At 34.9% G+C, this 57,671-nt stretch carries 53 protein-coding genes and 3 tRNA genes (2 of these 56 running past the window's edge); 28 read left to right on the top strand and 28 right to left on the bottom strand.

What is annotated here, in order from left to right; genetic code table 11:
- Positions 1 to 244, top strand: partial view of a RidA family protein gene (locus LZZ90_RS08600; RefSeq protein WP_237790282.1) — the 3' portion only. The gene continues 137 nt to the left of window position 1, outside the view; the window shows 244 of its 381 coding nt (coding positions 138-381); the start codon falls outside the window, past its left edge; its stop codon occupies positions 242 to 244.
- Here the strand turns inward: LZZ90_RS08600 and LZZ90_RS08595 are convergent.
- From LZZ90_RS08595 to LZZ90_RS08575, 5 genes are all read right to left on the bottom strand, one after another.
- A complete protein-coding gene (locus LZZ90_RS08595) occupies positions 237 to 605 on the bottom strand; it encodes a methylglyoxal synthase (RefSeq protein WP_237790281.1) in 369 nt (122 codons plus the stop codon). The two genes, LZZ90_RS08600 and LZZ90_RS08595, sit on opposite strands and share 8 nt — an antisense overlap.
- Before the next feature lie 2 nt (positions 606 to 607).
- Positions 608 to 1,459 carry a BadF/BadG/BcrA/BcrD ATPase family protein gene (locus tag LZZ90_RS08590; RefSeq protein ID WP_237790280.1) on the bottom strand — a complete coding sequence of 284 codons (852 nt, stop codon included), beginning with the start codon at positions 1,457 to 1,459 and terminating at the stop codon, positions 608 to 610.
- Positions 1,460 to 1,517: 58 nt separating this feature from the next.
- A complete protein-coding gene (gap, locus tag LZZ90_RS08585; RefSeq protein WP_237790279.1) occupies positions 1,518 to 2,519 on the bottom strand; it encodes a type I glyceraldehyde-3-phosphate dehydrogenase in 1,002 nt (333 codons plus the stop codon).
- A 33-nt stretch (positions 2,520 to 2,552) separates the two neighbouring features.
- Complete coding sequence (gene pfkA / locus LZZ90_RS08580; RefSeq protein WP_237790278.1) at positions 2,553 to 3,539, bottom strand: 6-phosphofructokinase; 987 nt, start codon at positions 3,537 to 3,539, stop codon at positions 2,553 to 2,555.
- A 144-nt stretch (positions 3,540 to 3,683) separates the two neighbouring features.
- Entirely contained in the window at positions 3,684 to 8,141 is a 4,458-nt protein-coding gene (locus LZZ90_RS08575; protein ID WP_237790277.1) for a translocation/assembly module TamB domain-containing protein, read from the bottom strand.
- A gap of 184 nt (positions 8,142 to 8,325) precedes the next feature.
- Between LZZ90_RS08575 and tsaD the strand changes: the two genes are divergently transcribed.
- The 9 genes from tsaD to LZZ90_RS08530 all read left to right on the top strand — a co-directional run bounded on the left by tsaD (position 8,326) and on the right by LZZ90_RS08530 (position 16,986).
- Entirely contained in the window at positions 8,326 to 9,348 is a 1,023-nt protein-coding gene (gene tsaD / locus LZZ90_RS08570) for a tRNA (adenosine(37)-N6)-threonylcarbamoyltransferase complex transferase subunit TsaD (protein ID WP_237790276.1), read from the top strand.
- 3 nt (positions 9,349 to 9,351) lie between these two features.
- Positions 9,352 to 10,326, top strand: a complete 975-nt coding sequence (locus LZZ90_RS08565) for an alpha/beta hydrolase (protein ID WP_237790275.1) — start codon at positions 9,352 to 9,354, stop codon at positions 10,324 to 10,326.
- Between the two features lie 7 nt (positions 10,327 to 10,333).
- Positions 10,334 to 11,038, top strand: coding sequence for a 16S rRNA (uracil(1498)-N(3))-methyltransferase (locus LZZ90_RS08560; protein WP_237790274.1), 705 nt, complete (start codon positions 10,334 to 10,336; stop codon positions 11,036 to 11,038).
- 7 nt (positions 11,039 to 11,045) lie between these two features.
- Positions 11,046 to 11,687, top strand: coding sequence for a DUF4159 domain-containing protein (locus tag LZZ90_RS08555; RefSeq protein ID WP_237790273.1), 642 nt, complete (start codon positions 11,046 to 11,048; stop codon positions 11,685 to 11,687).
- 165 nt (positions 11,688 to 11,852) lie between these two features.
- Positions 11,853 to 12,809 (top strand): zinc metalloprotease, encoded by a 957-nt coding sequence (locus LZZ90_RS08550; RefSeq protein ID WP_237790272.1) that lies wholly within the window; start codon positions 11,853 to 11,855, stop codon positions 12,807 to 12,809.
- Positions 12,810 to 13,099: 290 nt separating this feature from the next.
- The gene (locus tag LZZ90_RS08545) at positions 13,100 to 14,053 is read left to right on the top strand and encodes a zinc metalloprotease (RefSeq protein ID WP_237790271.1); all 954 of its coding nucleotides are present in this window, start codon (positions 13,100 to 13,102) and stop codon (positions 14,051 to 14,053) included.
- 81 nt (positions 14,054 to 14,134) lie between these two features.
- Positions 14,135 to 15,226 (top strand): AI-2E family transporter, encoded by a 1,092-nt coding sequence (locus LZZ90_RS08540; protein WP_237790270.1) that lies wholly within the window; start codon positions 14,135 to 14,137, stop codon positions 15,224 to 15,226.
- 1 nt (position 15,227) lies between these two features.
- Complete coding sequence (locus LZZ90_RS08535) at positions 15,228 to 16,412, top strand: class I SAM-dependent methyltransferase (RefSeq protein WP_237790269.1); 1,185 nt, start codon at positions 15,228 to 15,230, stop codon at positions 16,410 to 16,412.
- Between the two features lies 1 nt (position 16,413).
- Positions 16,414 to 16,986: a hypothetical protein gene (locus LZZ90_RS08530; RefSeq protein ID WP_237790268.1), complete on the top strand. Its 573-nt coding sequence runs from the start codon at positions 16,414 to 16,416 to the stop codon at positions 16,984 to 16,986.
- A 53-nt stretch (positions 16,987 to 17,039) separates the two neighbouring features.
- Here the strand turns inward: LZZ90_RS08530 and LZZ90_RS08525 are convergent.
- The 3 genes from LZZ90_RS08525 to LZZ90_RS08515 form a co-directional block, all read right to left on the bottom strand.
- A tRNA-Arg gene (locus tag LZZ90_RS08525) sits at positions 17,040 to 17,113 on the bottom strand.
- Between the two features lie 46 nt (positions 17,114 to 17,159).
- A tRNA-Pro gene (locus LZZ90_RS08520) sits at positions 17,160 to 17,234 on the bottom strand.
- Positions 17,235 to 17,249: 15 nt separating this feature from the next.
- Positions 17,250 to 17,333: transfer RNA gene (locus LZZ90_RS08515), tRNA-Ser, on the bottom strand.
- A gap of 279 nt (positions 17,334 to 17,612) precedes the next feature.
- Between LZZ90_RS08515 and LZZ90_RS08510 the strand changes: the two genes are divergently transcribed.
- A complete protein-coding gene (locus LZZ90_RS08510) occupies positions 17,613 to 18,791 on the top strand; it encodes an acetyl-CoA C-acyltransferase (RefSeq protein ID WP_237790267.1) in 1,179 nt (392 codons plus the stop codon).
- A 91-nt stretch (positions 18,792 to 18,882) separates the two neighbouring features.
- A complete protein-coding gene (locus LZZ90_RS08505; protein ID WP_237790266.1) occupies positions 18,883 to 19,644 on the top strand; it encodes a C40 family peptidase in 762 nt (253 codons plus the stop codon).
- Between the two features lie 49 nt (positions 19,645 to 19,693).
- Here the strand turns inward: LZZ90_RS08505 and LZZ90_RS08500 are convergent, their stop codons facing one another.
- Together LZZ90_RS08500 and gyrA are read right to left on the bottom strand one after the other, a co-directional pair.
- Positions 19,694 to 21,013 (bottom strand): tetratricopeptide repeat protein, encoded by a 1,320-nt coding sequence (locus LZZ90_RS08500; RefSeq protein ID WP_237790265.1) that lies wholly within the window; start codon positions 21,011 to 21,013, stop codon positions 19,694 to 19,696.
- Between the two features lie 16 nt (positions 21,014 to 21,029).
- Positions 21,030 to 23,579 carry a DNA gyrase subunit A gene (gyrA, locus tag LZZ90_RS08495; RefSeq protein WP_237790264.1) on the bottom strand — a complete coding sequence of 850 codons (2,550 nt, stop codon included), beginning with the start codon at positions 23,577 to 23,579 and terminating at the stop codon, positions 21,030 to 21,032.
- Between the two features lie 263 nt (positions 23,580 to 23,842).
- Between gyrA and LZZ90_RS08490 the strand changes: the two genes are divergently transcribed.
- From LZZ90_RS08490 to LZZ90_RS08455, 8 genes are all read left to right on the top strand, one after another.
- Entirely contained in the window at positions 23,843 to 26,392 is a 2,550-nt protein-coding gene (locus LZZ90_RS08490; protein ID WP_237790263.1) for an ATP-dependent Clp protease ATP-binding subunit, read from the top strand.
- A 76-nt stretch (positions 26,393 to 26,468) separates the two neighbouring features.
- Positions 26,469 to 27,836 carry a 30S ribosomal protein S6--L-glutamate ligase gene (rimK, locus tag LZZ90_RS08485; RefSeq protein ID WP_237790262.1) on the top strand — a complete coding sequence of 456 codons (1,368 nt, stop codon included), beginning with the start codon at positions 26,469 to 26,471 and terminating at the stop codon, positions 27,834 to 27,836.
- 80 nt (positions 27,837 to 27,916) lie between these two features.
- Complete coding sequence (locus LZZ90_RS08480; protein WP_237790261.1) at positions 27,917 to 28,420, top strand: DUF421 domain-containing protein; 504 nt, start codon at positions 27,917 to 27,919, stop codon at positions 28,418 to 28,420.
- 3 nt (positions 28,421 to 28,423) lie between these two features.
- Positions 28,424 to 29,002, top strand: a complete 579-nt coding sequence (locus LZZ90_RS08475) for a TMEM175 family protein (protein WP_237790260.1) — start codon at positions 28,424 to 28,426, stop codon at positions 29,000 to 29,002.
- A 4-nt stretch (positions 29,003 to 29,006) separates the two neighbouring features.
- The gene (locus tag LZZ90_RS08470) at positions 29,007 to 29,435 is read left to right on the top strand and encodes an SRPBCC domain-containing protein (RefSeq protein WP_237790259.1); all 429 of its coding nucleotides are present in this window, start codon (positions 29,007 to 29,009) and stop codon (positions 29,433 to 29,435) included.
- 7 nt (positions 29,436 to 29,442) lie between these two features.
- The gene (locus tag LZZ90_RS08465) at positions 29,443 to 29,634 is read left to right on the top strand and encodes a gliding motility protein GldL (RefSeq protein ID WP_237790258.1); all 192 of its coding nucleotides are present in this window, start codon (positions 29,443 to 29,445) and stop codon (positions 29,632 to 29,634) included.
- Positions 29,635 to 29,715: 81 nt separating this feature from the next.
- Positions 29,716 to 30,762: an acetylserotonin O-methyltransferase gene (locus LZZ90_RS08460; protein WP_237790257.1), complete on the top strand. Its 1,047-nt coding sequence runs from the start codon at positions 29,716 to 29,718 to the stop codon at positions 30,760 to 30,762.
- 27 nt (positions 30,763 to 30,789) lie between these two features.
- Positions 30,790 to 31,155 carry a DUF1304 domain-containing protein gene (locus LZZ90_RS08455; RefSeq protein ID WP_237790256.1) on the top strand — a complete coding sequence of 122 codons (366 nt, stop codon included), beginning with the start codon at positions 30,790 to 30,792 and terminating at the stop codon, positions 31,153 to 31,155.
- 28 nt (positions 31,156 to 31,183) lie between these two features.
- Here LZZ90_RS08455 and hutH read toward each other — a convergent pair whose 3' ends face one another.
- Positions 31,184 to 32,692: a histidine ammonia-lyase gene (gene hutH, locus LZZ90_RS08450; protein ID WP_237790255.1), complete on the bottom strand. Its 1,509-nt coding sequence runs from the start codon at positions 32,690 to 32,692 to the stop codon at positions 31,184 to 31,186.
- Between the two features lie 129 nt (positions 32,693 to 32,821).
- On the opposite strand from hutH, the gene LZZ90_RS08445 reads away from it, so the two are divergent.
- On the top strand, positions 32,822 to 34,186 hold the full coding sequence (locus tag LZZ90_RS08445) for a TlpA disulfide reductase family protein (protein ID WP_237790254.1): 1,365 nt from the start codon (positions 32,822 to 32,824) through the stop codon (positions 34,184 to 34,186).
- Between the two features lie 32 nt (positions 34,187 to 34,218).
- On the opposite strand, the gene LZZ90_RS08440 is transcribed toward LZZ90_RS08445, so the two are convergent.
- Positions 34,219 to 35,064, bottom strand: coding sequence for an NAD(P)H-hydrate dehydratase (locus tag LZZ90_RS08440; RefSeq protein WP_237790253.1), 846 nt, complete (start codon positions 35,062 to 35,064; stop codon positions 34,219 to 34,221).
- A 92-nt stretch (positions 35,065 to 35,156) separates the two neighbouring features.
- Here LZZ90_RS08440 and gcvT point away from each other — a divergent pair, with 92 nt between their 5' ends.
- Positions 35,157 to 36,239 (top strand): glycine cleavage system aminomethyltransferase GcvT, encoded by a 1,083-nt coding sequence (gcvT, locus tag LZZ90_RS08435; protein ID WP_237790252.1) that lies wholly within the window; start codon positions 35,157 to 35,159, stop codon positions 36,237 to 36,239.
- Between the two features lie 109 nt (positions 36,240 to 36,348).
- The gene (locus LZZ90_RS08430) at positions 36,349 to 37,059 is read left to right on the top strand and encodes a YebC/PmpR family DNA-binding transcriptional regulator (RefSeq protein ID WP_237790251.1); all 711 of its coding nucleotides are present in this window, start codon (positions 36,349 to 36,351) and stop codon (positions 37,057 to 37,059) included.
- Between the two features lie 58 nt (positions 37,060 to 37,117).
- Here LZZ90_RS08430 and LZZ90_RS08425 read toward each other — a convergent pair whose 3' ends face one another.
- The 3 genes from LZZ90_RS08425 to LZZ90_RS08415 all read right to left on the bottom strand — a co-directional run bounded on the left by LZZ90_RS08425 (position 37,118) and on the right by LZZ90_RS08415 (position 40,690).
- Entirely contained in the window at positions 37,118 to 37,447 is a 330-nt protein-coding gene (locus tag LZZ90_RS08425; protein ID WP_237790250.1) for a hypothetical protein, read from the bottom strand.
- Between the two features lie 60 nt (positions 37,448 to 37,507).
- Positions 37,508 to 38,548, bottom strand: coding sequence for a PLP-dependent cysteine synthase family protein (locus LZZ90_RS08420; RefSeq protein WP_237790249.1), 1,041 nt, complete (start codon positions 38,546 to 38,548; stop codon positions 37,508 to 37,510).
- Positions 38,549 to 38,629: 81 nt separating this feature from the next.
- Positions 38,630 to 40,690, bottom strand: a complete 2,061-nt coding sequence (locus LZZ90_RS08415; RefSeq protein WP_370640656.1) for a S9 family peptidase — start codon at positions 40,688 to 40,690, stop codon at positions 38,630 to 38,632.
- A 143-nt stretch (positions 40,691 to 40,833) separates the two neighbouring features.
- Between LZZ90_RS08415 and LZZ90_RS08410 the strand changes: the two genes are divergently transcribed.
- From LZZ90_RS08410 to LZZ90_RS08390, 5 genes are all read left to right on the top strand, one after another.
- Positions 40,834 to 41,118 carry a YbaB/EbfC family nucleoid-associated protein gene (locus LZZ90_RS08410; protein ID WP_237790247.1) on the top strand — a complete coding sequence of 95 codons (285 nt, stop codon included), beginning with the start codon at positions 40,834 to 40,836 and terminating at the stop codon, positions 41,116 to 41,118.
- Positions 41,119 to 41,145: 27 nt separating this feature from the next.
- Positions 41,146 to 43,005, top strand: coding sequence for a recombinase family protein (locus LZZ90_RS08405; RefSeq protein ID WP_237790246.1), 1,860 nt, complete (start codon positions 41,146 to 41,148; stop codon positions 43,003 to 43,005).
- A 252-nt stretch (positions 43,006 to 43,257) separates the two neighbouring features.
- On the top strand, positions 43,258 to 44,037 hold the full coding sequence (locus tag LZZ90_RS08400; RefSeq protein WP_237790245.1) for a hypothetical protein: 780 nt from the start codon (positions 43,258 to 43,260) through the stop codon (positions 44,035 to 44,037).
- A 21-nt stretch (positions 44,038 to 44,058) separates the two neighbouring features.
- Positions 44,059 to 44,433 (top strand): hypothetical protein, encoded by a 375-nt coding sequence (locus LZZ90_RS08395; RefSeq protein ID WP_237790244.1) that lies wholly within the window; start codon positions 44,059 to 44,061, stop codon positions 44,431 to 44,433.
- Between the two features lie 2 nt (positions 44,434 to 44,435).
- Positions 44,436 to 44,735, top strand: a complete 300-nt coding sequence (locus LZZ90_RS08390) for a hypothetical protein (protein WP_237790243.1) — start codon at positions 44,436 to 44,438, stop codon at positions 44,733 to 44,735.
- Positions 44,736 to 44,852: 117 nt separating this feature from the next.
- On the opposite strand, the gene LZZ90_RS08385 is transcribed toward LZZ90_RS08390, so the two are convergent.
- From LZZ90_RS08385 to LZZ90_RS08325, 13 genes are all read right to left on the bottom strand, one after another.
- Positions 44,853 to 45,467, bottom strand: a complete 615-nt coding sequence (locus LZZ90_RS08385) for a recombinase family protein (RefSeq protein WP_237790242.1) — start codon at positions 45,465 to 45,467, stop codon at positions 44,853 to 44,855.
- A 68-nt stretch (positions 45,468 to 45,535) separates the two neighbouring features.
- The gene (locus tag LZZ90_RS08380) at positions 45,536 to 45,874 is read right to left on the bottom strand and encodes a hypothetical protein (protein ID WP_237790241.1); all 339 of its coding nucleotides are present in this window, start codon (positions 45,872 to 45,874) and stop codon (positions 45,536 to 45,538) included.
- Between the two features lie 1,062 nt (positions 45,875 to 46,936).
- Complete coding sequence (locus LZZ90_RS08375) at positions 46,937 to 47,167, bottom strand: hypothetical protein (protein ID WP_237790240.1); 231 nt, start codon at positions 47,165 to 47,167, stop codon at positions 46,937 to 46,939.
- The gene (locus LZZ90_RS08370) at positions 47,168 to 47,626 is read right to left on the bottom strand and encodes a hypothetical protein (RefSeq protein ID WP_237790239.1); all 459 of its coding nucleotides are present in this window, start codon (positions 47,624 to 47,626) and stop codon (positions 47,168 to 47,170) included.
- On the bottom strand, positions 47,616 to 47,762 hold the full coding sequence (locus tag LZZ90_RS08365) for a hypothetical protein (RefSeq protein WP_237790238.1): 147 nt from the start codon (positions 47,760 to 47,762) through the stop codon (positions 47,616 to 47,618). Before LZZ90_RS08365 ends, LZZ90_RS08370 begins: the two co-directional genes overlap by 11 nt.
- 194 nt (positions 47,763 to 47,956) lie before the next feature.
- Positions 47,957 to 48,736, bottom strand: coding sequence for a sigma-70 family RNA polymerase sigma factor (locus LZZ90_RS08360; protein WP_237790237.1), 780 nt, complete (start codon positions 48,734 to 48,736; stop codon positions 47,957 to 47,959).
- A gap of 168 nt (positions 48,737 to 48,904) precedes the next feature.
- A complete protein-coding gene (locus tag LZZ90_RS08355) occupies positions 48,905 to 51,751 on the bottom strand; it encodes a hypothetical protein (RefSeq protein ID WP_237790236.1) in 2,847 nt (948 codons plus the stop codon).
- Positions 51,752 to 51,833: 82 nt separating this feature from the next.
- Entirely contained in the window at positions 51,834 to 54,131 is a 2,298-nt protein-coding gene (locus LZZ90_RS08350) for a hypothetical protein (RefSeq protein ID WP_237790235.1), read from the bottom strand.
- Entirely contained in the window at positions 54,131 to 55,255 is a 1,125-nt protein-coding gene (locus tag LZZ90_RS08345) for a hypothetical protein (RefSeq protein ID WP_237790234.1), read from the bottom strand. Before LZZ90_RS08345 ends, LZZ90_RS08350 begins: the two co-directional genes overlap by 1 nt.
- Positions 55,255 to 55,713, bottom strand: a complete 459-nt coding sequence (locus LZZ90_RS08340) for a hypothetical protein (RefSeq protein ID WP_237790233.1) — start codon at positions 55,711 to 55,713, stop codon at positions 55,255 to 55,257. The genes LZZ90_RS08345 and LZZ90_RS08340 overlap by 1 nt, the downstream gene beginning before the upstream one ends.
- Positions 55,713 to 56,117, bottom strand: a complete 405-nt coding sequence (locus tag LZZ90_RS08335) for a hypothetical protein (protein WP_237790232.1) — start codon at positions 56,115 to 56,117, stop codon at positions 55,713 to 55,715. Before LZZ90_RS08335 ends, LZZ90_RS08340 begins: the two co-directional genes overlap by 1 nt.
- On the bottom strand, positions 56,117 to 56,740 hold the full coding sequence (locus LZZ90_RS08330) for a hypothetical protein (protein ID WP_237790231.1): 624 nt from the start codon (positions 56,738 to 56,740) through the stop codon (positions 56,117 to 56,119). The genes LZZ90_RS08335 and LZZ90_RS08330 overlap by 1 nt, the downstream gene beginning before the upstream one ends.
- Positions 56,728 to 57,671: the 3' portion of a PBSX family phage terminase large subunit gene (locus LZZ90_RS08325; RefSeq protein WP_237790230.1), read on the bottom strand. The gene runs 226 nt beyond the window's last position; the window shows 944 of its 1,170 coding nt (coding positions 227-1,170); the start codon falls outside the window, past its right edge; its stop codon occupies positions 56,728 to 56,730. Before LZZ90_RS08325 ends, LZZ90_RS08330 begins: the two co-directional genes overlap by 13 nt.

Below are 57,671 nucleotides of genomic sequence, written 5' to 3'. Positions count from 1 at the left end.
TATTGAAGTGGAAACCAAGCAAGTAATGGAAAACATGAAAGCAGTTTTGGAAGCAGCAGACATGACTTTTGAAAACGTTTTTAAAACTTCTATTTTCATTAGTGACATGAATGATTTTGCTAAAATTAATGGTGTTTACGGAAGTTATTTTGACGAAAAAACCGCTCCAGCACGTGAAACGGTTCAGGTGGCTTGTTTGCCAAAAAACGTAAATGTTGAAATTTCTATGATTGCTGCTAAATAGCAATCGCTTTTAATAAAAGTTGTGCCGTAGCCTGATTGGTTGCCAGCGGAACATTATGAACATCACACACCCTTATGAGCATGTTAATATCAGGTTCATGAGGGTGTTTTGCTAAAGGATCTTTGAAAAACAAAACCATATTGCATTTTCCTTCGGCTACCCGTGCAGCAATTTGCGCATCGCCTCCCAAAGGACCAGAAAGCATTTTTGTTACTTTAAAACCAGCATTTTCAGCCTTCCCTCCTGTTGTTCCAGTAGCAATTAAACTGATGTTTTCTGAATGTAAAAAATCTTTATGCTCGTTTAAAAACTGAACCAGATCAGCCTTCATGCCGTCGTGAGCGATAATTGCTATTTCCATAATTAAACCGTTACTGTGTGATAATGAATTAACCCGTCAATTGGTTTTCTGAAAACGTTTCCTAATTTCAAGCCGTTTTTAGTTAAAACTTCGTTTAGCTCGTCTTTTAAATAGTAAGCAATCGAACCGATAAAATGAACCGGAACTTCGTGACAGTTCTCAAACTGCTTAATGTTCAGATCTACAAAATTCTGCATTTCTCTAAACACGATTGCTCTAATAAATTCATGGTCTTTATGCTGAATCAAAAACTTGGCAAAAGTGGCCAAATATGCGTTTGGATTAGGCTCTTTATACAAATTATGCTTAATTACATCTGCATCCAAATCATATTCCTTTTCAAAGATTTCAGCCAATTCTTTTGGCATGGTATGGAAATAATATGCACGAATTAAATGACGACCAAATCGGTTACCACTGCAATCATCCATAGCCAAATAACCAAGAGATTGAATCTTCTGATGCAATTCAGTTCCATCAAAATAGCTACAATTGGACCCCGTTCCTAAAATAGAAACGATAGCTTTCTCCCCTCTTGGAGTGGTAGCAAAAACAGCAGCATAAGTATCTTCTTTAACCTCAATGTGTGCATTTGGAAAATAGTCGTGTAAAATCTCCGATAAATGATTTTTCATACGATCGGTACCACATCCGGCACCATAAAAATAAAGCTCTTTGACAATATCTTTGTTTTGAGCAATATCGAATCGTTCATTAATTCGAGTTAAAACTTCTTCTCTTGTTAAAACTTCCGGATTTAATCCAAGGGTACTTGCTGTAAATTGAATGTTTCCATTTTCATCTAAGGCAATCCAATCGGCTTTTGTGGAGCCACTGTCTACTACTAATTTCATGTGTGTTGTGTATAAAAAAATCCCGCTTAAAACGGGATTCAGTAAAAATAGTATTTTTTTACAAATTGGCAATATGCACCGATAAATCAATCAATTTGGAAGAATAACCGTATTCATTATCATACCAAGCTACAATCTTATAAAAAGTTGAATTTAAACCAATTCCTGCTTTTGCATCTACCGTACAAGTATGTGAATCGGAAACAAAATCCTGAGAAACCACATCGTCTTCGGTAAACGACATAATACCTTTCATGGAAGTTTCTGAAGCATTTTTCAACACCGACATGATTTCATCGTAACTGGTCGCTTTCTTTAGTTTAACCGTTAAATCTACTACAGAAACATCGGCAACAGGTACACGCATTGACATTCCGGTTAACTTTCCTTCCAAAGCAGGAATAACTTTTGTCACGGCTTTTGCAGCTCCAGTGGAAGCAGGGATGATGTTCAACAAAGCAGCTCTTCCTCCGCGATAATCTCTTTTAGAAGGTCCGTCAACGGTTAATTGAGTTGCAGTTGTTGCGTGAATTGTAGTCATTAATCCCTCAATAATTTCAAAATTATCATGCAATACTTTGGCTAAAGGTGCTAAACAGTTTGTGGTACAGGAAGCATTGGAAACGATTAAATCTGAAGGTTTTACTTTATCATGATTCACTCCCATTACAAAAGTTGGTGCATCGTTCGATGGTGCTGAGATAACCACTTTTTTGGCTCCTCCTTTTATGTGCGCATAAGCAGTTTCCACCGTTGTGAAAATTCCTGTGCATTCTGCTACTACATCTACTCCTACGGTATCCCATTTTAATACGGACGGATCTTTCTCGGCAGTAACGCGGATAAGTCTATCATTAACATAAAGCTGATTGTCTTTCACTTCAACTTTACCGTCAAAACGACCGTGAACCGAATCGTATTTCAACAGATAAGCCAAATGCTCAACATCCAACAAATCATTAATCGCTACAACTTCTACGTTATCTCTTTTAATAGTTTCTCTAAAAACAATTCTTCCGATTCTCCCGAATCCGTTGATTCCTAATTTTACTTTCGTCATTTTCTTCTTTTCTAAATTATTATTATTGTTATTTTAAGTAGACATAATGTCTGACACTCTCAGTAATTCTTCGTCAATTTTGGATTTGCCTTTTACAGCCTGCTCTAGCGGTGTTAATTCGATTTTATCGGCGATAAGTCCAACCATATAATTTGATTTGCCTTCCAATAAGGATTCCACTGCTTTCATACCATATCTAGAGGCTAAAACGCGGTCAAAACAACTTGGGGAACCACCGCGCTGCATATGTCCTAAAACCGAAACCCGAACATCATATTCCGGCATGTTTTCCTCTACATAATCACGCAATTCGAATACATTTTTACCGATTTTATCTCCTTCAGAGACCACCACAATACTGGAAGACTTTCCGGAAACCTTACTTCGTTTTAACGATTCAAGCAAACGATCGAGTCCTAAATCTTCCTCCGGAATAAGAATTTCTTCTGCTCCTGCACCAATTCCTGCATTTAAAGCAATATGACCCGCATCGCGTCCCATTACTTCCACAAAAAACAAGCGATTGTGTGAATTAGCAGTATCCCTGATTTTATCAATGGCTTCCACAACAGTGTTCAAAGCAGTGTCATATCCTAAGGTATACATAGTCCCAAAAATATCGTTATCAATAGTTCCCGGAATTCCCATAACAGGGAAACCATATTCTTTATTAAAAACCATTCCACCGGTAAAACTTCCGTCTCCGCCAATAATCACTAGGGCATCAATGTTGAATTTAACTAAATTGTCGTAGGCTTTTTTACGCCCTTCCGGAGTTTTGAATTCCATAGAACGGGCAGATTTTAATATCGTTCCACCTTTATTAACAATGTTTTTTACGGCTCTTGGGCCCATTTCAACTATATCGCCGTCAATCATTCCTTCAAACCCGCGGTAAATGCCCATACATTCAATATTATGGAAAGCACAGGTACGAACTACAGCACGAATAGCCGCATTCATTCCAGGCGAATCACCTCCGGAGGTAAGCACACCGATTTTTTTAATGTCCTTCAACATATATTATAATTTATACTATAAATTTAAGAATAACACACGAAAAATCTTATAGAACATTACAATATTTATTGAAATAGTAACATTCTAATTTTTCAAAAAATTAAAAAGTAGTGTTGTTGTTTGTGTGTTGTGTAAGCGTAGTTGCTAGTCGATTTCTGGAACTTTTGTTGCGTCGGTTTTTTTCTTTTCCGCCTTTTTGTTCTTTTTATCGTTGATAAATTTAATAAATTCTGGTGACAAATCCGAATCCGGAAGCTGATCTGTTGGATTATTTGAAGTTGCATCCGGTTCTTTCTTAGAAAATACCTTTCTCCAAAGTTCTCTAACATTATCAAAATCAACTTGATAGGTAATACCAACACCTTGTGTATACCCTATACCTTCACCTATATAATTTATATCATTTTCTCGGTTAAACATTCGAGCTTTTAAGCTACCTTCCTTATTCAGAAGCATTTGCAGCTCGACATTTCCTACAATTGCAGACTGCTCCGTACCTCCAACCGGAACTCCAAGTTTTCCGTTGATGGTAATTCGGTCACTGATTTGTGTAGACATGGTAACCCCAACCCTATCTTGTGTTTGCAACAATGGATTTCGGTCTCCCTGAACATAATTCACGCCAATTTTCAGTTTATCGTCATCGCCGGTAAAAATATCACTGAACATACTGCTGGCACGTTCAAACAAACTTCCTGTAACCGTATTAGCTGCATTTTCAGGAGAAAGAAAACCACCACCCGACAATAATGCAAGAGCCTGTGTTTGACGTGTGTCTTTATCACTTAACTTATAATCAATTTCTGATTTTAAAACAGAACTTACCGTTGGGAATTCAATTCTAAAATCAGGATCAGGATTGCTTAAATTTCCGTTGACGGCAATTACCACCTCTGTTGGAACCTTTTTGTTGAATGAAGCATTATCCAAGATTACCGCAGGATTGGATTCTGTTTTGTAAACGGCTTCCAAGTCCAAACTGGCATTCATTGGTTCACCACTCCAAATAATAGTACTGTATTTCTTTACGGCAAATTTCTTATCAATCAAACCGTAATTTTTGAAATGGTATTCTCCTTCCCAAACCTGGAAATCTCCCCACATATTAAATTTTCCAAGCGTGTTGATTTCCATAGTTAAAGTACCATTTCCTCTACCTTTCATGCTATGGCCTGTATTTCGGTCAAGGATTACCTCAATTTCTGCATCTGGGGTAACGTTAAAATCAAAATCAAGTTCAATACCTTTATAATCTTTCAGGTTTTTGAAGCCGGGAAGATTTTTGCTTTTATTTTTCTTCTCTTCTTCAGTAATAAAATGAATAAAGGAATTGCTACCAACACCTTGTGCATCATTCACAGGAATTTTAATGGAAGTTCCTTTATTGGATTTTGCATCCATTTTTACAACCAAAGCGTTTAATGGTCCTGAAATACTTGCTTCACCATCAATGAAAGCTGTTCCGTAATACAGCGCATCGTCACTGTCTTTCGTATCCAAAGCCAACATGTTTCGGGATTTAATATCCAAATCCAATCGCCAATCGGTCAGTTTGTTATGACGTACACTTCCGTTCAAAATACCTGAAGTTTTGTATTTTGTGTCGATAATTTTAATGTTTCTGAAAAGGAACTGATGCTCAGTTACATCTACAATCGCGTTGTGTTCCATCTCAAAATCAACTCCTAAATAGGGTACTTTCATTCCTGCATCGGAAAGATAAAGTCGTCCGTCAATTTCAGGATCTTTAACCGTACCAACTATTGAAGCCTGACCTGTGGCAAAACCGCGAACATTCGAGAAGACACTTCCCAAAAGCGGCCCAAAAGCACCAATATTGAATTTTGAAAAACCAGTTTCAAGAGAAAGCAAACTCTGTTTGTTTACAACTTCTACGTTTCCGCGAAGATAAAAACTCTCCAAATCATCGTTCTGAATGGTTGAATTTACATTAAACTTTCTAAACGAATTATCACCCGTTACCTTCAAATCCAGATTACCGAGCTGATAACCGTTAATTTGCAGGGAATCAACGGTCAAGGCAGATGTCGGCTGATAAATATCGTTATTCTGCTTAACATTCACACTTCCGTTCAAATTACCGCCAAAAGACATATTGGTGAGTGATGGCGTGACCTTAGCCAAATCAACATTATCAAAAGTAAGCTGTAAATCTTTATAGTTTTTACCTTTTAAAAGCCCGGAAACTTCCATCTTCTGGCCGTTGTGTGAAAGCGCAACTTTTTCAATAGAAAAGTCAGTCAGTTTTTTATTGAAAACCACCTTATTATCCTGAGTATCATTTTCATTCAAGAACCAAAGGTAATTTTTGAAATTCACTTCCGATTTTTTCAAACCAACAACCGATTTGTTGTCTTTATCAATGGTATGGTATAAATTCAGGTTATAGAAGTCCTGATTTTTAGCGCCTCCTTTAAACTCGGAACGAACAAATAAAGTATCGTTCATGGTAACGTTAATTAAGCTAAAATCGGAAATTTTATAATTCTTCGTTTTAATACTATCAAGCTCGATAAAGGCATTATACAACGGGTTTTTATTATCGATTTGAACATTAATATTATCAAAAGCATTATTGTAAGCCACAACATTCGGCGAAGAAAAATTCATTTTGAAATTTCCTTCATCAGCATTGATTTTTCCTTTTAAAACTGTGTTTTCAGCAACCGTGATGTTCGGGTTAAAAATTTCGATAATCTTGTTGTAGATCACAAAATCGAAATCCATGAACTGCCCCGGTTTAAGCTTGTTTGGAGAATAATTTGCGTACAAACTTCCTAAAGCATTCTCCACAATATCTTCAACCTGGTTGATTTTGTACTTTCCAACTACTTTACCCTGAATAATATCCGGCGAATTAATCGTAACTGTTCGAACCCTACTGGCATCAAAGGAAGAAGTTACCTGAAAATCTTCAAAATAGTAATTATCTTTAGTGTTTTGATACGAAGCGTTGGCTACATCAAGTTCTCCTTCAATGTCATCTAAAGTATTTCCTTTGGCTTTTAGTTTTAAATTACCTTTAAAAATTGAAAGGGAATCTTTCTTCATAAAGTTCAGCAAATGTAAATCGGCATAATCTATATTAGCTTGAAAATCATAGTTTTTTACTTTAGAACTTAAGTCGATTAGCCCATTGAAGTCCATGCGCAAATTTGGATCGTTACTATTGAAATATCCTTTAAAATAAGGCATTTTCATTGTACCGTCTATGGTGATATTCTGATAAGTATATCCGTTGTATTTGAACTGATGGACTTTTCCTTTAACAGAAGTATTCAGGTATTTTTTATTGAATCCTTTACCATCAACATCCAAATCTAAAGTGGCACGGCTAATTCCTTTTTGATCGGTTAAAGTACCTAAGTCGAAGTTATGAAGTGAGATAAATCCTTTGTAAGACGCATTGTTAATGTTGTTGATGTTGGTCATGGAAAGTTTCGATTCCAAAGCTCCCAATCCGGAATTCATGAAAACATCTGCATTAATGTAGGTTTTCGTTAATTCAATATCCCCTACTATATCTACATTCCCAAGTTTATTTAATGTTTGAGGAAGTTTTTTTCCTAAAATTCTTGGCAAAATCGCACTTAAATTCTTGTAATTGGAAGAAACCCTGTCGAAATTACCGTTCATGTAAAATTCACCCTTCTTATTAAAAAGGTCTTTAAAATTCACCTTTCCAATAATTTCCGATTGATTTCGATCTACCAATTTCAAATCGTTGAGCACAAAATTATTGAGTGTACCTGTAGCATGCGTTTTTAAAAAGAAACGTTGGTTTTTTCCGAATTCATTATAAAAATAGTTCAAATCATTGGAAGAAACCGAAGCTTTATCCAAATTCACGTCGAAAACAACTTTATTATTAAAATCGGTGAAATCTTTAGGATTGTATTTCAAGGTTACATCACCAAATATTGTGGATTCTGTAGTATTCAAATCCATTTTTTTCAAGATGATGTTCTTTTTGGTGTAGGTAAAATCCGCTGCAAGGTTTTCAACAAATAAACCTCGATGATCTTTTAAAGATAATTTATTGATTTGCGTAGTTACGTTCGGACCTTTAATAAAAAAGTCTTCTAACTCACCGTTTACACGAGTAAAATCAAGCGCTTTATGGTTTTTAAGGTTTTCATCTATTAAACGGAAACGACTGTTGGTAACGTATAAATCATCAACTTTTAAACGAAATTTTCCCGAACCCGGTTTTCCCTCATCAAAAGCGGCAACAAATAAATCAAGATTGGTTTTTGTTTCGCCTTTGTATTTTTTCAGCTTAAAGTTTAAACCGTCCATTCGCGCTTCATCAAAAAACAAACGTGAGTTGGCTACTTCCCTAAAACTTAAAATATTAGATTGAAGACGGTTTACATAAAACAAAGTATCTTTATGATGGTCCGAAATAAGAACACCTTTTAATTTCACACTTCCGAAAGCAGAAATCGCAACTTTTTCAATTTTGATATCGGTTCCGTATTTTTTATTGACCCAATCTGTGGCGTATTTTCCCAATTCGGTCTGAACAACGGGTAAAGAAAGTGCAATCCCCAAAAGCAGTAGCAATAGGATGATTACCAATAGTGTTCGAAGCAGTATTTTTCTAAATTTTTTGATACCCGTAGTAATTATATTAATTTTGTCGAAGCGTATGTGAAATTGTTAGTGTTAACAAGCAAAAATAAACAAAATAGCTCGTGAAAAAATTAACAATTCAAAGATAATACAGACGTAAATAATTTTAAGCAAATTTCGTGCCTTTTTTATGACAAAACAGCCAATTTATATTCTTGCCATCGAAAGTTCCTGTGATGACACCGCCGCAGCCGTATTAAAAAACGATAAAGTTTTATCAAATGTTGTAGCCAGACAGTCCATTCATGAGGAATATGGAGGTGTAGTTCCAGAATTAGCCTCACGTGCCCATCAGCAAAATATAGTTCCGGTTATCGATGTTGCATTAAAAAAAGCTGGAATTGATAAATCTCAGCTTTCCGGAATTGCTTTTACCCAAGGTCCAGGCTTAATGGGGTCACTTTTAGTTGGAAGTTCCTTTGCCAAATCAATGGCTCTATCATTAAATATTCCTTTGGTTTCTGTACATCATATGCATGCGCACGTTTTGGCTCATTTCATTGATGAAGAAGGATTTGATAAACCTGTTTTTCCTTTTCTTGCCATGACAATTTCCGGAGGTCATACCCAAATTATCAACGTAAAAAGTTTCTTTGAAATGGAAATTATTGGAGAAACAACCGATGATGCTGTTGGAGAGGCTTTTGACAAAACCGCAAAAATCTTAGGTCTTCCCTATCCCGGCGGACCTTTAATTGATAAATATGCACAATCCGGAAACCCAAAAGCATTTACTTTTACTAAACCGAAAGTTGATGGCTTAAACTTCAGTTTCAGCGGATTAAAAACTCAGATTCTTTATTTCATTCAAAAAAATGTAAAAGAGAATCCTAATTTTATAGAAGAAAACCGTAACGATATTTGTGCATCTATTCAGTACACCATTATTCAGATTTTAATGGAAAAACTAAAGATTGCATCACAAGAAACAGGAATAACTCAAGTTGCAATCGGTGGCGGAGTTTCTGCCAATTCAGGAATCAGAACCACATTAAAAGAAGCAGAAACAAAATACGGCTGGAAGACTTTCATCCCTAAATTTGAATACACCACCGACAATGCTGCCATGATTGGAATTGTAGGTTATTATAAGTTTTTAGAAAAACAATTTGAAGATGCTTCGGTTGTATCAAAAGCAAGAATTGAGTTTTAAAACATGAGGAAAATAGTTTCACTGCTCTTACTTCTTTTAAGTTTTATAGTAACTGCTCAAAAATCAGCTGAAGATTTTGGTTTTCAACATCTTAAATTAGAATATAAAAAGCAAGTTGTAGATATTCTGATCCAAACCAAAAAGGGAGAAGAAACAAAAAAGAAACCGATTTTTTTCTGGTGTCAGGGAAGCTTACCACAACCCGTTATCAAATACGACGAAAAAGGCATTTACGGAACTTTCCCATTTAATCCTGATGATTTTCTAAACGAGTTTCATCTTGTTATCGTTGGAAAACCAGGGGTTCCGGTAATTTCAGAGGTGTCAAAATTAAATCAAAATTACACCTATACAGACGAATCTGGAAAAACACCCGATAACTACAACAACAATAATTTTCCCGATTATTATGTCAATAGAAACAATTGGATCATTGGTAAACTAATAAAACTCCCTATGTTTTCAGATAAAAAATTGGTTGTTTCAGGTCATTCCGAAGGAAGTTCAATTGCCGCAAAAATGGCTTCAGAAAACACTAAAATCACTCATTTAATATATTCTGGAGGAAACCCATACGGAAGAATTATGAGCATTTTAGCACAAAGTCGATATTATGATTCGGACAACAATACCATTGAATATTGGAAAGAAGTTGTGGAAAACAAAAATGATTTAATAACCGAAGAAGGAGACAGCTTTAAAACAACTTACGATTTTTCCGTTCCTGTTTCTGAAAAGTTGGAAAAAATAAAAATCCCTGTTCTTATCACTTACGGAACTAAAGACTGGAATGCCGCTTACAATGATTTGTTTTATGTTGAGGCTATTCGAAAACAATTAAAAAACATTACTTTTATTCCTATGATAGGATTAGAGCACAATTACTTTCCTGTTAATGAAAAAATGGAACCCAATCATGCTGTTTACAATTGGGAAGACGTTGGTAAACAATGGGCAAAATGGCTAACAAATAATTAATTTTAGCATGCAGTTATTTTACAATCCTGATATTAATTCTTCAATAAAAGAGTTTTCTTTTGACAAAGAAGAAAGCAAACACATTGTTAAAGTTTTACGTAAAAAAGAAGGCGGTATTTTACATGTTACCAATGGTTTGGGTAATTTATTTCACACTGAAATCATTTTAGCTTCCGATAAAAAATGTACGGTAAAAATCAACCAGATTGATTCACAAAAAGAAACCGATTTTTATTTGCACCTTGCAGTTGCCCCAACCAAAATGAACGACCGTTTTGAATGGTTTTTAGAGAAAGCAACTGAAATAGGCATTCATGAAATCACTCCTATTATTTGTGAACATTCCGAACGAAAAATTATAAAAACCGAGCGTTTTGATAAAATCATACAATCGGCAATGAAACAATCGCTACAGTACTATTTACCGAAATTAAACGAACCGATTTCCTTTAAAGATTTCATCAATCAAAAGCATCAGGGTGATTTATTCATTGCACATTGTGAAGAAACCGAAAAAAAACTTCTCAAAGAAAGTATTCAGCCTAAACAAAAATACACCTTATTAATCGGTCCTGAAGGTGATTTTTCTGTTAAAGAAATCGAATTGGCTTTACAGAACAATTATATTCCAGTATCTTTGGGCAATACGCGATTACGAACCGAAACTGCAGCTGTAGTTGCCTGTCATAGTTTTGTTTTTGCAAACGAATAATGAATTCATGAAAAAAACAGTTGTTATTTTCTTTTTACTACTATACTATCTTGGTTTTTCTCAGGAAATTGCCTTATTAAAATATTCCGGTGGTGGCGACTGGTATGCAAACCCTACCTCATTGCCTAATCTGGCGAAATTCTGTAATCAAAACATCCACACTAAAATTGACCAAAAAATACCAACCGTTGAAGTTGGGAGCCCAGATTTGTTTTCCTACCCATTTGTTCATATGACTGGACATGGAAACGTAGTTTTTAGTGATAATGATATTCTAAACTTAAAAAATTATCTGACATCAGGTGGATTTTTACACATTGACGACAATTACGGAATGGATCAATACATTCGAAAAGAAATCAAACGTGTTTTTCCTAATAATCAATTGGTTGAAATCCCTTCGAATCATATAATTTTCCAAAAACCTTATAATTTCCCGGGCGGAATTCCTAAAATTCACGAACACGACAACAAGAAACCACAAGCTTTTGGTATTTTTATCGAAGGCCGATTAGTATTGTTATATACTTATGAAACCGATTTGGGTGACGGCTGGGAAAACCAAGAAGTTCACAACGACCCGCTGGAAGTGAGAACCAAAGCCTTAAAAATGGGGGCAAATCTTATCAATTACGTATTTAATAATTAAAAAACTACAGGTCAATTATTTATACATTTAAAAATGATTATTTTTAGTTTTTAATCGATTTTTTCTACCTATCGTACAATATATTTCTTAAATATTAGTTTTATCTCTAAAATTGTTCCCGATTTACAATCAAATCGACACAATCTAAATTTAAAACTAAAAACTATGAGAAAAATTATTTTGGCAGGCGCAATGTTAGCCATTTTAACATCCTGTAACAACGAAGAATCTACTACTACCACAGAAACATCAAACCCAACAGTTCAAAAAAGAGGCTGTGCTTCTAACGATGTTTTACAAGAACAATTAAAAGAGAATCCAGAACTTGCCATCCGAATGAACGAGATTGAAGCATTTACTGATAATGCAATACGCATGAATCGTTTAGTTAATGGGCAAATCGAAATTCCAGTAGTGGTTAACGTGTTGTACAGAACTTCGGCTGAAAACATTTCCGATGCTCAAATTCAGTCCCAAATAGATGTATTAAACAAAGACTTTAATGCGCAAAATTCTGATTTTAACCAAGTACCTGCTGCTTTTTCAGGTGTAAAAGCCAATGTTGGAATTCATTTCGTTTTGGATCAGGTTATTCGAAAATCTACCACAAAAACATCTTGGGGAACCAGAGATGCCATGAAAAAAACAAAACAAGGCGGACTTAATCCTACCGACCCAACAACAAAATTAAACTTATGGTGTTGTACAATTGGCGGTGGTATTTTAGGATATGCACAATTCCCTGGGGGATCGTCTGCAACAGACGGTGTGGTTATCGATTCTAAATATTTCGGTTTAAGTGGACAAGTAAATTATCCCTATAATTTAGGAAGAACTGCAACACACGAAGTTGGTCATTGGTTAAACTTACGCCATATTTGGGGAGATGCTACTTGTGGTAGTGATTTGGTTTCCGATACTCCATTACACAATACAGCAAATTATGGAGCTCCGACTTATCCTCACTACAGTACTTGTACAGGAACACCAATTGAAATGACCATGAATTATATGGATTACACAGATGACAGAGCAATGTATATGTTCTCTGAAGGACAAAAGTCTAGAATGATGGCAATTTTTGCTGCCGGAGGCCCTAGAAATTCCTTCGCTCAACCATAAAATTTATCTTACTTATTTTAAAAACCGCTTTTTTAAGCGGTTTTTTTTATTCTATTTAATAAAATGCAAAATAATTCCGACAAAAAACACTTTTAATTTATCAACAAACACAATTTAAAAACTTATAATTTTAAATTATTTTCATTCATATTGTTTATAAATTGAATTTTTAATAAAAATTTATAAATTTTATTTTTTTTATCTTAACTATTTCGTAATTAATTTTTTTGTTATATAATTGCAACAAGTTAACCAACTAGCAAACTATTTTAACAAAAAACTAATTTATTATGAAAAAAATCATTTTGTCAGCAGCCTTGGTACTGTCCTTGATTTCATGTAACAAGGAAGAAGCTGTTTCAACCGCATCTGAATCTTCTACAACTGCTCAGAGAGCTTGTGCGTCTAACGATGTTTTAGACAGACAATTAAGAGAAAATCCTGAGTTAGCAATCAGAATGAACGAAATTGAAGCATTCACAGAAAATGCTATCCAAACAGGAAGATTAGTTAATGGAAGAATTGAAATCCCTGTGGTTGTAAATGTATTGTACAGAACAACTGCTGAGAACATTTCATTAGCTCAGATTCAGTCACAAATTGATGTTTTAAATAAAGACTTTAACGCTACGAACTCAGATTTCAACAAAGTTCCTGCAGCTTTCTCAGGAGTAAAAGCAAACGTTGGAATTTCATTCGTTTTAGATCAGGTTATCAGAAAATCTACCACAAAAACATCATGGGGAACTAACGATGCGTGTAAAAAAACTGCTAGCGGTGGTTTAGCTCCAACTTCTCCAACAACAAAATTAAACTTATGGGCTGCTACAATTGGTGGTGGAATCTTAGGGTATGCACAATTCCCTGGAGGTTCATCTGCAACCGATGGTGTTGTTATCGATTCGAAATACTTCGGAACAACAGGTACGGCTACTGCTCCTTACAACTTAGGAAGAACTGCAACTCACGAAGTTGGTCACTGGATGAACTTGCGTCACATTTGGGGAGATGCAACTTGTGGAAATGACCAAGTTTCTGACACTCCATTACACAATACTGCTAACTATGGTGTACCTGCTTACCCTCACTACAGTACTTGTACAGGAACACCAATTGAAATGACAATGAACTACATGGATTATACAGATGATAAAGCTATGTATATGTTCTCTAACGGTCAAAAATCTAGAATGTTAGCTATTTTTGCTGCTGGTGGTGCAAGAAATTCTTTTGCTCAACCATAATAGAAAACTAAAAAATAAATTTAAAACTCGCTTTTACAGCGAGTTTTTTTTATATTTTTAAGTTCGATTTGTAAATTAAAATTGATGACTTCAAAAGAACTTGCAAAAGGAATTGTCAGAGCTGTACTTATACTTGCCGGTTTAGCATTACTGCTTTTTGTCTTATCAAAAATAAGTACAGTTATCATTTATCTTTTCATATCCATTGTGGTTTCCTTAATTGGTAAGCCGATTTCCAATTTTTTAAAAAAAAGGCTTAAATTCAAAAACACTTTAGCTGTTGTAACAACCCTGCTTTTTTTCATCGGATTGATTGTGAGTTTTGTAATGATGTTCGTTCCTTTGATACTTTCCCAAAGTGAAAACCTATCGTTATTAGACACCAATTCCATTGAGAAAAACTTTAACAGCATTTTACTGCAAACCAACACCTATCTTTTAAACCACAATATCGATTTGCTTTCCCTTGCCGAAAAATCGAATATGACTTCAAAACTTAACTTTAATTTTCTTCCGACAATTCTCAATTCGGTTTTTAGTATCATCAGTAATTTTGGGATGGGGCTTGTATCAGTTGCTTTTATTTCTTTTTTCCTGATGAAAGACAGTGTGCAATTCGAATATTTGTTCAAAAGAATAATTCCAGATGAGCACGAAGAGAAGATTTTAGCTTCAATAGACAAGACAAATTATTTATTGTCGCGTTATTTTGGAGGTCTTTTGCTTCAGCTATTTATCGTTTTTATTCTCTACTTCATTGTTTTGCTGATTTTTGGTGTAAAAAGCGCTTTTACAATCGCGTTAATTTGCGCAATTTTGAATATCATCCCGTATATCGGTCCATTAATCGGTACAATTCTAGCTGTATTCCTAACAATGATGGGGCTTTTAGGCACTGATTTCAAAACAGAAATCCTACCTACTACACTTTATGTATTGATTGGTTTTACAATCGTTCAGGCAATTGATAACAATATAAGCCAACCGATTATATTCTCCAACAGTATCAAATCACATCCATTAGAAATTTTCCTAATAACCCTAATTAGCGGATTTCTGTTTGGAATTACCGGAATGATCTTAGCAATACCTTCTTACACCGTTTTAAAGGTAATTGCCAAAGAATTTCTTCCTTCAAATAAAATCGTTCGAATGTTAACCAAAGACATCTAATTTGGATTCACCTCTTTTAAAAGCAGAAGTTCAAGACTTTATCGACAATTCCATGCAGGCCAATTTTACCAAAATTGCGCTAATGAAAAACCCGTTCCCGGAAATTAAATGGAATGACATTTTAAATCAGATCGCTTCAAAAAACAAGGCAAAAGAAAAACTTCCCACTTGGTTCGCCCACAGGTGTATCTTATATCCTTCTAAAATTTCCATTGAGCAGACTTCTTCGGAAATAACCGCGAAATACAAAGCTTCGCTAATTGATGGAAAAACGCTAATCGATTTAACCGGTGGTTTCGGTATCGATGATTATTATTTCGCACAGAAGTTCAATAGAGTTGTTCATTGTGAGATTAATCAGGAATTATCCGAAATTGTTCAACACAACTATAAAATTCTCAATCAAAGAAACTTAGAATGTTATAGTGGAGACAGTTTGGAAATTTTGAGGAAACTTGATCAAAAATGGAGCTGGATTTACATCGACCCATCACGAAGAAGTGATGTAAAAGGTAAAGTATTCATGCTCAAAGACTGTTTACCGAATGTTCCAATGCTTTTGGAAACGTATTTTAATTATTCAGACAATCTTTTAATTAAAACCGCTCCTATTCTGGATATAACATCAGGATTAAGTGAATTGCAATTTGTTAAAAGCATTCATATTATCGCTTTAGACAATGAAGTGAAAGAGCTGCTTTGGGAAATTGAAAAGGATTATAACGGTGAAATCGCACTTAATGCAGTTTCGCTAACCAAAGAGAACATCCAACTATTTTCCATCAATTACAACAATCAAGAAGTCAAATCTGAATATTCTCAGCCTAAAAAATATCTTTACGAGCCTAATGCCGCAATGATGAAAACAGGAGCTTTTGAAGCAATTGGAGTTCATTATAAGCTTGAAAAATTGCACAAGCATTCCCATTTGTACACTTCAGAAGATTTAATTGAATTTCCTGGCAGAATTTTTGAAATCAACGAGGTCATTCCTTTTGATAAAGCCGAAATTAAAAGGCATTTTGAAGGAAAAAAAGCAAACATCACAACAAGAAATTTTCCAATATCTGTTGAAGAAATCAGAAAAAAATGGAAAATTAAAGATGGAGGAATCGATTATTGTTTTTTTACCACAAATCTTTTAAACGAAAAAATAGTTTTACTTTGCCAAAAAATCCAGCATTAAAATGAAAAGAATACTTGCAGCCCTTATTTTAAACCTTGCCTTTATAACAGTAACTGCCCAGCAAAAAAAATGTGAATACGACTTTGAAGAAAAAACAGATTCAACTTTTTTAAAGAAAACCCCCGATTATTTAATACATGAGAAAGATTTTATAAGTTCAAAAGAATTTGTCTTGTTCTCATTAATTAATTCAAACGGAACCCCTTTCTTAAATTTTCAATTGCTTCAAAAAAGCAAAGATTTTATTAAACCGTTTTGTTTTGACAATAAATCAAAAATTTCTTTACAACTCAGTAATGGAAAAATTGTAACCCTTTTAAGCGCAGGAGAAATATGCAGCCAGTTAATGTTTGATGAAAAAGAAAAAAACAACATCCGATTATTAAATAACTATTTTTTCTTTCCAAAAGAAGGGTTTGAAGATTTGAAAAAATACCCTGTCAGCCTAATCAAAATAAATTTCGTCACGGAAAGCATGGATTATGTTTTCAAAAAGCAGATACAATCCGTGACCTTTAAAGGCGATTTTTTTCCAGAAAATTACTTTATCAATTACTTGAATTGTGTTGAATAAAAATACCGCATAAGTAAAAACAAAAAAGCCTAGCAAGTTGCTAGGCTTTTTTGTGATCCCGTCAGGATTCGAACCTGAGACCTACTGCTTAGAAGGCAGTTGCTCTATCCAGCTGAGCTACGGGACCTTAAATTTTAATTTCAGTTGTATTGGGAATACTGAAAATGTTATCGTCGGGGTGGCAGGATTCGAACCTGCGACCTCCTGGTCCCAAACCAGGCGCGATGACCGGGCTACGCTACACCCCGAAAGCAAAAAAAAAGCGGAGAGACAGGGACTCGAACCCTGGCGACGGTTACCCGTCGACAGATTAGCAATCTGCTCCGTTACCACTCCGGCACCTCTCCTGTTTGCAAATAACTTATCCTTTTTTGCGGTTGCAAATGTATACTAACGTTCTGTTTTCTGCAACTATTTTTTACATTATTTTTAATTTTTAATAAATATATTTTAAAACTGATTCATTGTCAACACAATAGAAATCCAATAAAATATTGTTATTTCCTATTTAATCATGACCAACACTGATAAAATCAAAAAAACGTCTTAATAATATCTTTAATAATTAAAATATCTTCACAATTTTGGTTAAATTCGCACTTTCAACAAACTAACAACATAATATCATGAATAAAAAAGTAGTTATTGTATCGGCTGTAAGAACTCCAATTGGTAGCTTTATGGGAAGTTTATCAACCGTTACAGCTTCGCAATTAGGTGCTACAGCAATTAAAGGGGCTTTAAATAAAATCAATTTAGATCCAAATTTAGTTGACGAAGTTTTAATGGGTAACGTAGTTCAGGCTGGTGTTGGACAGGCTCCTGCGCGCCAAGCTGCTATCTATGCAGGTTTACCAAATACTGTTGCTTGTACCACTGTAAATAAAGTTTGTGCTTCCGGAATGAAAGCTATCATGCAAGGTGCTCAGGCTATCATGGCTGGAGATGCTGAAGTAGTTGTAGCGGGTGGTATGGAAAATATGAGTTTAATTCCTCACTATGTTCACATGAGAAACGGCGCAAAATTCGGACCGGCAACCATGATGGATGGAATGCAAAAAGATGGCTTAACCGACGCATACGATAACAACGCAATGGGTGTTGCTGCCGATTTATGTGCATCAGAATATAAAATTACTCGTGAGGAGCAAGATGCTTTCGCTATTCAATCGTATGAGCGTTCAGCTAAAGCTTGGGAGGCTGGAAAATTTGACAACGAAATCGTTCCGGTTTCAATTCCTCAAAGAAAAGGAGACCCTATCGTTTTTGCTAAAGACGAAGAATACACAAATGTTAAATTAGATAAAATCCCTGCTTTAAATGCAGTTTTCACAAAAGAAGGAACTGTAACTGCAGCAAATGCTTCTACTATTAATGATGGTGCAGCTGCTGTTGTTTTAATGAGCGAGGAGAAAGCAAACGCTTTAGGTTTAAAACCTTTAGCATACATTAAATCTTATGCCGATGCTGCACAAGAGCCTAAATGGTTCACTACAGCACCTGCAAAAGCATTACCAAAAGCTTTAGACAAAGCAGGAATGTCGCTTTCAGACGTTGATTTCTTCGAATTTAACGAAGCGTTCTCTGTTGTAGGTTTGGCTAATGCTAAAATTTTAGGTTTAGATAATAACAAAGTGAACGTAAACGGAGGAGCTGTTTCTTTGGGTCACCCTCTTGGATGTTCAGGAGCAAGAATTGTAGTCACTTTAATTAATGTTCTAGAGCAAAACAATGCAAAAATCGGAGCTGCAGCTATCTGTAATGGTGGTGGTGGTGCTTCTGCAATTGTTATTGAAAGAGCTTAATCAGTTATAAATTAAAAATTATGAGTTATAAGTTTTCGAATTTTGACAAGTTCTCTTGTAACTCATAATTTATAACTCCTATTTTCCTTAAATGTTTGCAATTTGTAATCTGGCGATCGTACCGTTACGCTTTGAACCAAGTGACCGAAGCGAATTAGTTTCTCAGGTTTTATTTGGAGAGCACTTTAAAATTTTGGAACAAACTGAAAAATGGTCCAGAATTCAACTTGCATTTGACGCTTACGAAGGTTGGATTGACAACAAACAGTTTCAGATAATTTCCGAAACTAATTTCAAGCTGCTTGACTCCTCTGCAATAGTAATGAATGCAGATTTAGTCGAATACATTACAACTCCAGATAATTATTTAATGCCAATTCCCGTAGGAAGTTCTTTGGCTTTTTTAGATAATCCGGAAATAAATAGTTCTCAATTTTCCTTTGAAGGGATTAAAGTTTGCGGCATTAAACCCAAATCAGAATTAATCAAGACTGCTTTCATGTATTTGAACGCACCTTACCTTTGGGGTGGTAAAACACCTTTTGGAATTGATTGCTCAGGGTTTACGCAAATGGTTTATAAACTTAACGGATATTCTATTCTTCGTGATGCCTCTCAACAAGCTACTCAAGGCGAAGCCTTAAGTTTTATTGAAGAAAGTGAACCTGGTGATCTGGCTTTTTTCGACAATGATGAAGGACGAATCATCCATGTTGGAATGATCATGGAAAACAACTACATCATTCACGCTCACGGAAAGGTTCGTATTGACCGTTTGGATCATTTAGGAATTTACAACGTTGACACTGGGAGACACACTCACAAACTTAGAGTAATCAAAAAGATTATATAAAACAAAAAAAACCGCACTTTAAAGTGCGGTTTTTATTTAGAAAAAACTGTTATTTCTTAGCTTTTAAAGCTTTATATTTTGCATCCATTTCTAAAAACTGATACGCTCCCAACAAAAGTGATTTAACGCCTTCATTTTGAGGTTGAAGCTCTAATGCTTTTTCAAAATGAGGAACAGCTTCAGCTAACATTTTTTGTCGTTTAGCTTTTAATTCATCATAGCGTTTTGCTTCTTTAGCAGACATCCCTAATGAATTCATTTCTTTTACAAGTTTCTGATCGTCAGCAATAATTAACAAACCTAAGTTGTTATAAGCATTGAAATATTTAGGATCAACAGCGATTGCTTTCTCGTAATATTTTTTAGCAGCTACTGCATCACCAGTATTGGAAGAAACCACACCTAAATTGAACAACATATCTGCATCATTAGGTTTTTTAGCTAATGCTTCATTTATCAATCTCTTATAAGACTCCATGTCTTTAGTTTGATAATAAAGATTAGCCTCAGTAATGATCAGACCTGTGTCATCCGGATCTTGTTGTCTTGCTTCTGCAATTGCTTTTTTTGCCTCTTCAGTTTTACCCTTTTCAACTAAAATTAGGGCATAGTTTTTATAAATCTCTCCTTTTTTAGAAGGGATTTTTTCATCACGAGGTTTTTCATGACTTCCCGATTTAACAAATAAATCTCTCTGATTTTTATCCGGGAATGTTTCCTCCTGCTTAGTTGTTTTATTTACTGCAAGATAATTAGTTCCTTCTCCAGTATATTTAATTCTCTTTAACTCTTCTAGTAAAGTCAAGGCATAATCATAATCTTTTCCCTGCATTGCTAAAACTGAAGCATTAAACAAACTCGTTGTGTCTTTTGAATCCAATTTATAAACTGCTTCAAAAACTTTAGCTGATTCGGTAAATTTCCCTCCATCGTTATATGCATAGGCAACCTGCATCATCATTGGTTTAAAGCTTCCTATGGTCTCATTGATGTCATCAGTATAAATCTTTTTGCCTGATTTTTTTTCAAACTCAAGCACCTCATTCAAACCTTTAGCTAAAGTATTAATGGTCGTTGGTGTAAAGTTTTTTGCTACAGCCTGAACATCATTTGGGTTTTTAGCCATCGCATCATTCATTTCCAAAATCGGAAGCATCGACTTGTAAAAGTTTACATAAACCATATCCTGCTCAGCTAATCCGGTCATAGCAGAAACCTTATTCAATGTCGATTTGTATTCCGACATATCTGAGGCAGACAACTCATCTTTAGCGTATAGCTTTTTTAAAGTTTTCAACTCGTCTTTCTGTGCGAAAGTTGCAGCCGAAAGCATCAATGAAGATGCCAATACAAAATATTTAACTTTCATTATATATCAATTTTAATTATTCCTGAGTATCGTTGGTTTCTTCAGAAGCATTTGTTGTCTGATCTTCACCATCAAATTCTTCTGTGTTTTCTTCACTCTCCTCTTCACGCATTACTTTACAAACAGCAGCAATCGCATCGTTCCCTTTAATATTAATTAAACGAACCCCTTGAGTTGCGCGTCCCATTACACGTAAATCAGACACTCGCATTCTGATGGTTAATCCGGATTTGTTGATAATCATCAAATCATCTTCATCAGTCACATTGTTAATAGCAATAAGCGAGCCAGTTTTTTCAGTAATATTCAAAGTCTTAACCCCTTTACCTCCACGGTTAGTGATTCGGTACACATCTTCTCCGTCATCGTCAACTAATTTGGTTCGCTTACCGTAACCGTTTTCAGTAACCACTAAAATCTGAGAATCATTTACATGGTCCCTGTCGATAGAAACCATTCCGATTACTTCATCTTTATCATCAGCTAAAGTAATACCACGAACTCCGGAAGCTGTTCTTCCCATCGGACGGGTTTTTTCTTCCTCGAATCGAACCATTTTACCAGACTTCACAGCAATTAACACCTGACTGTTACCGGTAGTTAATTTTGCTTCCAGTAATTCGTCGTCTTCTTTAATTGTAATTGCGGCAACTCCGTTAACACGTGGTCTTGAATACGATTCTAAAGCAGTTTTCTTCACCTGACCCTGTTTAGTAACCATAATTACATAATGATTTTGAATGTATTCCTGGTCTTTTAAGTCTTGGGTACAGATAAACGCTTTTACTTTATCGTCGTTTTCAATATTGATAAGGTTCTGAATTGCACGCCCTTTTGCTGTTTTACTTCCTTCCGGAATTTCATAAACACGCATCCAGAAACATTTTCCTTTTTGAGTGAAGAACAACATATACTGGTGGTTCGTCGCCACATACATGTGCTCAAGGAAATCAGAATCACGGGTTCCGGCTGATTTTTGCCCTACTCCTCCTCTGTTCTGGGTTTTGTATTCTGAAAGTGGTGTACGTTTGATATAACCAGCATGAGAAATCGTAATAACAACTTGCTCATCTGCAATTAAATCTTCAATACTTACATCTCCCCCCGCGTATTCAATTTGCGAACGACGGGCATCACCATATTTATCTCTGATTTCAACAAGTTCATCCTTAATTACCTGCATTCTCATTTCTTTGCTTGCTAATAATTCTTTCAAATAAGCAATCAATTTCATGATTTCTTCGTACTCTGCACGCAATTTATCCTGCTCAAGACCTGTTAATTGACGTAAACGCATCTCAACAATCGCACGTGCCTGAATTTCAGATAAATTGAAACGTTCTATTAATTTAGCTCTTGCTTCGTCACCATCTTTAGAAGAACGGATTAATGCAATTACTTCATCAATATTGTCCGAAGCAATGATTAAACCTTCTAAAATGTGAGCTCTTTCTTCTGCTTTACGTAAATCGAATTCTGCACGACGTGTCACCACTTCATGACGGTGCTCAACGAAATAGTGAATTAAATCTTTTACGTTTAACATCTGCGGACGGCCTTTTACCAATGCAATATTATTTACACTGAAAGACGACTGCAACTGTGTATACTTATATAAGGTATTCAATACCACATTCGGAACCGCTTCACGTTTCAACACATAAACGATACGCATACCGTTTCTGTCCGACTCGTCACGGATCGTGGAAATTCCTTCAATTTTTTTATCGTTAACCAAGTCAGCAGTATGTTTGATCATACTTGCTTTATTTACCTGATATGGGATTTCTGTAACAACGATTGATTCACGCCCGTCAACTTCTTCAAAATTCACCTTAGCACGCATTACTACACGCCCGCGACCGGTTTTGAAGGCCTCACGCACACCATCCATTCCGTAAATGATTCCTCCTGTTGGAAAATCCGGAGCTTTAATGTGAGTGATTAATTCATCGATTTCAATATCGTTATTGTCAATATAGGCTAGCGTTCCGTCAATTACTTCGGTTAAGTTGTGTGGCGCCATATTGGTCGCCATACCTACTGCAATACCTGAAGCTCCATTAACCAATAAGTTCGGAACTTTAGTAGGCATTACTTTTGGTTCTTCTAAAGTATCGTCGAAGTTCAACTGGAAGTCTACGGTTTCTTTGTCAATATCAGCAAGCATTTCTTCCGAGAACTTTTTCATTCTCGCCTCGGTATAACGCATTGCCGCCGGGCTGTCACCATCAACGGAACCAAAGTTACCCTGACCGTCAACCATCAAATAACGTAAACTCCACTCTTGTGCCATACGAACCATGGCGTCGTATACTGAACTATCACCGTGCGGGTGGTACTTACCAAGAACCTCCCCTACAATTCTCGCTGACTTTTTATGTGCTCTGTTTGATAATACTCCTAATTCATACATCCCGAACAATACTCTTCGGTGTACTGGTTTCAAGCCATCTCTAACATCAGGAAGCGCTCTGGATACAATTACCGACATCGAATAATCGATGTAGGCTGATTTCATTTCATCCTCAATGTTAATAGGAATTAACTTTTCTCCTTCAGACATAAGTATTTACAATTAAAATTATATTATTTTCTAAACGTGCCAATATACATATTTTTATAGTAAACCAATAGCAATTTATCCACAATTTTCAGGGATTTATTAACATTTAAAAAGAGTTAAAAAGTTGATAAAACCTGCTATTTTGTCTTTTTTTTCTCGATTTTTTTTCGTCTATTAGCAAATAAGGAAGCCTAATTCTGTCAGGTACGATTTTTGCACAACCAGTATAGAATTAGTAAATTTACAGTATAAAGATTTTTGAGATGGACGATAATTTTTCACCAAGAGTTAAAGATGTGATTACCTATAGTAAAGAAGAAGCTTTACGACTGGGGCACGACTTCATTGGTACAGAACATTTAATGCTCGGGATTTTAAGGGATGGTAACGGAACCGCAATCAATATATTAAATAATTTATCGGTAGATTTAGAACATTTACGACGAAAAATTGAAATTGTCAGCCCACCCAATCCCAATGCAGACCGAAGCACAGAAAAGAAAAACCTGCATTTGACACGACAGGCTGAACGCGCACTGCGCACAACATTTCTTGAGGCTAAGGTTTTTCAAAGCACTTCTATTAGTACAGCACACTTGTTATTGTGTATTCTCCGAAACGAGAACGACCCAACCACAAAGCTATTGAATAAATTAAAAATTGACTACGAACTTGTTAAAGAACAATTTATAGCTATGACATCAAACGAAGAAGACTACATCGATAACTTACCTAAGAACGAGTCATTTAACGATGATTCCGGACAAGATGACAGTATGCGCGACGGCGGATTCAACAATCCGGGTGCTGCTGGTAAGGCAAATAAAAAATCAAAAACACCGGTTTTAGACAATTTCGGTCGTGATTTGACAGAATTAGCCGAAGAAGGAAAATTAGATCCGGTAGTAGGACGCGAAAAAGAAATTGAGCGCGTTTCTCAAATTTTAAGCCGAAGAAAGAAAAACAACCCACTATTAATTGGTGAACCAGGCGTTGGTAAATCTGCTATTGCGGAAGGTTTGGCTTTGCGAATCATTCAGAAAAAAGTTTCCCGTATTTTATTTAACAAACGCGTGGTAACTTTGGATTTAGCGAGTTTAGTAGCCGGAACAAAATACCGCGGACAGTTTGAAGAACGAATGAAAGCCGTGATGAACGAGTTGGAAAAAAACGACGACATCATCCTTTTTATTGACGAGATTCACACCATTGTTGGTGCTGGTGGAGCAACAGGTTCTCTAGATGCTTCCAACATGTTTAAACCAGCATTAGCGCGTGGAGAAATCCAATGTATTGGCGCAACAACCCTTGACGAATACCGCCAGTATATCGAGAAAGATGGTGCTTTGGAACGACGTTTCCAGAAAGTAATCGTGGAACCTACTTCCGTAGAAGAAACCATTACCATTCTGAACAACATCAAAAATAAATACGAAGATCACCATAACGTAATTTATACTCCGGAAGCTATTGAGGCTTGTGTGAAATTGACCAACCGTTACATGACCGAACGTTTCTTGCCGGACAAAGCCATTGATGCTTTAGACGAAGCTGGTTCACGCGTTCACATTACCAATATCGATGTCCCGAAACAAATTCTGGAGCTTGAAAAACAATTGGAAGAAGTTCGTGAACTTAAAAATTCGGTAGTTAAGAAACAGAAATACGAAGAGGCAGCTAAACTTCGTGATGACGAAAAACGCATCGAAAAAGACTTAGCTATCGCTCAGGAACAATGGGAAGAAGATTCCAAAAACAACAGAATCACAGTTACTGAAGACAACGTTGCAGACGTAGTTTCCATGATGACCGGAATCCCTGTAAACCGTATTGCTCAAACTGAAAGTAATAAGTTAGCTCACCTACCGGAACTAATTAAAGGTAAGGTAATTGGGCAAGACGAAGCAGTGTTAAAAATTGCTAAATCAATCCAAAGAAACCGTGCCGGATTGAAAGATCCGAACAAGCCAATTGGTTCATTTATTTTCTTAGGTCAGACCGGTGTTGGTAAAACGCAATTGGCCAAAGTTATTGCTAAAGAGTTATTTGATTCTGAAGATGCGTTAGTTCGTATCGACATGAGTGAATACATGGAAAAATTCGCGATTTCAAGATTAGTTGGAGCTCCTCCGGGATATGTTGGTTATGAAGAAGGTGGTCAGTTAACCGAAAAAGTTCGTAGAAAACCTTATTGTGTTGTACTTTTAGATGAGATTGAAAAAGCACATCCGGACGTTTTCAACATGATGTTACAGGTTCTAGACGACGGACATTTAACCGACAGTTTAGGGCGTAAAATCGATTTTAGAAACACCATTATTATTATGACCTCCAATGTTGGAGCGCGTCAATTAAAAGATTTTGGAACCGGAGTTGGATTCGGAACCTCGTCAAAAGAGGCTCAAGCAGCCGAAGTTTCTAAAGGAATTATCGAAAACGCACTTAAAAAGGCATTTGCTCCAGAATTCTTAAACCGAATTGATGATGTAATTGTTTTCAATGCTTTAGAGAAAGAAGACATCGACAAAATCATCGACATCGAAATGGACAAATTATATGAGCGCGTTGCGGATTTAGGATACAAATTGAAATTATCAGAAAAAGCAAAAGACTATATCGCTGAAAAAGGTTTTGACAAACAATTCGGAGCCCGACCATTAAAAAGAGCGATTCAGAAATATGTTGAAGACGAATTGGCTGAAGAGATCATTACTTCGAAGATAAACTTGGGTGATGAAATTTTCATGGACTTGGACGAAGAAAAACAAGAACTAAAAGTCACCATAAAAAAAGCAGAAGAGCCTACTAATTAGTAGGCTTTTTCTTTTTTAGGCAAATTTGTTTTGCATTTAGAAAAAAGTAGTACTTTAGTTTATTAAAACTTACAAAATGCTGGACAAAGTAATCGTAGGGAGCGAAGAATGGTGCTCCTTCCCTTCTCTTGGAATTCCCGTAATTAAAGCCCGTGTAGATTCCGGTGCGAAAACATCAGCTCTTCACGCTACTAACATTACTCCTTTTGAGAAAAATGGTGAAAGTTGGGTGAAATTCGACATCAATCCGATACAAAATAACTTAAAAGCGGTTATTCACTGCGAAACACTTTTAATAGATAAACGCGTTGTAAAGAGTTCGAGCGGCTATCGCGAACAACGTTATGTTATCAGAACACCTTTAGAAATTGGCGGAAGTACTTGGGAAGTTGAACTTACCTTGACCAATCGTGATTCTATGGGATTCCGAATGTTATTAGGTCGTGAAGCCATGTCGGGAAGAATTTTAGTCGATCCGGAACAGAAGTACCTGTTAGGACAACCTACTTCTGAAAAAATAAAAGAATACTACTATAGCGAAGAACCTTCAAAAAAAGGTTTACGTATTGGTTTATTGGCCAGTAATCCGGAACTATACAGCAACAAACGTATTATGGAAGCGGGAGAAATGCGCGGTCACGAGATGCATTTCCTAAATCTGAAATACTGTTACATGAAACTTGATGCCGACACGCCTGAAATTCATTATCGAGGCGGCCGTGTTTTAAACGATTTTGATGCGGTTATTCCGAGAATTCGCCCTAGTATGACGTATTATGGTTGTGCTCTTACCCGTCAATTTGAAGCATTAAAAGTATTTGCTTTGAATAATTCGGCAGCCATCAGTCAATCAAGAGATAAATTGTTTTCATTGCAATTACTTCTGAATAACGGAGTTGACATTCCAACAACGGGTTTTGCCAATTCACCTTTAGATACAAATGATTTAATTAAAATGGTTGGTGGTTCTCCCCTAATTGTAAAATTACTGGAAGGAACTCAAGGAAAAGGTGTCGTTTTAGCGGAAACCAAAAAAGCTGCAGAATCCGTAATTAATGCATTCAAGAGTTTAAATGCCAACATCTTAGTTCAGGAATTCATCAAAGAAGCAAACGGTAAAGACTTACGCTTGTTTGTGGTTGACGGAAAAGTAGTCGCCGCTATGCAACGTGAAGCACTTCCGGGAGAATTCCGTGCGAACATCCACTTAGGCGGAACAGCATCTGTCGTGAAAGTAACTGCAGAAGAAAAACGAATTGCCATTAAAGCTGCAAAAGCCATGAATTTAAAAGTAGCCGGCGTTGACATCATTCGCTCATCAAAAGGTCCTTTATTATTGGAGGTTAATTCCTCACCTGGTTTGGAAGGAATTGAAGGGGCAACCCAAAAAGACATCGCCGGTGAGATGATTAAAGCGATTGAAAAGAATTTTAAATGGAAGTAATTTAATTGATAATTTGAAAATGACACTCCGACTCGGCTCAGTGTACGGTTTTGAAATTAATAATTCGTAATTCTTTAAAAATGAACGCATATCTTGACATAATCCTGCGAAGTGTAGCTGTTTATTTCTTTATGGTTATCGCTTTGCGGATTTTTGGCAAGAAGGAACTCTCCCAACTCAACACTTCCGATGTTATTCTTATTTTACTGATTAGCAATTCGGTACAAAACGCAATGGTTGGCAGTGACACGAGCCTTTGGGGTGGATTGACAGCGGCTTTTGTTTTGTTTCTGATCAACTTCTTACTAAAAAGACTGATGTTCAAATACAAATCCGTAAGTGAGTTAATTCATGATAAACCTCAAATTTTAATTCACAATGGAAAAGCGGAATTCAAAACACTTGCCCAATTAGGAATCACTGCCGACGAATTACAAGAAGCCATGCGCGAACACGGCGTGGAATATTACAAAGACGTAAAATTGGCAATGTTGGAAATTGATGGAAACATCAGTATTATTTCCGGGGAAAATGAGTTAAGACAGACCCATCATAAAAAGAGAACGCACAAATCCTTAAGCTGATTTATGAATAAAAACCGACTAGAAGCCTTCAGTGACGGAGTTTTAGCCATTATCATTACCATCATGGTGTTGGAATTCAAAATACCGGAAGGGATCGACTTTGAATCCTTAAAACCATTATTTCCTAAATTCCTAAGCTACCTGATGAGTTTCATCTATGTTGGAATATACTGGAATAATCACCATCACATGATGCATACGGTAAAGCGAATTTCTGGTGCTATCTTGTGGGCCAACCTACATCTTCTGTTTTGGCTTTCCTTAGTACCTTTTACCACCGCTTGGATTGGAGAAACCCAATTTGCAAAAACCCCAATGATGTTGTACGGGATAATGTTATTGATGGCTGCAATAGCTTACTACATACTTCAATCACAAATTTTAAAAAAACACGGTCCCGATTCGGTACTTTCACAAGCAATCGGGAGTGATTTTAAAGGTAAAATGTCTCCTGTTTTGTACACAATCGGAATTATTAGTGCTAACTTTAACACTGTTATTTCTGGAATAATCTACATTTTGGTAGCATTAATGTGGTTGATTCCTGATAATCGCATTGAAAAACTTATTGATTCAGAATAGAATTATGGCAACCATTTATCACGATTTCACAATCAATGCAACAAAAGAACGTGTTTTTGAAGCAATCAGTACTCCTGAAGGGCTAAACAACTGGTGGACGTTACGTTGCAGTGGAAATCCTGAACTAAATGAAGAATACAATCTGTATTTTGCCGAACAGTACAATTGGTTTGCAAAAATTTCCAAATTCATAATCAATGAAGATATTGAATATAAAATAACCCACGCAATGGCGGAGTGGCTCCCAACAAGTTTCGGGTTTAAATTAAAAGAGATAAAACCGAACGTAACTTATGTGGAATTTTATCATTCGGGTTGGGAAAATGTTAACCAGGAATTCAGGATTGCAAGTTATTGCTGGGCTAATTTGTTACGACAGATGAAACAATATCTCGAAGAAGGCATAATCACCCCTTTCGAACAACGAAATTAAAACTACCATGAAAAGCATTCGTACTTTCTTTATTTTAGGCTTAATAATAGCTTCCTTTGGATTTTTATCCAAAATTATGCACTGGCCGTACGCTACAATCTTATTGATTTTCGGAATGTTTTTCCTAGCAATTGCTGGAATTAAAATGATCCTCAAAATTTATAACGATCAAAATCCGAACGGTCTTTTTAAAAAATAATTCCTAAATTTAGGTTTTTAGGTTTGTTTTGCCTCAGTCGTTTTATCCTACTTTTTTTCATAACAAAAATTTAAAATGAGCATGGAAACATCAACTGCAGTTCAAACCCAAATCACCCCTGCCCGCATCATTGAAACCGGAATGGCTTTTTTTTCATCAAAAGCTTTATTATCCGCGGTTAAACTCGGTGTATTTACTTCGCTTGGTGGCAACAAAAAACTTAGCGGAAAAGAAATTCAGCAAGCAATCGGTCTTAGTGACCGTGCAGTTTACGACTTTCTTGACGGTCTAGTTTCTTTAGGCTTTTTAAACCGAACCGGATTACTTGAAACCGCCGAATACAGCAACACAGAAGAAACCGAACTTTTTTTGGACAAAAACAAACCTTCTTATGTAGGTGGGATTCTTGAGATGGCAAATGATCGTTTGTTCCGATTTTGGGCAGATTTAGACGACGCGCTTTTAACCGGCAGGCCACAAAACGAGTTAAAGCGTAACGGAAAATCTATGTTTGATGAATTGTATTCCGATCCGGCTCGCCTGAAACAATTTATTCACGCTATGTCTGGTATTTCAACTGGAAATTATGTTGCCTTTGCCAATACGTTTGATTTTTCTCCTTACCAAACCCTTTGTGATATTGGAGGTGCAGCCGGAATCCTTTCTATTCAGGTTGCCAAACATAATCCACATATGAACTGTACCTCGCTAGATTTACCACAAGTTACTCCTATCACCAATGAAACTATTGCAGCACATGGAGTAACCGACAAAGTAAAATCGGGAATCATCAATTTTTTTACCGATGAATTCCCTAAAGCCGACATCATTACAATGGGCATGATTTTACACGATTGGGATCTTGAAAACAAAAAAATGCTGATCAAAAAAGCTTATAATGCCTTGCCTGAAGGTGGTGCTTTCGTTGCAATTGAATCCCTTATCGACGATGACCGCAGAAAAAGCACTTTTGGATTAATGATGTCTCTTAATATGCTGATTGAATTTGGAGTAGCTTTCGATTTTACCGGAGCCGATTTCGAATCATGGGCCAAAGAAGCAGGTTTCAAAAAAGTAGAAATTATTCATTTGGCTGGCCCAACAAGTGCGGCAATTGCTTATAAATAAAACATAAAATCCTAAACAATAATTCACATGACAATTATCTCTAAAATTCTTATCTGCTTTGTGGCTTTTATCCACCTTTATATTGTTTGGCTTGAAATGTTTGCCTGGACAACCCGCGCAAAAAAAGTATTCAAAAAAGTACCCGATGAAATGTTTGAAAAAACAAAACAAATGGCAGGAAATCAAGGATTGTATAATGGTTTTTTAGCCGCAGGTTTGATCTGGTCGCTCCTGATTTGTGATCATTATTGGAGTTTTCATGTTGCGTTGTTTTTCTTAAGCTGTGTTTTTATAGCTGGAGTTTATGGAGCGATTACGGTTCAGAAGTCTATTTTTTATGTTCAGTCTGTTCCGGCATTACTGGCAATAATCAGCATTCATTTTATGAAATAAAAAAAGCCTCAATTAAGAGGCTTTTTGTTTATTCTAAAACTTCATTATCCAGTTGTAAACTGTTTAAGAAAGCAATTGATTTTTCAATGTCGTAATGAAGGATTCTGTCTTCTTCAACTAGCGGAACTTCTTCTCTGTACGATTTCAAGAATGTTTCAATAAACTCACTAGATTTTAAAGGTCTTCTGAATTCAATAGCTTGAGAAGCATTCATTAATTCGATAGCTAGAATTCGCTCGAGATTCTCCATAATTTTCAAACATTTGGTCGCTCCGTTTGCTCCCATACTCACATGGTCTTCCTGCCCGTTAGAAGAAACTATACTATCGATACTTGCCGGCGTAGCCAATTGTTTGTTCTGACTTACGATACTTGCAGCTGTATATTGAGGAATCATAAATCCGGAATTCAAACCTGGATTACTCACCAAAAATGCCGGTAATTCTCTTAAACCGGAAATCAACTGGTAGGTTCTTCTTTCGGAAATGCTTCCTAATTCTGCTAAAGCGATTCCTAAGAAATCTAATGCTAACGCTAACGGTTGTCCATGGAAATTACCTCCCGAAACAATTAAATCTTCGCCAATAAAAATGTTCGGGTTATCAGTTACAGAATTGATTTCCGTTTTAAATACTTTCTTTACATAATCGATCGTATCTTTCGAAGCACCATGCACTTGCGGGATACAACGGAACGAATAAGGATCCTGAACATGCGCTTTCGGACGTGCAATAATTTCACTATCCTCTAACAATTCATTGAAACGTCTTGCAGTATTAATTTGGCCTTTGTGCGGACGAACGATGTGGATCAATTCATTGAAAGGATCGATTCTTCCGTCGAAACCTTCTAAAGAAATTGCCCCGATTACATCCGCCAAATAAGAATATTTACAAGCTTTTAATAAGATATAACATCCGTAAGAACTCATGAACTGTGTTCCGTTTAGTAACGCTAAACCTTCTTTCGACTGAAGTGTAATTGGTTTCCATCCGTTTTTCTCCAACACTTTCATCGCCGGCTGACGGAATCCATCGGCGTAAACTTCACCTTCACCAATCAACGGCAAACATAAATGAGCAAGTGGCGCCAAATCACCCGATGCTCCTAAAGAACCTTGCGTGTAAACAACCGGTAAAATATCATTATTATAGAAATCAATCAAACGTTCAACGGTTGCCAATTGCACACCTGAATTACCATAACTCAACGATTTGATTTTCAGCAAAAGCATGATTTTCACGATCTCATGAGGAACTTCGTCTCCGGTTCCGCAAGCGTGCGATTTCATTAAATTTTCCTGAAGCTGAGAAAGGTTTTCATTGGAAATTTTCACATTACAAAGCGATCCGAAACCAGTGTTGATTCCGTAAATCGGCTCGTTATGTGTTTCCATTTTTTTATCAAGGTACGAACGGCATTTTTCAATGTTTACGCGCGCTTCTTCTGAAAGTTCAAGGGTAAAATTCTGAGAAATAATTTCATGAAGCAGTTCCAGAGAAAAAACATCGGAACTGATATAATGTACTGTTTCCATTTTAGTTGTTGGTTTGCGTGCCAAAATTCCGTAAAAACGCGCTAAAAAGCAAGCATATTTATTAGTATTTCGTTATGAAATTTTATCAGGTAATTTTTCTACATTTGGGCAACTAAAAAACTACTTAACATGAAAAACACACTTTACCTGATCCTGGCTGTTCTTTTGGCTTCATTCACAACACCAAAGGAAACCATCACAATCTCAGGAAAAATCGCCAACACAGAGGACGGAAAACTGAGAATTAAAGGAGAATCTTTTGAAAAAGAAATCACTTTAAAACCCGACGGATCATTTTCTGAAACATTTCAGATTGATTATTCCGGTGCATACAATTTTGCTACAAAAAACAATCGTTCTTCTTTATTTTTAGCCAAAGGAACAAAACTGGTAATTAATGCAGATGATAAAAATTTTGCCGCATCTTTAAAATACAGCGGAGCCGGAAGCACTGAAAATCAATACCTTTTTGAAAAATCTACATTAGCAAACAAATTAGTTGGCAACCCGCAGGAGTTTTATGCTTTGGATGAAAACGCATTCTTGGTCAAAGTAAAAGAAACCAAAACTACCTTAGTGGATTTTCTTAACAAATCTAAAATTACAGATGAAAATTTCAAGAAAAATGAATTGAGAAGTATTGGTTACTTCGAACAGCTTCAACTATTAAACTATCCTGAATATCATGCGCATTATGCTAAAATTGAAGGATTTAAACCTTCTGAAAGCTTTCCGAAATTTGACAATAAAATTGATTTGGACAACGAAGCTGAGTTTCTTTTCTCCCCTACTTACAAACAGATTATTGCTACAAAATTCAACAACGATTTGTTCTCTAAATTAGGAGAAAACGAAGAATACACCTACAAATTGGCTTTACCTGAAATCAAAAAAGTAAAAAGTACTGCAATAAAAAATGCTCACATCCAAAATTTAGCTTACGAAGTCGGAGCAGGAAATCCAGATGCAACAATGCTTTACAATGAAATCATGGCACTTTCCACTGATGTAAAATTCAAAGAAGGACTTACTACTAAATTCAACAAAATCAAAACATTAACTCCGGGTAATATTTCTCCTAAATTTGATTATGAGAATTTCAAGGGAGGAAAAACATCTTTGGAAAGCTTAAAAGGAAAATATGTTTACATCGATGTTTGGGCAACTTGGTGTGGTCCTTGTCGTCGTGAAATCCCTAGCTTACAGAAAGTTGAAGAGCAATACCACGGAAAAAACATTGAATTCGTAAGCTTGTCCATCGATACGAAAAAAGACTACGAAAAATGGAGAAAATTCGTGGAAGAAAAAAAATTAGGAGGAATCCAATTGTTTGCAGACAACGACTGGAATTCTAAATTTGTTACTGAATATGCCATTGAGGGAATTCCAAGATTCATTTTAATCGATCCAAACGGAAAAATTGTTTCTGCAGATGCTCCTCGCCCATCCGATCCTAAATTGGTCGCTAAATTTGAGGAATTAGGAATCAAATAATTTATAAAGGCTACATAATGTAGCCTTTTTTATTACTTCAAAGTCAAAAAGGCTTTTCCCAAGTAATTTATAATATCAGAAGCAATAAAGGAATGATGACCAATTTCCACAGCTCCTAAATTTGCCGATAATCCATGCAGATAAACCGCTAAAATTGCAGCATCCACCGGAGCATAATCCTGCGCTAAAAAACCAGTAATGATTCCCGTGAGCACATCTCCACTTCCGGCTGTCGCTAAAGCCTGATTTCCTGATGTATTCTGATAAATCTTTTCACCATTTACGATCAGAGTTGGCGCTCCTTTCACAACTACAATCAAATTGTATTTACAGGAATAGGAAATCACTTTTTCTAACATCTCTCCATCCGAGTTCCAATCGCCAATCAATCGTCTCAATTCTTTCAAATGAGGTGTCAAAATCGTTTGTTTTGGCAACATTTCCAGCCATTCTTTGTTTTCCGACAAAATATTCAACCCATCGGCATCAATCACCATCGGAGCGGAATTCATCTTCAGGAAATGAAACATTGCCTGCTGGGTTTCCAAATGCTGTCCAATTCCCATCCCAATTCCTATTGACTGTAAACTGAGTTTGTGATTTATAGAGGTGATGTGTTCATAGTAATCATCTGTTAAAACCATCACTTCTGGTACGACCGATTGCACAACATCGTAACCACATTTAGGAATGTAAGCCGAAACCAAACCTGCTCCAGACTTCAAACACGCTTTGGCTGAAAGACAAACCGAACCTATTTTTCCATAACTCCCACCTACAATCAAAGCATGTCCCTGAACCCCTTTATGACTGTTCTCGGAAATTGGTCTGAATCGTTTCAGTACTTCTTGATGATCTATTAATATATGCTTTTCCATAACATAAATTTACTAAATATGACAATAATATCACTTTGTAACTCGGTAAAAATTCGGTACATTAGCGCTCGAAAATAATTTTACAGCACAATATGAAAAATACAGCATTAACGCACGTTCACGAGAGTTTGGGAGCTAAAATGGTTCCGTTTGCAGGTTACAATATGCCTGTTCAGTACGAAGGAGTTAACATTGAGCACGAAACAGTTCGTAACGGCGTAGGTGTTTTTGACGTTTCCCACATGGGAGAATTCTTTTTGAAAGGCGAAAATGCTTTGGCTTTGATCCAGAAAGTAACTTCGAACGACGCTTCGAAATTAGTAGACGGAAAAGCACAATATTCTTGCTTACCGAACAACGAAGGCGGAATTGTAGATGATTTAATCGTTTACAAAGTTGCAGACAATCATTATATGTTGGTTGTAAATGCTTCTAATATTGAGAAAGACTGGAACTGGATTTCTTCTCATAATGATTTAGGTGTTGAAATGATCAACAATTCGGATGATTATTCCTTATTGGCAATTCAAGGGCCAAAAGCTGCTGAAGCAATGCAATCCTTAACTTCCATCGATTTAATCAATATGCCTTACTATTCGTTTCAGATTGGAGAATTTGCAGGTGTAAAAGACGTAATCGTTTCAGCAACAGGTTATACCGGTTCAGGAGGATTTGAAATTTATTTCAGAAATGAAGATGCGGAAGTAATCTGGAACAAAGTTTTTGAAGCCGGAGCAGCTTTCGGAATCAAACCAATCGGATTGGCTGCTCGTGACACCTTACGTTTGGAAATGGGCTTTTGTTTGTACGGAAATGATATTAACGACACAACTTCTCCTTTAGAAGCAGGTTTAGGATGGATTACGAAATTTGACAAAGAATTTACCAATTCTGCAAATCTGAAAAAACAAAAAGAAGAAGGCGTTGGCCGCAAATTAGTTGGTTTTGAATTATTAGAAAGAGGAATTCCTCGTCATGACTACGAAATCGTTGATGCTGAAGGTACTGTAATCGGAATTGTAACTTCTGGAACACAATCACCTTCATTAGGAAAAGCAATCGGTTTAGGATATGTTCCGACAGCTTTGTCTACTCCGGAATCTGAAGTTTACATCCGAATCAGAAATAAAGATTTGAAAGCGAAAGTGGTAAAACTTCCGTTTTATAAAAAATAATTCTCAAAAGGAGGCTCGAAAGAACCTCCTTTTTTGGCAAAATGCATTAATAATTTTATTTTTGCAGTCTAATTTATAGAAACATACAAAACAAAATAGATTCTTAGAAATGGGAAGAGCGTTTGAATTCAGAAAAGCACGTAAAATGAAGCGTTGGTCTGCAATGGCCAAAACGTTTACAAAAATTGGTAAAGATATTGTAATGGCGGTTAAAGAAGGAGGCCCAAATCCTGAAACCAACTCCCGTTTAAGAGCAGTAATGCAAAATGCGAAAGCTGCCAACATGCCAAAAGACAACGTTGAGCGCGCGATTAAAAAAGCTACCGATAAAGATACTGCAAACTTTAAAGAAGTTTTATTTGAAGGATACGCACCTCACGGAATTGCTATTCTTATTGAAACTGCTACAGATAACAACAACAGAACGGTTGCCAACATCAGAAGTTACTTTAACAAATGTAACGGAACAATGGGAACACAAGGATCAGTTGAGTTTATGTTCGATCACACTTGTAATTTCCGTATTCCTGCTGAAGGACAAGATGTTGAGGAATTAGAATTGGAAATGATTGATTTCGGTGTTGAAGAAATCTTTGCTGATGAAGACGGAATCATTATGTATGCGCCTTTTGAAAGTTTTGGATCGATTCAGAAAGAATTAGAAAACAGAGGTTTAGAAATCTTATCTTCCGGTTTCGAGAGAATCCCACAAATCACCAAAGAATTAACTCCGGAGCAAGTTGCCGACGTAGAGAAATTATTAGAGAAAATTGAGGAAGACGACGATGTAATGAACGTTTTCCACACAATGCAAGAGTAATTATTCTTGATTTTTCAAAATATTTAAAAGCTCCGAAAGTTGTTATTTCGGAGCTTTTTTATTTAGTTGAATTTTGAACATAGTGAAGCGCGTGCACGGCAAAAATATTCCATTTATCACTGTGACGGTAAGGCAGTTGTACCCATTCTTTCATGGCTCTACCCTTTCCTGATGGATCAAAAAGATGAGCGCCTTCCAAGTTTAAGGCTTCACTATGAAAATCACCATTAAGTTTAAAAACCATTTCCTTTTGAAAAAAGCAAACAAAAGCTTTCCCGTTTATTTTAAAACAAGGCTTTCCAAACATTTGACTTTGCTCGGCTCCGGGAATTTCTTTTCCAATTAAATTATATAATGCTTCTTCTTCCATGATAAATAAGTATTCCATAAAAAAACTCTGCTAATTGCAGAGTTTTCTTTTATCTATTTTCTTCCGTTTACTAGAAGATTATTTTATGAATTCAATTTTTTGAGCTTCTTCAGCATTGATACTGTCAAAGAAACCCTGCTCATTCATCCACTCATCACTGAATACTTTACTCATATAACGTGAACCGTGATCAGGAAAAATTACCACAACATTACTGTTCTCGTCAAACTCTCCGTCTTCAGCGAATTGCTTTATTGCCTGCATTGCTGCACCGGAAGTATATCCTACGAACAATCCTTCTTTTTTAGCAATTTCTCTTGCAGTGTGCGCGCTTTCCTCGTCGGTAACTTTTGTGAATTTATCGATCGAATCAAAATCTGTGGCTGTTGGAATTAAATTTTTTCCTAACCCTTCAATTCTGTACGGATAGATTTCTTCGTTGTCAAACTCTCTGGTTTCATGGTATTTTTTCAGAACAGAACCGAAAGCATCAACTCCTAAAACTTTAATTCCAGGATTTTTCTCCTTCAAAAAACGTGCTGTTCCAGAAATAGTTCCTCCTGTTCCGCTACAAGCAATAAAATGGGTTATTTTCCCTCCCGTTTGCTCCCAAATTTCTGGGCCTGTAGTTTTATAGTGTGCATCTACGTTTAATTCATTGAAATATTGGTTGATGTACACCGAACCTTTAGTTTCTTCGTGTAAACGCTTTGCCACATTATAATACGAACGAGGATCATCTGCAGATACATGGGCTGGGCAAACATAAACCTTTGCTCCCATTGCTCTTAGCATATCAATTTTATCTTTCGAAGACTTTGAACTTACAGCTAAAACGCAATCATATCCCTTAATGATACTTACCATTGCTAAGCTGAAGCCTGTATTACCAGAAGTGGTTTCAATAATAGTGTCGCCTGGTTTTAATATTCCTCTTTTCTCTGCTTCTTCAATAATATAAAGAGCAATTCGGTCTTTTGTGGAATGTCCCGGATTAAAGGCCTCTACTTTAGCATAGAAATTCCCTTTAAGTCCTTCGGTTATCGTATTTAGTTTTATTAGGGGCGTATTTCCTATTAATTCCAATACGTTATTATAGGCTTTTATTTCTTCTTTCATAAAAAATAAATTACTCAAGATGTGAATATAAACATTATTTGACACATTCACAACCTTGCAAATGTATAAAAAATTCTTTATCTACTTTTTAATTCCTTCTAAATCTAATAAAAAAGTGTATTCTTTTGTCACTTCTTTTATCGCTTCAAATCTTCCTGAAGCCCCGCCGTGTCCGGTATCCATGTTGATATCCATAAACAATTGACTGTCTCCTTTTTTCATCTCACGAAGCTTAGCCACCCATTTAGCCGGTTCCCAATATTGCACCTGCGAATCATGCAATCCAGTGGTAACTAACAAGTTAGGATATTTTTGATTTTTTACATTATCGTAAGGCGAATACGACAACATATAATCATAATACTCTTTTTCGTTCGGATTTCCCCATTCGTCATACTCACCTGTCGTTAAAGGAATAGAATCATCCAACATTGTAGTGACTACATCCACAAAAGGAACCTGAGCGATTACTCCATTATACAAATTTGGTGCCATGTTGATAATTGCTCCCATTAATAGTCCTCCGGCTGAGCCTCCTTCCGCATACAAATGCTTCTCAGAAGTATATTTTTGATCGATTACATATTTAGAACAATCAATAAAATCCGTAAAGGTATTTTTCTTTTTAAGAAGTTTCCCGTTTTCGTACCACTCGCGTCCTAAATCTTCACCTCCGCGAATGTGTGCAATACCGTAAATGAAACCTCGGTCTAACAAACTCAACCGAATGGATGAGAAGTAAGGATCCATAGACGAACCATACGAACCGTAAGCATATAAAAGAAATGGATTGGTTCCGTCTTTTTTAATTCCTTTGCGGTAAACAATTGAAATTGGCACTTTTGTTCCGTCCTGAGCAGTAGCCCAAACGCGTTCTTCGATGTAATTATTCTTATCGAATTTACCCCCCAAAACCTCTTGCTCTTTCATGATGGTTTTGGTTTTGGTCTTCATGTTAAAATCGATAACCGAAGACGGAGTTGCCATCGATTGATAACTGTAACGTAGAATATCAGTATCAAAATCTACATTTGTTGTAGTGTAAGCCGTATAGGTTTCAATTTCAAAAGGCAAATAGTACTCCCCTTTTCCGCTCCAAGGCATGATTCTGATTTTGTTTAAACCGTTATTGCGCTCTTCAACTACTAAATAGTCTTTGAAAATCTCGATCCCTTCTACCAAAGTTTCTTTTCTGTGCGGAATTAAATCTACCCAATTTTCCTTTAAAGTAGCTGTTTCAGGGGTTTTCATCACCTTAAAGTTCGTCGCTTTATCTTTATTGGTCACTACATAGAAACTGTCTCCAAAATGGGAAATGTTATACTCCAACCCTCTGGTTCTTTTCTGAAACACTCGGAATTCTCCATCAGGGTTGTTCGCTTCAAGAATTTGATATTCAGTAGTCATGGTACTGTTGGAACCAATCACTAAGTATTTTTTAGATTTCTCCTTGTATATATAAGTAGAAAAAGTATCGTCTTTTTCATGGAAAACCACCTGATCGTTCTTTGCTTCGGAACCTAATTTATGCTTATAAATTTTCTCTGAACGCAAAGTCACCAAGTCTTTTCTGGTATAAAACAAAGTCTTATTGTCGGATGCCCAAGTTGAACCTCCTGTAGTTTTTTCCAACTTCACCGGAAGAATTTCACCCGTCTCAAGATTCTTGATTTGAATGGTATATTCTCTACGGGAAACCGTATCCACACCAAAAGCACACCATTTGTTATCTTCACTAACGTTTAATCCGCCTAATTGAAAATAAGCATGTCCTTTTGCCATTTCGTTGCAATCGAACATGATTTCTTCTTTAGCATCTAAACTTCCTTTTTTACGGGCATAAATTGGGTAATCTTTTCCTTTTTCGTAACGAGTTATGTAATAGTAACCGTTATATAAATAAGGTACCGAACTGTCATCTTCCTTGATTCTCGACTTCATTTCCTCAAACAAATCTTTTTGGAATTGCTTGGTATGCGCTGTCATTGCATTGTAATAGTCATTTTCCTTATTCAGATAATCAATAACTTCAGGATTTTCCCTTTCATTAAGCCAATAGTAATTATCCGTTCGAATATGCCCGTGCTTTTCAAGTTTTTTGGGTTTTACAGCCGCAATTGGCGGAGCAACTTTATTTGTCATTTTTGGAATTTTGTTTTGTGCATTAGAGCCCGCAAAAATAAGGCAAACACAACTTAAAATAAATTGTTTTTTCATTTTTAAGATAGAATTATCTCTTAGCAATTTACTAATTTTGCGGTTCAGTAATTTTAAATTTTATTAACATGTTTGGAGATATTATGGGTATGATGGGTAAACTTAAAGAGACCCAGCAAAAAATTGAAGACACCAAAAAAAGATTAGATACCGTTTTAATAGATGAGCAGAGCAACGACGGGCTTTTGAAAGTAACTTTAACAGCTAACAGAAAAGTTAAATCCATAGTTATTGATGACAGCTTATTAGAAGATAAAGAGCAACTGGAAGATTACCTGGTTTTAGTTATGAACAAAGCCATCGAGAAAGCCACTAATGTAAATGAATTTGAATTATCCAAATGTATGCCCTAGATTTGCTTCATAATTAAAAAAATAATTATGAGCAAAATTGTAATGTATGTTAGGGTATCGTCAAAAATCAAACAAGATTACGAACGACAAATTTCTGATTTATCACCAATAATCAGAAACCATTATTCAAATGACCCTACATTTGATTTTGATAATGATGTTGAAATTTATGCTGAAAAAATATCTGGTTACAAAAAAGATTATGAAAGACCAGAATTAAATAAACTTCTCAATAAAGTCTATTCTGTCCCTAGCGATTATAAATGCATTTACATCACAGAAATTTCACGTCTTGGACGTGACCCAAAAAACACACGTGAAATTTATGATACACTAACTGAATTACGTGTTCCTATATATGTACAATCAGTAGGACAATATTCTGTTATAAACGGTGAACGTAATAACACCCTTTCAATCGCCATTCAAATCTTAATGGAATTTGCCGATACAGAAGCAAAGACCTTCAAACAAAGGGCTAAGTCTGGAAAATTACAAAAAGTAACTGATGGCAGAATCCACGGTTCAAATTTAGCTTATGGTTATATGGGTGATGCGAATAAAAAACTTATTCCAGACCCAGAAGAAAAACCAGTTGTTGAACTAATATTTCAACTTTACAAAGAAGGCAATGGAATTCAATCGATTGCCAACACATTAAATCAATCCAAAATACCTACCAGAAGAAATAAAACCCACGGTGATAAATCAATCACCTTCAAAGATGGTAGTGAAAAATCTGGTGCTACGATTATTTGGGATGATAACACCATATTAAGCATCTTAAAGAATACAATATATAAAGGCGAAAGAAACTTCAAAGTTAAAGATGCTGTAACAAAGGTTGAAAACGGAAAAAAAGTAATCGTTACGCCAGCTGAATATGGAACATTTAATGCTCCAGCAATCATTTCACCAGAACTATTTGATGAATGTACCCAAATACGTCTATCAAAAACAAATCGCAATTACTTAACGACATACGAATATCTATTGAAAGACCTTTTCAGATGTGGGTGTTGTGGTCGTAAATTCTTTGCTAGGTATTCCCAAAACATGAAAGTTTATGTTTGCACAAGCAACATCAATAAAGGTGAATCATGCGGTGAACCCAGAATCAATATCAGTTACATTGAATCGGTTATTTATAATGAACTTCTACAATCAGAAAAGCTTCTAAAGTATTTGGACAATCCCAACGATTTAAAAAAACAAATTGATGCTGAATTAAAAATTCTGGAACAACAAAAACTAAATGAGGAAAAATTCATTGCATCCAAAAATAAAGAACTTATAAAGTTGCTTGATTTATATACATCAACCCAATCATCAAACAAAGAATATTATCTTGAAAAAGAATCAACCTTAAACAAAGAATTAGAAGCCAGTCAAGATAAGTTGGGTCTAATCAACGGAAACATCTTATCAAAAAATATTGCTTTGTCAAAGTATGATGAAAAATCAGCCAGTACTGAAATGATTCTGGGTGCAATGCACAACCGACCAGAACTATCAACCATATTCAGACAATTCATTGATAAAATCATCATCAATACCATTACCAAAAATTATACTCTTATTACCGTGTTCATCAAGATTAATGGTATTCCATTGAAGTTACCACTTAAATTGATTCTTGATGTTAATGCAAGCCGTGGCACACGATGGCAAAGACCAATTGAATATAAATACATTTCAATCCCTAAGATGGTAAATGAACCAGTATTCAAAGAAAATGTTCTTGTTTCAGATATTGATGATATAAAAACTGAAGTTGAAAATATTGCTGAACTCGCATCACGTGAAAATTTCGGTTTAATCGATACACCACAATTCAAAATTATACCACGTTCAAATTGGTTGTATATTGACAAATCAGATATATAAAATCCCTTTTAAACTGAATTGTTTTATATGGCAAAACAATATGTCAAAGTTTTGTTAAAATTCAATCTTTAGCCCCGACAAGCAAAATCGACAACGTACTAATTTTTAATAGATTAGTTTCTAAATAGTTTAATTCAATAAGACTAACCATATTGTTTAATTTGGTAAGGCATTTATTAAATTTTTTTACTATAATATTGCATCAGAATCAATCACAAAAATTAACTATAAACACTTAATACATAAAACATTATGACTGAATATGAAATAAAAAGAGCAATGGTTGAATATGATGTTGCTATTACTTCAATTAGACAAACTAGACTGTTTGGTTATGAATCACAATTAGCAGAATTCAATTATTGGTGTGCAAAAACAGATAGACATAAAGAAACGGATAAAAATGGGGTTCGCTTCCAAACAGATTTTATAAATGAAACTTATAAAGATTTTTTGGTTGAACAAAGAACAGAAAGTTATTCACTAAATAAACTTAAATCTTGGTATGATGAATTACTAACCAAATCCAAAGATACTATTGATTGGGATATGATTATTGCAGCAACAGAACCAAATAATCTTCACGACATTATTAAAACTCATTATCATAATATGCCAGATGAAGTGTATTGGGAAATTGTAGGTCATTGCTATACAATGTCTAATTTAGCACATACAGACATGGAAATTATTCTATCTTACATCAATGATTCACGTCCAAAAAAGGAATATATGATGGATGAAGATGAAAGAGAGTTTTTTAATAATCTTCCAGATGAAGTTACAATTTACAGAGGCTGTTCAAAGAAAGAAATCGAATCTGGAAATTATAGAATAAGCTGGACATTGGATAAGAAAGTAGCTGAATTTTTTGCCTATGAGTACATCAATTTAAACTTTGAAAAATCATTTGAAAAGGATAAATCAAAATTTGACGTTGTAGAAAAAACCGTAAACAAATCTGAATTACTTGCATATTTCGGTGGACGTAACGAATCAGAAGTTTTATATTTACCATCTTTGAATAAATAAAATTAAACTCTAAAAAACATTATGACTTACGTAGTTACTTATTATACAACAGATTCTCAAAATGAATCATTTATTAAAGATTTTGAATTCGAAAATGAAAACTTAATTATTGCTAGACGTGAAGCAATTGCAAAAGCAAAAGGACTTGAAGCAGCAGCTGCAAAAGATGAAAAAATAAAAACGTTTGCAATTGATATCTGGTTATATGAATCAGATGAAGATGAAGATATAAATACTATAGAAATTCAATTAATGGGTGGTGATAGTGATGGTATATTGGCTGAACTTAATAATGAATTTGAATTATATTTAAACAACGATATTCAAATTGAAACTGTTGAAATTGATAAATATGAAGTAATTGCTGAAGATATTAACTATCTATTAAATTCTTAAATATGAGATATTCTATATCGGTTGATGCTAGCAGAGGCGGCAACCCAGACCAAGAAAAAACTGCATTGATAATGGTTGTCAGTGCAACTGAAGATGAACGTTATCAATGTATTGTAGTTAATGGAACTCAAACTTTAGGAAATCCAATTCTAAGAAACAATTATGATGATGCAAAACAGTCTGGAATAGATTATATTCAAGACAATCATGGTGATGCAACTATTGTTTCAGTAGAAGATATTGAGGTTAAAAAAGCGATTGATGATTCTGAAGAAACTCAATCTGAAACGGAAGAAAAATAAGAATATCAAACAACAAAGGGTAACCATATCAGTTACCCTTTTTTATTTGATTTTAGACATCATCTATCTACTATAATAATAGTTACTATCCAGATAAATATCTGGTCTATAAACGTCTTAATTAACAGCATCATCTTTGAATAAAATATCTTTGACTTTCTGAACCGTTCCAAGACTAACACCAGCAAGTTTAGCAACTTTACGCAAACTGTTATTACCAAGCTTTAATTCTTTTACAACAGCTGGATATTTAGCTAATATATCATCATCTGACATACTCGGTTTGTTTCTTGATTTGGAATAAACACCCCTAGCCTTAGCAATTGCAATACCTTCAGATTGTCTCTCACGTATTGCTTCACGTTCCATTTCAGCAACGTTGCTTAAAACATCGGTAATCATTTTGAATATTCCATTATACTTACCATTGGGTAATATGCTACTTATTCCAAGATTATCAATACATACATTAACACCCATTTCCTTTAACCAATTAAGACTATGTTGGCAATCAAAGGATGACCGCCCTAACCTATCAACACTGCTGGTTGATATTTGAGTTATTTCTTTGGCTTCAATTGCTTTAATAAGTTCTTTACCTTGTGGACGTTCATTAAACGGAATTGAACCGCTTATAACATCAATAAATAACTTTTCATCTGGATAGCGTTTAGCCAATTGTCTGGCTGGGTTCTGGCTCTGGGATGAAACCCTTACATAACGTGCTTTCATATCTTTTAATTTAATAGTTAATTGAGATTGTACCACCAGAAGAAAGCATTTACCAGATTACTAGGTTATTAATTATAATCGTTTATATATTCAACATCTTTGTCAATTGAAGACTGAAGAAAATCAAAATAAACTTCATGCCTTTCAACCTTTATACTTCCATCATCATTTAAGAGATAGTAACTGTAAGTATCATTCCAAGCTAGGATAATAAAAACAATTCCACAATGATGATTTCCATTAACTACTAGGATAAGCCCTTTATTGTAAAAGTTCACTATCCTTTCTACACCCCATGACCAAAACACGTTGATATTGTGTTTAAGTACCAGTAGCGTTTCACGTGGTTCAAATTCCCTTTGTGATAGGGATTCAAATAATTCAGAATTTTTAATTAAATTTGTCATACTTTGATAATGTATTAATTCATCTGAGTTAATGCTTTACGATAGATAAGGGTTGTTAGCGCAACCCTTATTTTATTCTGGTGGTTAATCTCAATATTTCAAATAACTTTTGTTCCCTTTAATTGAACACTTCAAAGATATGTTATTGTTTTATTGTATGCAAATAAAGTACACATTATTTTTAGTACAATTATGTTAAAATTATTCACGTGTTTATTGACGTTAAAGTGTACTAAACAATACCACCTTAAAAACATACAAAATAACATAGAATTTTATCTTTTTGTGTATCTGGAAAACGATTTTTAGATTTGCAGCAGAAAATTACTTCAGAAATCAAACGGCACTTTTTTAGGGTGAAACAATTGTGCGGTGTGGCTATGTTTTCAATATGTTTTTACTATATTTTTCAACGTAGGTATTTCCAAAACTGTAAGTAAAATAGCTCAAATTAAAGATTTTTTAATTTTGTGACCCCTTATTGGTAGTGGGTTTGCTGGGATTCTATTACAACAGATTTAACCTATTTTGCAAAGTGAAAATCTAGGGGTATCTTTGTCAAATAATTTCTTACATCAAGAAAAAATCTCCATTGTGAAAAACTCGGACGTATTGTCAATAACTTTGACTTCCTTTTTACGTCAAAAATCACAACCTTTGTAACTGTAGTTATTTGAAATATGAATAAAAAAAATAAGGTAATTGGCGTTACCTTATTTTCGAGTAGTTAACTGAGTATTAACCAAATTTTATCTAAAATGGAAGAACCTAGTGTTAAGGAATCCAAGTTAGTTAAAGTTTTAAAATTTCTTCTTGGAGTCTTCGTAGGACAACTTGTAAAAGAAGGAATTAAAAAAGCTTTAACAATATTATTTTAACTTGGCAAATGAAAGGGGTGTTTTATAGCACCCTTTTTTATTACCGTTGTTGTATGGTACAAATATACCGAAAAGTTAGTATAAAACAAGTTTTTTATCTCTATATCCTTTAACACAAGTAAATACAATACTTCCAGCTACTTCAGCTACTATTTGTTTAGTATTGTTTAGTATAACATTACTATTAGTTTACCTTCTTTTGCATATTGTAAACTATCTGTTCAATCCTAACAGCAGAAAGTTCATGTTTATCACCTAGATAAAGAAATTTAGCTTCATTGTTTTTCATCTTTTTTAGCTGTTGGTACTCTTCATATATTTCAATATCTCTTAGTACTATAAACGACAAAATACCAGCTTTGATAAACTGGTACATTGTTTCGTGGTTTTTCTTTAGTAATTGGTATCTGTTCATTTAGTTAATCGTTTTCAATTGCTTTGGTGTTATGTTGAAGTGAATCATATCTTCATATTCTTTTACGCCCCCCGCTCCTACCGTTGTTGTCGGTACAATCGTAGGAACTGATGAATAATACTGGTTGTGGTACAACTGTTGGTAGTAATATTTGCCATCGTTAAAGAACCAAAATACCATTGGAACATCACCAGTTTCTTTTGATATGGATAACAGATGTTCAACCTTGGATTTGCTGATGAAGATTGTATTGTACTTATCTGATGGAATATCACGGTTCTTAACTTCAAACACAATTGGTAGGTTTGTTGTTGAACCAGTGTAATATCCATCTTCTTGGTCATAACTATCCGTATTGGTAAAGTAGTAGCTGCTTACACCGTGTTGTTTAAATAGCTGTTCCATTTTCTGGCGTTCGATTTCGGAAGCTTGTATAAAATTCTGTTGGTTAGTTGTCATTGGTATTAGTTGTTTCGGAATAGGTTTCCAGCTTGAATAATTCAGCCAGTAATTTTTGGTTACGTTTCAACTTTCTTAGTTGAATTATGATTGCTCTTAGTTCTGGGTTAGCTGGTAATTTGTCAGTTAGTTTCATTATTGGTTCTGGTATTTTTGGTTTTCGTTATCAATCATTTCATTGAAATCTTCTTCAGTTAGTGTTATTCCCATGGCTTTATTTTTTAGGGTTCGTTATTGTTATTTCTTATAAATATCTGTTCGGATTCAAAAAGTCAGATTATTTTCATTTTTTTTTATCGCCCCGATTTTGGGGTTTATTTTGGTTCTGGATTAAATCACTGGTGTACCTAGAATGGCTCTTAATTTGAGCAAAGCGGATTGATTGATTTGTCCTACCCTTTGTTTGCTTACTTGTAATGCTTCATAAATTTCAGTGGGTGTTGATGGTTGTTGGTCAATACCAAACTTCATTCTGATAGCCAAACGTTCTTTGGGTGTTAGGTACTTTAAAGCAAATTTTATTTTTCGTTTCAATTCAAACTGGTAATCAAATTCATCCGTATTTTCAACCACATCTTCAACGTTGTACTGGTCATCAATACTTATTAGCTTTTGTTGTTGTTGGAAGTAAGTATCAATTTCGCTGGTGTTGAATAGTTCCAAATCTTCAAGTTCCGTTCTTGTTGGTTGATACTGATTATCTTGGTAAAGCTGATTAATCATTCTTTTGATTTTCCTATTGGCTTGCAGCTTATTTGCTGGCAATCGGATAAGGTCTTCATGTTGGTTGATTGTATACTGGATTTGCTTTCTTATCCAAAAAACAGCATAGGTGCTGAATCGTACTCCGAAATCTAAATTGAATTTGGTTGCAGCTTGAATAAGTCCAATATTCCCTTCACTGATAAGGTCATCCAATTCAATAATGGATTTGTTTGTTATTGATTTATGGTAGCTTTTCGCAATCGTAACCACAAACCTTAAATTTCCAGTAATGATTTCGTTGATAGCATTTGCATCACCGTTTTGGTATCTGGTGTATATGTCTTTTACTTTCTCATTATCTAACGTTTTAAGCTTTCTTAGTTCATTGTAATACGTGTTGTTCATTCATGGTTGATTATGTTTAGTTGTTATTGTTTTCTAATAAATATTTAGACAAAACCAAAAAGACATATTTGAATGAAAATATTTTTGAAATATTATTCAATACGTTCATTTACAGATTAATACAAAACAAAAAATCCTAACCATTTGATTGATTAGGATTCTTTATGTTTAGAAATTAGCACCGCTTTCAATCACCGCTACCCTATTTGATACATCGGCAATATCAACCACACTTACAATTGGTGCTGGCAATGATTGGTTAGCTTGTGCAATACGTTCAGCCATGCCATCAAGATTAACTTTAACACCGCCAAGGCTTCCAAGATTGGTGTTACCACCAACAAACCCACCACCAGCAAATGTTGGTACACCAATACTTCTGAAGAAAGCAGAGCCACCAGCACGTGCTTGTTGTTCACGGTTAAGAACTAATTCACCATTACCAACATAAGCTAACACATCATCACCGTTGGTAAGTGGTGCTGATAGATTTGAAGGTGTATCAACGTAACCACTTCTAAGTGTTGGAATATCACCAGTAATGTAACCACCACCCGCTTTAGTTGGTACTTTTGTACTCGCAATTTTTGCAACATTTAGCAAACCACTAGCCAAAACAACACCAGCCATTGCGACTTTAGCTATACCACCAGCTGGTTCTGGTAAAACAGATTTTGCAGCTAATATTTGAGTAAAAGCAAGGTAACTATTCAAAGTGGCTTGGGCTATGGCTGCTGCCTTTCCAGCTGCTGTGTTTTCACCTAATAACTGAGAAATAGAACCAAACGCTTCTGAAGCTGATTGAAGTTGTGCATCGAACTTAGCCTTTTCAATCTTCTGTTGAACATCAGCGTGTTTCTTTTGGATAAGGTCTTTACTTGCTCCAGTCTTTTCAGCTGCTGCAATTTCTGCTTGATACCTTTGTTCTTCCCTAGCTAACTGTAAATCAAAATCATTGGTAAACTTTTCTTCATCAAGTATTCTTTGGTTTTCAAGGTCTATCGCTTGTTGTTCCTTCTTAGCTTCATCACGTTGCGTTTGAAGTTCTTCATTCTTGATACGTTGATTCTCTTTGATTAAGTCAATCGCATCTTGATATTGTTGTTCATTAATCTGACCTTGCTCTAATCTGGTTGTTTGAAATTCAATTTCTTTTTGTGCAGTAAGAGCGTTTTCATTAATGAAGTTTTGAAGCTTTTGTTCTGTAAAGAATTTGTCTTCATCAATTTTGATTTGATGATTACGCTTATAGTTTTCAAGTTCCCTTGCAGCTTCTTCAATGGCAATATCAGCTGTCTTTTTGGCAAACTCATTTGTCAGTGCCAATGATTCAGCTTGAAATGCTGTTTGTGTTATTTTCTTAGCATCGAATTCTTGTTTAAGAATTGCCAGTTTACGGTCAAGAACTTGTTTTTCAAATGCAATTTCATCTTCAATTGATTTCTTCTTAAACCCTTGTTGTTGAACGAATAGATTAAGTTCATCCTTTGATTTTTGGATGCTGGTATCAATGGCTTTTTGTTTTGCATCTTCAGCTTTTTGTCTGGCGTTCTCAGCATCTTGTGCAGCCTTTTCACGTTTCTTTTCAGCATCTTCTGCTAACTTATCTTGTGCGTTTTGGTTTTTCTCCAAACGTTTGGTTGATTCATCTTGGATAGCAATCTTAGCTAATTGTGCTTTCTTAATTGCTTCAACCTCATCATCAGTGATTTTACCAAGGTTTAGCAAATAGATTGCATATTCAGTACCACGTGTTTTAAGGTTTGCAATTTCTTCAGCATTCAATTGACCTTTTATTCTTGCAGCTTCAACAGCGTTTGAAATTTCTTTTTCAGCTAATGCAGAACGATTATTGAAGTTTTGAGTTTCAATTGCTTCAGCTTGCTTCAAGAACTTCAATCTTTCTTGTTCTGATAATGTTCGGTTCTTTGATTGAAGGATTAATTCAGCGTATTGTTGACTAGCTTTTGCATTAGCAACTTCTTGAATTGATTGTGCATCAGCAAGGTCTTGTTGGGCTTCCTTTAAAGCAGCTGCTTCTTTAGCAGCGTTTGCCATTTCAGAACCTAACTTTTTAAGTGAACCAATTGGGTCAGTTAAGAATGCACCCAATTTTTTAATAGTTCCACCCAAATCTGTTAACCCAGTAACGAATTGACCAACGGCAATTTGAACAACACGAATAACAGCACCAAAGGCAGCCATCCCTTGCTCTAATTTATCAACCAACGGGTCAAAGGCTTTAAAATACCCTATCAGTAAAGCAACCGCTGCAATGATTAAACCAATACCAGTAGCAGCCAGTGCAACTGAAAAGATTCTCATTGCTCCAGTTCCAAGATTAGTTGCAACCGCTAAACCTTTTTGTGCTAATGTCATGCCTTCAGTTGATGCAGCAGCTGATTTAATTTGAGCAGCACCAGCAGTAGCTTCAGTTTTCATTGCACCTAAAAGCGGTGTGAATGAACCAACAACTTGTGATACATTTTGAAGTTGACCACCGAACAAACCAGTTTCTTGTAATGCTCCAGTTATTGCCGTTTTATAATGACCAATACCTATTTTTTGTTGTTCATAGGCTGATACATTTTCTTTTATGAATTGGTTGTTCTGGTCAAGCTTACCATTGATTTCAAGTAGCTTTTGTTTACCTTCATCAGTTTTGATGTTGATTTGATTACGCAATGCCAATAGCTGGGTATTGTTTTCACGTGCTTGTGCAATTGATAAGTTTTCTTTACTCACTGCATCAGCAATTGCTGCTGATGTTTGAGCAAAGGAATTGTTAGCCGTACTTAATTGGGTTACAATTGATTTTTGTTGATTGTATGAACTTTGTAAACGTCCTAATTCAACAGCATTCTTTTGGAACGCTTCAGATGCAGTTTGATTTGATTGGGTAAGTTGTTTTTGTGATGCTTGAAGTTCATCAATCTTACCCCTTGTTTCAGCCATCTTAGCAATAAGTGCTGATGTGTTTATATCCAAGTTTAGGATTTCAACTTTGTTTGCCATTAATTGGTACTTTTATTTCATATTATTTTGGTTTAAAACCCCAGGATGGGGTTGGTTAAACAATTATTTTTTTATGGGTTATTTATCCCCAATAGTTAACAGAATTATCAGATGTTACTTGACCATCAACTGTTTGCAACGTAATATAACTAACACCACCAGCTACATTAATAGGTTGAATAATTACAATTGGTGATGAATTAAGAACAGTTTGTGATACGATATTATTAGTCAAAACATTAATGCTACCATCAACAATACCAGTTGTTGTATAAGCAATTGTTATTTTATGGTTGAAGGCATCATAACTTTCAAGCAAATAACCAGTGATATGTATTGTTCTTGTTTCGGCTGGTGGTGTAACTACTGGCTTATAATCAACTTTAATTAATTCAACGTTTGTAAGCTTATCTTGTTTCCAGTTGTTTATTTTATTAACCATGAAATAAGACCCTAACTGACTGATGAAGTACAATTTTTTAAAATCAAAATCCGATACATCGGCTGGTGTTAACCACATTTTTGCTGTAATGATTTTAGACTTATTCAGTATTCTGGAAAATGTAGAATAGTAACTTTGAATAACATCTTGAAACGACAAACCAGCATAGCTTTCCATTGGCATATCTGTAATTGATGTTGATTCAATTAGCAATTCGCTTCCAATTGCTTTTGGTGTAAGAAGTTCATAATTTGAATAAGAAATAAAATAAAATCGTTTATCCAGTGGTTTGTATTTGATTTCTTGAACACCGTCATTATCACTTATTTCAGTATTAAAAAGCTTATATACATTTGTTGGTTTGGGTAACAAGTATGTTAAATCCTTTTCGGGTGCGTAAATTTTTGAATTGATAATAATCTTCTCATCATCCAGATTTACATTTTGAATATTGATAAACCCATCTTTATGGTTGCTATTTTCTTGATTATACTTGTATTGCATTACATTGTTCTGAGCATAATTTCCAAGTATATATTTTTCGCTTTCCAATCCTTGAAACTTATCACTCCAATCAACCAATTCTGGTGATTCAAGCCTTTCTGCTAAAGTCAAAAACTTATAGTTATTTGATTCTTTATCCTTGAATATAGTAAGACCAAAACGCCAAATGATTTCATTGATAAAGTCTTTGATTTTAAAATCTTCCAGCACACTATCAAATTCAATTTCCGTTGTAGTAACCTTGCTGATTTTTAAATTAAGTGGTGATGTAATATGTATTAGTAATAAGTTATCATTGTTGTTATAACCAAGTTGATTACTTGTTCTAGCAATAAAACACAACGATTCATTTGCTTCTAAATCAATAATTAAATTATTCTCAAAATAAACTGGTGTAAAATCACCCCTATCACCTACACTACTAGCAACTTTTATAAGTGGGATTACATTCTCAGCTGATGTAGCGTTATGTTGATTCTTGCACAACCAAACATCAACTTCTTGAGGAAAAACGGTTGTATTAATTTCACCAAAGAATGAAGTCCAAAAATATAATCTGAAAGGTTTAAGTGTTCCAGAAATTTCAATCCTATATTTTGAACTATCGGGAACAAAATAATGGATATTATTTAATGTTGATGGAAGTGTATTATCATCAAATGAACTAAATCTTAGAAATGATGATTTCTTTGTGTTAGGATATTCTTGGAATGATGAACCGTTACTTTGAAATTGATAATCATCGGAACTCCAAAGTAATTCATCTGGTGTTGTTGAAAGAACACCTTTTGGATAAGTAATATAAAGATTCTGAAAATCATCAGATTCAAATATGCTACCCTCATAACCAAAATTATAATGGCTGAATATATTATCCCACAAATATGGAACTTTAACGGCTGGGGTTAAATAATCAATATTTATTGTTGACCCAGATGATGGGTGTTGATACAACACTTTACCACCATAATCAGATACAATATATTTATATGGTGTCGATGTTCCAGTCCATGAATCAATTACAGTTGATAAATTCTTTGAATGTGTTAAACCAGATAAATTAATTTCAGAAAATGTTTTATTCTCAATAGCCTTATAAAAATCAATAACACCATCATAGATATTAATTTTATAATCATCTTTTGTTTCGTTGATTACAGCCCAACCATTATAAATAACAGCCTCATTACCAACAAAGTAATTTGCAGTATTTTGTTGATACGGCAAGTTTGAATCATTACCAACAACCCCTAAGTAATTAAAGGCTTCAATGTTATTTGGAGTCTTTGGAATATCAATGCTTCTGGTAAAGTTTGCTTGCCTATTTTCAACGCTTGCAATGTCATTTACTTGAAGTGTTTTTGTTAACTGAAATCCAGCATATAAATCAATTGCTTTGCCGTTTATAAAAAGTCTTTCTTCATTATTATTCATTAATATGTTATGGTATTTTCGGGCGGTAATTCAACCGTTATTTTAATCTTATTCTTTTGACTTTTATTTTCAAAAGATGTTGAGCCATCACTAACTTTAACCCCAATAAAATCACCTTCTAAAAATTGATTAAATGGATTATTATGAATGTACATTTCAACTTTAGGTGATTTCATCAAATCCAATAAGTATTCTTTTTCTTGTTGGTCATAAGAAGAAGATAGTTGCAATGCTTTGTTTGCCATTTTACCTAAAGAGTTAGTAATAAAAGTCACATTCTGAAGGTTATCCCACGAACCATTGATATCATCAAGGTCTTTAGTTTTAAGTGATTCTTTATAGAACTTTTCAAACAACCAATAACTATAACCACCATTTTGGTTAAACCACTTTAGCAGAACACCGCATTGGCTTTCTAATTTTTTAACTCTGATGTTTGAATTAAAAACACCATTTACCCAAAGTTCAATGTTGTTTATATTTGAAGAAATTGATAATTCATCAACAATAGTTAAGTTGGTTGAACCGTCACTTAAATAGATTCTTTTAACTTCATTTGTTGTTCCAGTAAAAGTTTGTGTAACTGCTCCAGAATTGGTGTTTTTAAAATAATATGTATCACCAGAATTAATTCCAGCAATTGCAAAATCTTTTGGATAACCTTCATGATAAGTAAGATTGTAATCTTGATTGTTGACTGTTGGCAACAGAATTCTTACTGAATTATCATTATCAATTTTTCGTTTGTACCCAATTAATTGTTCAGCAGATTTCAAGAACTTATAATTCAATGAAACTGTATCACCACTTGTTTCTGTATAGGTTGTAATTGATGGTTGAAACACTAATTGCAATGAATTATCATCAATGATATATAAACTCCCATTTAGGTTTGGAATAATTGAATCAGCAAATCCATTTGGGTTAATCATCGTTTTAACCAAATCCTTGAAATTATATCTGAATTCATTGTTATAAGGATAAACCGTAAAAGTGTTACCACTTGGAACAACTGAAATTTCAGCTAATGTTGTTCCCGTAAGTGTTGAATGAAAAGTGATTATACTATCATTGTATGCTGGGTTAAATGAATTGGTTAAAAGATTTGAAGTAATAATTATCATTATCTATTATTCACTAATTTGTTTATTGTTATTTGCACTTCATTTATGAAGGCATTTACATTGATTTGATTAAGTCTTTCAAGTATCTTATCAATGCGTTCTGGTGTTATTACTTCATCATAGATATACAAGTGATTTTCTGGGTTTGTTCCTTCCCTTGCAATTTTTCTGGCAATCAAATAAGCCAGTGAACTAACTTTCATTTTTGCTTCAATCGGTGTGATTCCCTTTTGTTGAATCCATCTTTCAATTGCTTCAAGTGGTGGCTGTTTTCCAGCAGCACGACCACCCAAGTATAAGTAACCAAGTAACGTTGCTGAAGTTCCGTTTTGTTGTATTTCCAGACCTTGTTCAAATTCACCAGATGTTCTTTTACCGCTGGCATTATAAACTTGAATTATTTCAGCTTTTAGGGCTTCAAGTTCTTCCCTAAGAACCTTTTCATTTTCAGCTTCCATTATTCATTAGGACTTAAAGAATAGTTCACAAGAACACCGTCAAGGTTGAAATCAAGTAAATTGATTACTTCCAGTGTTTGGAACTTATTTATGTCATAATCATCACAAACCAAAGTATCTTTTATTGTCTGTAAAGCACCGTTAAATAATGGTTTGATGTAATCATTGAACTTATCATCATACATTTCATCAACATCACTTGATAGTATCATCATAAACCTACCAGAATAAGATTTGGTTTCATTTCCAGTATTTGAAAAGCTTGAATCAATTACAATTGGGTCAACAAATAGGTGAATAGTTCCACCACTTACATCTTCATTATATAGATTTTGGTAATCTTTTCTTCCGTATTCAAATACCCATCCATTTGTTTCAGCTATGTTTTTAAAAAAATCATACATTATTGTTTTTGCTTATTTTTTCTCTTTTGGATTTCATCTAATTCCTTCTGGATATTAGCTTTTTCCTTATCCATCAACAGCTTACTAAACACTGTCATATATGGTAATTTTTCAATCTCAATCCATTTGGTAACATCTTCTTTGGCCAGTGAATCAATTATGTTTAAAACACCGAACTTTGCCATCCTACCCTTTGCGTTAACTGATTCAAGATTTATATCAAATGAATCATCACTTAACGCATCGATTTCCATATTTGAAATGTCAATCAGTTCCTTTTGGATATGATTAATTATACCGTAAAACTTGGTGATTGTAAAGTCAAATATTTGCTTTTCAGATAATCCAGTTACCAGTTTCATCCCTTCAATAACTGATTCAAAATTTCCTTCATTGAAGTAATCTGCTAATTCATTTCTTTCACCAAAGGTGAAGCTGTTACGGTCTGTTATCTGAATCGTTTTAGATGTGTTTTTATCCCAGAATTTGTACTTATTGTAATTTGGATTATCAATTACTTTAAGTGGTTTCAAAAGGTGTAATATAACCTCATATTCAGCTATCAATCTATAATCGGTTAACTGAAAAAAGTCTTTTACTTTATAATCAATTATCGTTTCCATTTTAAGCTGAAGTGAGTTGATTTGTTATTGAATTTCATTAAGAACAAATACCTTAATGCATCAAGCCCATGGTTATAATTATCAATAGGAATATTCAAAGCTTTACCTTCTTTGTCCTTCATCCAGATGTAGTTCTGTAATTCTTTGATTAAATTGGTTGACCTTGAAGTAACTTTAAAATGTTGTGATTGTATTAGTTGAATTCCGTTATTTATACTGTCTTTGCCTTTAACTACTGGTAGAACATTTAAACCGTATGAACGCAATTCGGCAATTGATTTTGGTTCAGCCGAATCAGCAAAAATGATTCCTTTTTTAGCTTTTGAATTAAGTATCAAATTGGCTAATTGTTTATTCAATAAGCCTTTTTGATAAACCACTTCATCAACTATGATTTCACCGTTGTAACGGTAAACGCTTATCAATGATGTTGGGTCATTGGTAAATCCAAAATCCAGACCAGAACCCAATAATTCAGCTTCATCTGGAAGAAAATCAATTTCAGACCAATCAGAATAAATTGCACCAGATTGAATACCTAATTGACCAAGCCCCATCACCTTCCAACGGTTCGCCCAATATTCAGATGTTTTGGCTTTTTCTTCCCAGCTTTCAATTTCTGATACAATTTTATTATCAAGAAATTCATTGTCTTTGTAGGTAACAATTATAAAATCAACACTGTCATTACCGATAAGTTCAGTTTGTGCGTAAAATGGTGCTGATGGGTTGTAGTCTAAAAAGGTGAATTGTTTGGTACGAACATTCAATTCTTGAAAAGCTTCAAATGTTACATTGTTTGCTTCATTGATAAATAAAATGTCCCTACGTGAACCCCTTAATTTTGTTGAATCATCAGCTGAAAAGAATTCAAAAGTTGATTTATTTAACTGATATGTTCTATCAGTCATGTTGTGTTTGCTTTCATCAT

The sequence above is a fragment of the Flavobacterium sp. SM15 genome (genome assembly GCF_022012335.1).
Taxonomy (GTDB): Bacteria; Bacteroidota; Bacteroidia; order Flavobacteriales; family Flavobacteriaceae; genus Flavobacterium.
The sequence above is the reverse complement of the archived record's forward strand: the minus strand, read 5'-3'. Positions and strand labels throughout refer to the sequence as shown.

Bases quoted from the DNA above. Each gene is read 5' to 3' on its own strand.
- LZZ90_RS08595 (WP_237790281.1), bottom strand. From the start codon at position 605: ATGGAAATAGCAATTATCGCTCACGACGGCATGAAGGCTGATCTGGTT.
- LZZ90_RS08590 (WP_237790280.1), bottom strand. From the start codon at position 1,459: ATGAAATTAGTAGTAGACAGTGGCTCCACAAAAGCCGATTGGATTGCC.
- gap (WP_237790279.1), bottom strand. From the start codon at position 2,519: ATGACGAAAGTAAAATTAGGAATCAACGGATTCGGGAGAATCGGAAGA.
- pfkA (WP_237790278.1), bottom strand. From the start codon at position 3,539: ATGTTGAAGGACATTAAAAAAATCGGTGTGCTTACCTCCGGAGGTGAT.
- tsaD (WP_237790276.1), top strand. From the start codon at position 8,326: ATGACAAAACAGCCAATTTATATTCTTGCCATCGAAAGTTCCTGTGAT.
- LZZ90_RS08565 (WP_237790275.1), top strand. From the start codon at position 9,352: ATGAGGAAAATAGTTTCACTGCTCTTACTTCTTTTAAGTTTTATAGTA.
- LZZ90_RS08560 (WP_237790274.1), top strand. From the start codon at position 10,334: ATGCAGTTATTTTACAATCCTGATATTAATTCTTCAATAAAAGAGTTT.
- LZZ90_RS08555 (WP_237790273.1), top strand. From the start codon at position 11,046: ATGAAAAAAACAGTTGTTATTTTCTTTTTACTACTATACTATCTTGGT.
- LZZ90_RS08550 (WP_237790272.1), top strand. From the start codon at position 11,853: ATGAGAAAAATTATTTTGGCAGGCGCAATGTTAGCCATTTTAACATCC.
- LZZ90_RS08545 (WP_237790271.1), top strand. From the start codon at position 13,100: ATGAAAAAAATCATTTTGTCAGCAGCCTTGGTACTGTCCTTGATTTCA.
- LZZ90_RS08530 (WP_237790268.1), top strand. From the start codon at position 16,414: ATGAAAAGAATACTTGCAGCCCTTATTTTAAACCTTGCCTTTATAACA.
- LZZ90_RS08510 (WP_237790267.1), top strand. From the start codon at position 17,613: ATGAATAAAAAAGTAGTTATTGTATCGGCTGTAAGAACTCCAATTGGT.
- LZZ90_RS08505 (WP_237790266.1), top strand. From the start codon at position 18,883: ATGTTTGCAATTTGTAATCTGGCGATCGTACCGTTACGCTTTGAACCA.
- LZZ90_RS08500 (WP_237790265.1), bottom strand. From the start codon at position 21,013: ATGAAAGTTAAATATTTTGTATTGGCATCTTCATTGATGCTTTCGGCT.
- gyrA (WP_237790264.1), bottom strand. From the start codon at position 23,579: ATGTCTGAAGGAGAAAAGTTAATTCCTATTAACATTGAGGATGAAATG.
- LZZ90_RS08490 (WP_237790263.1), top strand. From the start codon at position 23,843: ATGGACGATAATTTTTCACCAAGAGTTAAAGATGTGATTACCTATAGT.
- rimK (WP_237790262.1), top strand. From the start codon at position 26,469: ATGCTGGACAAAGTAATCGTAGGGAGCGAAGAATGGTGCTCCTTCCCT.
- LZZ90_RS08480 (WP_237790261.1), top strand. From the start codon at position 27,917: ATGAACGCATATCTTGACATAATCCTGCGAAGTGTAGCTGTTTATTTC.
- LZZ90_RS08475 (WP_237790260.1), top strand. From the start codon at position 28,424: ATGAATAAAAACCGACTAGAAGCCTTCAGTGACGGAGTTTTAGCCATT.
- LZZ90_RS08470 (WP_237790259.1), top strand. From the start codon at position 29,007: ATGGCAACCATTTATCACGATTTCACAATCAATGCAACAAAAGAACGT.
- LZZ90_RS08465 (WP_237790258.1), top strand. From the start codon at position 29,443: ATGAAAAGCATTCGTACTTTCTTTATTTTAGGCTTAATAATAGCTTCC.
- LZZ90_RS08460 (WP_237790257.1), top strand. From the start codon at position 29,716: ATGGAAACATCAACTGCAGTTCAAACCCAAATCACCCCTGCCCGCATC.
- LZZ90_RS08455 (WP_237790256.1), top strand. From the start codon at position 30,790: ATGACAATTATCTCTAAAATTCTTATCTGCTTTGTGGCTTTTATCCAC.
- hutH (WP_237790255.1), bottom strand. From the start codon at position 32,692: ATGGAAACAGTACATTATATCAGTTCCGATGTTTTTTCTCTGGAACTG.
- LZZ90_RS08445 (WP_237790254.1), top strand. From the start codon at position 32,822: ATGAAAAACACACTTTACCTGATCCTGGCTGTTCTTTTGGCTTCATTC.
- LZZ90_RS08440 (WP_237790253.1), bottom strand. From the start codon at position 35,064: ATGGAAAAGCATATATTAATAGATCATCAAGAAGTACTGAAACGATTC.
- gcvT (WP_237790252.1), top strand. From the start codon at position 35,157: ATGAAAAATACAGCATTAACGCACGTTCACGAGAGTTTGGGAGCTAAA.
- LZZ90_RS08430 (WP_237790251.1), top strand. From the start codon at position 36,349: ATGGGAAGAGCGTTTGAATTCAGAAAAGCACGTAAAATGAAGCGTTGG.
- LZZ90_RS08425 (WP_237790250.1), bottom strand. From the start codon at position 37,447: ATGGAATACTTATTTATCATGGAAGAAGAAGCATTATATAATTTAATT.
- LZZ90_RS08420 (WP_237790249.1), bottom strand. From the start codon at position 38,548: ATGAAAGAAGAAATAAAAGCCTATAATAACGTATTGGAATTAATAGGA.
- LZZ90_RS08415 (WP_370640656.1), bottom strand. From the start codon at position 40,690: ATGACAAATAAAGTTGCTCCGCCAATTGCGGCTGTAAAACCCAAAAAA.
- LZZ90_RS08410 (WP_237790247.1), top strand. From the start codon at position 40,834: ATGTTTGGAGATATTATGGGTATGATGGGTAAACTTAAAGAGACCCAG.
- LZZ90_RS08405 (WP_237790246.1), top strand. From the start codon at position 41,146: ATGAGCAAAATTGTAATGTATGTTAGGGTATCGTCAAAAATCAAACAA.
- LZZ90_RS08400 (WP_237790245.1), top strand. From the start codon at position 43,258: ATGACTGAATATGAAATAAAAAGAGCAATGGTTGAATATGATGTTGCT.
- LZZ90_RS08395 (WP_237790244.1), top strand. From the start codon at position 44,059: ATGACTTACGTAGTTACTTATTATACAACAGATTCTCAAAATGAATCA.
- LZZ90_RS08390 (WP_237790243.1), top strand. From the start codon at position 44,436: ATGAGATATTCTATATCGGTTGATGCTAGCAGAGGCGGCAACCCAGAC.
- LZZ90_RS08385 (WP_237790242.1), bottom strand. From the start codon at position 45,467: ATGAAAGCACGTTATGTAAGGGTTTCATCCCAGAGCCAGAACCCAGCC.
- LZZ90_RS08380 (WP_237790241.1), bottom strand. From the start codon at position 45,874: ATGACAAATTTAATTAAAAATTCTGAATTATTTGAATCCCTATCACAA.
- LZZ90_RS08375 (WP_237790240.1), bottom strand. From the start codon at position 47,167: ATGAACAGATACCAATTACTAAAGAAAAACCACGAAACAATGTACCAG.
- LZZ90_RS08370 (WP_237790239.1), bottom strand. From the start codon at position 47,626: ATGACAACTAACCAACAGAATTTTATACAAGCTTCCGAAATCGAACGC.
- LZZ90_RS08365 (WP_237790238.1), bottom strand. From the start codon at position 47,762: ATGAAACTAACTGACAAATTACCAGCTAACCCAGAACTAAGAGCAATC.
- LZZ90_RS08360 (WP_237790237.1), bottom strand. From the start codon at position 48,736: ATGAACAACACGTATTACAATGAACTAAGAAAGCTTAAAACGTTAGAT.
- LZZ90_RS08355 (WP_237790236.1), bottom strand. From the start codon at position 51,751: ATGGCAAACAAAGTTGAAATCCTAAACTTGGATATAAACACATCAGCA.
- LZZ90_RS08350 (WP_237790235.1), bottom strand. From the start codon at position 54,131: ATGAATAATAATGAAGAAAGACTTTTTATAAACGGCAAAGCAATTGAT.
- LZZ90_RS08345 (WP_237790234.1), bottom strand. From the start codon at position 55,255: ATGATAATTATTACTTCAAATCTTTTAACCAATTCATTTAACCCAGCA.
- LZZ90_RS08340 (WP_237790233.1), bottom strand. From the start codon at position 55,713: ATGGAAGCTGAAAATGAAAAGGTTCTTAGGGAAGAACTTGAAGCCCTA.
- LZZ90_RS08335 (WP_237790232.1), bottom strand. From the start codon at position 56,117: ATGTATGATTTTTTTAAAAACATAGCTGAAACAAATGGATGGGTATTT.
- LZZ90_RS08330 (WP_237790231.1), bottom strand. From the start codon at position 56,740: ATGGAAACGATAATTGATTATAAAGTAAAAGACTTTTTTCAGTTAACC.